The 56,565-nt window shown below is 65.5% G+C and carries 54 protein-coding genes (1 of these 54 only partly in view); 28 read left to right on the top strand and 26 right to left on the bottom strand.

Going from position 1 to position 56,565, the window contains the following annotated elements:
• Positions 1–430 precede the first annotated feature (430 nt).
• The 6 genes from N7I30_RS04935 to N7I30_RS04960 all read left to right on the top strand — a co-directional run bounded on the left by N7I30_RS04935 (position 431) and on the right by N7I30_RS04960 (position 5,119).
• Positions 431–610, top strand: a complete 180-nt coding sequence (locus tag N7I30_RS04935; protein WP_498637161.1) for a hypothetical protein — start codon at positions 431–433, stop codon at positions 608–610.
• Between the two features lie 941 nt (positions 611–1,551).
• The gene (locus N7I30_RS04940; RefSeq protein ID WP_498637163.1) at positions 1,552–2,838 is read left to right on the top strand and encodes an Hsp70 family protein; all 1,287 of its coding nucleotides are present in this window, start codon (positions 1,552–1,554) and stop codon (positions 2,836–2,838) included.
• A 136-nt stretch (positions 2,839–2,974) separates the two neighbouring features.
• On the top strand, positions 2,975–3,307 hold the full coding sequence (locus tag N7I30_RS04945) for a hypothetical protein (protein ID WP_188074807.1): 333 nt from the start codon (positions 2,975–2,977) through the stop codon (positions 3,305–3,307).
• Positions 3,308–3,361: 54 nt separating this feature from the next.
• Positions 3,362–3,787 (top strand): GlcG/HbpS family heme-binding protein, encoded by a 426-nt coding sequence (locus N7I30_RS04950; RefSeq protein WP_024348960.1) that lies wholly within the window; start codon positions 3,362–3,364, stop codon positions 3,785–3,787.
• A gap of 192 nt (positions 3,788–3,979) precedes the next feature.
• Positions 3,980–4,606, top strand: a complete 627-nt coding sequence (gene msrA, locus N7I30_RS04955) for a peptide-methionine (S)-S-oxide reductase MsrA (protein WP_051141483.1) — start codon at positions 3,980–3,982, stop codon at positions 4,604–4,606.
• 48 nt (positions 4,607–4,654) lie between these two features.
• Entirely contained in the window at positions 4,655–5,119 is a 465-nt protein-coding gene (locus tag N7I30_RS04960) for a DUF302 domain-containing protein (RefSeq protein ID WP_498637166.1), read from the top strand.
• 22 nt (positions 5,120–5,141) lie between these two features.
• On the opposite strand, the gene N7I30_RS04965 is transcribed toward N7I30_RS04960, so the two are convergent.
• Positions 5,142–5,816 carry an SDR family oxidoreductase gene (locus tag N7I30_RS04965; RefSeq protein WP_498637168.1) on the bottom strand — a complete coding sequence of 225 codons (675 nt, stop codon included), beginning with the start codon at positions 5,814–5,816 and terminating at the stop codon, positions 5,142–5,144.
• Positions 5,817–6,065: 249 nt separating this feature from the next.
• Here N7I30_RS04965 and dps point away from each other — a divergent pair, with 249 nt between their 5' ends.
• Positions 6,066–6,566, top strand: coding sequence for a DNA starvation/stationary phase protection protein Dps (gene dps / locus N7I30_RS04970; RefSeq protein ID WP_035694428.1), 501 nt, complete (start codon positions 6,066–6,068; stop codon positions 6,564–6,566).
• Between the two features lie 86 nt (positions 6,567–6,652).
• Here the strand turns inward: dps and fsa are convergent, their stop codons facing one another.
• Positions 6,653–7,306 carry a fructose-6-phosphate aldolase gene (fsa, locus tag N7I30_RS04975; protein WP_024348965.1) on the bottom strand — a complete coding sequence of 218 codons (654 nt, stop codon included), beginning with the start codon at positions 7,304–7,306 and terminating at the stop codon, positions 6,653–6,655.
• A 292-nt stretch (positions 7,307–7,598) separates the two neighbouring features.
• On the opposite strand from fsa, the gene N7I30_RS04980 reads away from it, so the two are divergent.
• The 9 genes from N7I30_RS04980 to N7I30_RS05020 all read left to right on the top strand — a co-directional run bounded on the left by N7I30_RS04980 (position 7,599) and on the right by N7I30_RS05020 (position 17,257).
• The gene (locus N7I30_RS04980) at positions 7,599–9,791 is read left to right on the top strand and encodes a primosomal protein N' (protein ID WP_498637171.1); all 2,193 of its coding nucleotides are present in this window, start codon (positions 7,599–7,601) and stop codon (positions 9,789–9,791) included.
• Positions 9,792–9,862: 71 nt separating this feature from the next.
• Positions 9,863–10,414 (top strand): hypothetical protein, encoded by a 552-nt coding sequence (locus N7I30_RS04985; protein WP_498637173.1) that lies wholly within the window; start codon positions 9,863–9,865, stop codon positions 10,412–10,414.
• Between the two features lie 125 nt (positions 10,415–10,539).
• Positions 10,540–11,520, top strand: a complete 981-nt coding sequence (locus tag N7I30_RS04990; protein ID WP_498637175.1) for a DUF808 domain-containing protein — start codon at positions 10,540–10,542, stop codon at positions 11,518–11,520.
• Positions 11,521–11,636: 116 nt separating this feature from the next.
• Complete coding sequence (locus tag N7I30_RS04995) at positions 11,637–12,032, top strand: AGROH133_08824 family phage infection protein (protein ID WP_498637177.1); 396 nt, start codon at positions 11,637–11,639, stop codon at positions 12,030–12,032.
• A 213-nt stretch (positions 12,033–12,245) separates the two neighbouring features.
• Entirely contained in the window at positions 12,246–12,806 is a 561-nt protein-coding gene (locus N7I30_RS05000) for a F0F1 ATP synthase subunit delta (RefSeq protein ID WP_009208616.1), read from the top strand.
• Positions 12,806–14,335 carry a F0F1 ATP synthase subunit alpha gene (gene atpA / locus N7I30_RS05005; RefSeq protein ID WP_024348970.1) on the top strand — a complete coding sequence of 510 codons (1,530 nt, stop codon included), beginning with the start codon at positions 12,806–12,808 and terminating at the stop codon, positions 14,333–14,335. Before N7I30_RS05000 ends, atpA begins: the two co-directional genes overlap by 1 nt.
• Before the next feature lie 67 nt (positions 14,336–14,402).
• A complete protein-coding gene (locus N7I30_RS05010) occupies positions 14,403–15,272 on the top strand; it encodes a F0F1 ATP synthase subunit gamma (RefSeq protein ID WP_024348971.1) in 870 nt (289 codons plus the stop codon).
• A 21-nt stretch (positions 15,273–15,293) separates the two neighbouring features.
• Entirely contained in the window at positions 15,294–16,748 is a 1,455-nt protein-coding gene (gene atpD, locus N7I30_RS05015; protein WP_024348972.1) for a F0F1 ATP synthase subunit beta, read from the top strand.
• A gap of 104 nt (positions 16,749–16,852) precedes the next feature.
• Positions 16,853–17,257 carry a F0F1 ATP synthase subunit epsilon gene (locus N7I30_RS05020; RefSeq protein ID WP_277023118.1) on the top strand — a complete coding sequence of 135 codons (405 nt, stop codon included), beginning with the start codon at positions 16,853–16,855 and terminating at the stop codon, positions 17,255–17,257.
• Positions 17,258–17,356: 99 nt separating this feature from the next.
• Here N7I30_RS05020 and N7I30_RS05025 read toward each other — a convergent pair whose 3' ends face one another.
• The 6 genes from N7I30_RS05025 to rsfS all read right to left on the bottom strand — a co-directional run bounded on the left by N7I30_RS05025 (position 17,357) and on the right by rsfS (position 23,609).
• Complete coding sequence (locus N7I30_RS05025) at positions 17,357–17,869, bottom strand: RNA pyrophosphohydrolase (protein ID WP_475362268.1); 513 nt, start codon at positions 17,867–17,869, stop codon at positions 17,357–17,359.
• Positions 17,870–18,002: 133 nt separating this feature from the next.
• Positions 18,003–19,148, bottom strand: coding sequence for a divergent polysaccharide deacetylase family protein (locus N7I30_RS05030; protein WP_475362269.1), 1,146 nt, complete (start codon positions 19,146–19,148; stop codon positions 18,003–18,005).
• A gap of 147 nt (positions 19,149–19,295) precedes the next feature.
• Entirely contained in the window at positions 19,296–20,636 is a 1,341-nt protein-coding gene (locus tag N7I30_RS05035; protein WP_498637182.1) for a S41 family peptidase, read from the bottom strand.
• Positions 20,626–22,386: a murein hydrolase activator EnvC family protein gene (locus N7I30_RS05040; RefSeq protein ID WP_498637184.1), complete on the bottom strand. Its 1,761-nt coding sequence runs from the start codon at positions 22,384–22,386 to the stop codon at positions 20,626–20,628. The genes N7I30_RS05035 and N7I30_RS05040 overlap by 11 nt, the downstream gene beginning before the upstream one ends.
• A 202-nt stretch (positions 22,387–22,588) precedes the next feature.
• Positions 22,589–23,071, bottom strand: a complete 483-nt coding sequence (gene rlmH, locus N7I30_RS05045; RefSeq protein ID WP_228237980.1) for a 23S rRNA (pseudouridine(1915)-N(3))-methyltransferase RlmH — start codon at positions 23,069–23,071, stop codon at positions 22,589–22,591.
• A 112-nt stretch (positions 23,072–23,183) separates the two neighbouring features.
• Positions 23,184–23,609 carry a ribosome silencing factor gene (gene rsfS, locus N7I30_RS05050; RefSeq protein WP_498637186.1) on the bottom strand — a complete coding sequence of 142 codons (426 nt, stop codon included), beginning with the start codon at positions 23,607–23,609 and terminating at the stop codon, positions 23,184–23,186.
• Positions 23,610–24,176: 567 nt separating this feature from the next.
• Between rsfS and N7I30_RS05055 the strand changes: the two genes are divergently transcribed.
• Positions 24,177–25,832, top strand: coding sequence for a peptide chain release factor 3 (locus N7I30_RS05055; protein ID WP_498637188.1), 1,656 nt, complete (start codon positions 24,177–24,179; stop codon positions 25,830–25,832).
• Positions 25,833–25,881: 49 nt separating this feature from the next.
• Here the strand turns inward: N7I30_RS05055 and N7I30_RS05060 are convergent, their stop codons facing one another.
• From N7I30_RS05060 to N7I30_RS05100, 9 genes are all read right to left on the bottom strand, one after another.
• On the bottom strand, positions 25,882–26,670 hold the full coding sequence (locus N7I30_RS05060) for an SDR family NAD(P)-dependent oxidoreductase (RefSeq protein ID WP_498637190.1): 789 nt from the start codon (positions 26,668–26,670) through the stop codon (positions 25,882–25,884).
• A gap of 67 nt (positions 26,671–26,737) precedes the next feature.
• Positions 26,738–27,106 (bottom strand): DUF423 domain-containing protein, encoded by a 369-nt coding sequence (locus N7I30_RS05065; protein ID WP_498637192.1) that lies wholly within the window; start codon positions 27,104–27,106, stop codon positions 26,738–26,740.
• 25 nt (positions 27,107–27,131) lie between these two features.
• Positions 27,132–27,533: a monovalent cation/H(+) antiporter subunit G gene (gene mnhG, locus N7I30_RS05070; RefSeq protein WP_498637194.1), complete on the bottom strand. Its 402-nt coding sequence runs from the start codon at positions 27,531–27,533 to the stop codon at positions 27,132–27,134.
• The gene (locus tag N7I30_RS05075; protein ID WP_024348983.1) at positions 27,530–27,904 is read right to left on the bottom strand and encodes a cation:proton antiporter; all 375 of its coding nucleotides are present in this window, start codon (positions 27,902–27,904) and stop codon (positions 27,530–27,532) included. The genes mnhG and N7I30_RS05075 overlap by 4 nt, the downstream gene beginning before the upstream one ends.
• The gene (locus tag N7I30_RS05080) at positions 27,901–28,374 is read right to left on the bottom strand and encodes a Na+/H+ antiporter subunit E (RefSeq protein WP_187390294.1); all 474 of its coding nucleotides are present in this window, start codon (positions 28,372–28,374) and stop codon (positions 27,901–27,903) included. Before N7I30_RS05080 ends, N7I30_RS05075 begins: the two co-directional genes overlap by 4 nt.
• On the bottom strand, positions 28,371–30,071 hold the full coding sequence (locus N7I30_RS05085) for a proton-conducting transporter transmembrane domain-containing protein (RefSeq protein ID WP_498637195.1): 1,701 nt from the start codon (positions 30,069–30,071) through the stop codon (positions 28,371–28,373). Before N7I30_RS05085 ends, N7I30_RS05080 begins: the two co-directional genes overlap by 4 nt.
• Before the next feature lies 1 nt (position 30,072).
• A complete protein-coding gene (locus N7I30_RS05090; RefSeq protein WP_498637197.1) occupies positions 30,073–30,450 on the bottom strand; it encodes a Na+/H+ antiporter subunit C in 378 nt (125 codons plus the stop codon).
• The gene (locus N7I30_RS05095) at positions 30,450–30,869 is read right to left on the bottom strand and encodes a Na(+)/H(+) antiporter subunit B (protein ID WP_005363582.1); all 420 of its coding nucleotides are present in this window, start codon (positions 30,867–30,869) and stop codon (positions 30,450–30,452) included. The genes N7I30_RS05090 and N7I30_RS05095 overlap by 1 nt, the downstream gene beginning before the upstream one ends.
• On the bottom strand, positions 30,866–33,223 hold the full coding sequence (locus N7I30_RS05100; protein WP_498637199.1) for a putative monovalent cation/H+ antiporter subunit A: 2,358 nt from the start codon (positions 33,221–33,223) through the stop codon (positions 30,866–30,868). Before N7I30_RS05100 ends, N7I30_RS05095 begins: the two co-directional genes overlap by 4 nt.
• Positions 33,224–33,600: 377 nt before the next feature.
• Between N7I30_RS05100 and N7I30_RS05105 the strand changes: the two genes are divergently transcribed.
• Positions 33,601–35,724, top strand: coding sequence for a S9 family peptidase (locus tag N7I30_RS05105; protein ID WP_498637201.1), 2,124 nt, complete (start codon positions 33,601–33,603; stop codon positions 35,722–35,724).
• A gap of 90 nt (positions 35,725–35,814) precedes the next feature.
• Here the strand turns inward: N7I30_RS05105 and N7I30_RS05110 are convergent, their stop codons facing one another.
• The 4 genes from N7I30_RS05110 to N7I30_RS05125 all read right to left on the bottom strand — a co-directional run bounded on the left by N7I30_RS05110 (position 35,815) and on the right by N7I30_RS05125 (position 39,119).
• Positions 35,815–36,771: a c-type cytochrome gene (locus N7I30_RS05110; RefSeq protein WP_498637203.1), complete on the bottom strand. Its 957-nt coding sequence runs from the start codon at positions 36,769–36,771 to the stop codon at positions 35,815–35,817.
• Positions 36,772–36,857: 86 nt separating this feature from the next.
• On the bottom strand, positions 36,858–37,319 hold the full coding sequence (locus N7I30_RS05115; RefSeq protein WP_483212470.1) for a c-type cytochrome: 462 nt from the start codon (positions 37,317–37,319) through the stop codon (positions 36,858–36,860).
• A gap of 197 nt (positions 37,320–37,516) precedes the next feature.
• On the bottom strand, positions 37,517–38,119 hold the full coding sequence (locus N7I30_RS05120; RefSeq protein ID WP_024348991.1) for a superoxide dismutase: 603 nt from the start codon (positions 38,117–38,119) through the stop codon (positions 37,517–37,519).
• Positions 38,120–38,255: 136 nt separating this feature from the next.
• A complete protein-coding gene (locus N7I30_RS05125) occupies positions 38,256–39,119 on the bottom strand; it encodes a branched-chain amino acid aminotransferase (RefSeq protein ID WP_498637205.1) in 864 nt (287 codons plus the stop codon).
• Positions 39,120–39,314: 195 nt separating this feature from the next.
• On the opposite strand from N7I30_RS05125, the gene N7I30_RS05130 reads away from it, so the two are divergent.
• The 3 genes from N7I30_RS05130 (at position 39,315) to N7I30_RS05140 (ending at position 42,551) form a co-directional block, all read left to right on the top strand.
• On the top strand, positions 39,315–39,977 hold the full coding sequence (locus N7I30_RS05130; RefSeq protein ID WP_187390302.1) for a haloacid dehalogenase type II: 663 nt from the start codon (positions 39,315–39,317) through the stop codon (positions 39,975–39,977).
• A gap of 134 nt (positions 39,978–40,111) precedes the next feature.
• Entirely contained in the window at positions 40,112–40,816 is a 705-nt protein-coding gene (locus N7I30_RS05135; protein WP_024348994.1) for a L,D-transpeptidase, read from the top strand.
• 163 nt (positions 40,817–40,979) lie between these two features.
• On the top strand, positions 40,980–42,551 hold the full coding sequence (locus N7I30_RS05140) for an FAD-dependent oxidoreductase (RefSeq protein ID WP_498637208.1): 1,572 nt from the start codon (positions 40,980–40,982) through the stop codon (positions 42,549–42,551).
• 42 nt (positions 42,552–42,593) lie between these two features.
• Here the strand turns inward: N7I30_RS05140 and N7I30_RS05145 are convergent, their stop codons facing one another.
• Both N7I30_RS05145 and N7I30_RS05150 read right to left on the bottom strand, forming a co-directional pair.
• A complete protein-coding gene (locus N7I30_RS05145) occupies positions 42,594–42,833 on the bottom strand; it encodes an NINE protein (protein ID WP_155898361.1) in 240 nt (79 codons plus the stop codon).
• A 112-nt stretch (positions 42,834–42,945) separates the two neighbouring features.
• Positions 42,946–44,616: a helicase HerA-like C-terminal domain-containing protein gene (locus tag N7I30_RS05150; RefSeq protein ID WP_188074834.1), complete on the bottom strand. Its 1,671-nt coding sequence runs from the start codon at positions 44,614–44,616 to the stop codon at positions 42,946–42,948.
• A gap of 199 nt (positions 44,617–44,815) precedes the next feature.
• Here N7I30_RS05150 and N7I30_RS05155 point away from each other — a divergent pair, with 199 nt between their 5' ends.
• The 7 genes from N7I30_RS05155 to N7I30_RS05185 all read left to right on the top strand — a co-directional run bounded on the left by N7I30_RS05155 (position 44,816) and on the right by N7I30_RS05185 (position 55,077).
• The gene (locus tag N7I30_RS05155; protein ID WP_024348997.1) at positions 44,816–45,190 is read left to right on the top strand and encodes a hypothetical protein; all 375 of its coding nucleotides are present in this window, start codon (positions 44,816–44,818) and stop codon (positions 45,188–45,190) included.
• Between the two features lie 179 nt (positions 45,191–45,369).
• A complete protein-coding gene (locus N7I30_RS05160; RefSeq protein WP_188074835.1) occupies positions 45,370–47,097 on the top strand; it encodes an HWE histidine kinase domain-containing protein in 1,728 nt (575 codons plus the stop codon).
• A gap of 178 nt (positions 47,098–47,275) precedes the next feature.
• A complete protein-coding gene (locus tag N7I30_RS05165) occupies positions 47,276–48,712 on the top strand; it encodes a methylmalonyl-CoA mutase subunit beta (protein WP_498637210.1) in 1,437 nt (478 codons plus the stop codon).
• The gene (scpA, locus tag N7I30_RS05170) at positions 48,709–50,871 is read left to right on the top strand and encodes a methylmalonyl-CoA mutase (protein WP_491390410.1); all 2,163 of its coding nucleotides are present in this window, start codon (positions 48,709–48,711) and stop codon (positions 50,869–50,871) included. The genes N7I30_RS05165 and scpA overlap by 4 nt, the downstream gene beginning before the upstream one ends.
• 94 nt (positions 50,872–50,965) lie before the next feature.
• The gene (locus tag N7I30_RS05175; RefSeq protein WP_498637213.1) at positions 50,966–52,012 is read left to right on the top strand and encodes a magnesium transporter CorA family protein; all 1,047 of its coding nucleotides are present in this window, start codon (positions 50,966–50,968) and stop codon (positions 52,010–52,012) included.
• A 153-nt stretch (positions 52,013–52,165) separates the two neighbouring features.
• Positions 52,166–54,103, top strand: a complete 1,938-nt coding sequence (locus N7I30_RS05180; protein ID WP_498637215.1) for a putative bifunctional diguanylate cyclase/phosphodiesterase — start codon at positions 52,166–52,168, stop codon at positions 54,101–54,103.
• Between the two features lie 251 nt (positions 54,104–54,354).
• Positions 54,355–55,077 (top strand): N-acyl amino acid synthase FeeM domain-containing protein, encoded by a 723-nt coding sequence (locus N7I30_RS05185; protein WP_188074840.1) that lies wholly within the window; start codon positions 54,355–54,357, stop codon positions 55,075–55,077.
• A gap of 53 nt (positions 55,078–55,130) precedes the next feature.
• Here the strand turns inward: N7I30_RS05185 and pqqE are convergent, their stop codons facing one another.
• The 3 genes in view from pqqE to pqqC are tightly spaced (each overlapping or abutting the next) and all read right to left on the bottom strand, a layout consistent with a single transcriptional unit that may run on beyond the window.
• Positions 55,131–56,273 carry a pyrroloquinoline quinone biosynthesis protein PqqE gene (gene pqqE, locus N7I30_RS05190; protein WP_228238018.1) on the bottom strand — a complete coding sequence of 381 codons (1,143 nt, stop codon included), beginning with the start codon at positions 56,271–56,273 and terminating at the stop codon, positions 55,131–55,133.
• A complete protein-coding gene (gene pqqD, locus N7I30_RS05195; protein ID WP_024349005.1) occupies positions 56,270–56,548 on the bottom strand; it encodes a pyrroloquinoline quinone biosynthesis peptide chaperone PqqD in 279 nt (92 codons plus the stop codon). Before pqqD ends, pqqE begins: the two co-directional genes overlap by 4 nt.
• Positions 56,545–56,565: the end of a pyrroloquinoline-quinone synthase PqqC gene (gene pqqC, locus N7I30_RS05200; RefSeq protein WP_277023031.1), read on the bottom strand. 753 nt of this gene lie beyond the right edge of the window; 21 of the gene's 774 nt are visible here — the last part of the coding sequence; its start codon lies beyond the right edge, outside the window; the stop codon is at positions 56,545–56,547. The genes pqqD and pqqC overlap by 4 nt, the downstream gene beginning before the upstream one ends.

Raw genomic sequence — 56,565 nt, forward strand, 5'->3', positions numbered from 1 at the left:
TCGAGGTAGAAGTTGAATCAGACGTCGGGCACACCGTCACTTCACATCCGATTCATCGATCAGAGGATGCGCTCTAGGGCAGTCAAGGGTTCGACAGTTGGCCTTGATAGCCATCAAATAGGCAATTCCAACTGTCAGCGCTGCCTTTCCATGAGAAAGCTTTGATCTGCCTTTATTAAGGTCCAAAGCCGCCACTCTCCACCGAAACGAAAGTGTTGCTGCTGTTTCAGAGGGAGCTAGACGAACGCGCTCGGCTGGCTCCCACTCACTTGTACTACGCGACTAGCTCGACACCGATCCTTACCCGTATTTGGTCAACGGCTTTGACGATGCGTTCTTGCCGAACAAGAGGTTCGATTTCCCAGAGGAATCGACGAAGTAGGACCGAAACACTGATCTTTTTCACATGCTTTTGACTCTGGCGTGCCGCTTGATCATTAAACCCGCGCAGCGCTCGATGGCTTGGAGCTCGGCTGATCGCATGCTGCGCCTGCCGTCGCGCAATCTCTGGCTCTACCTCATCGATGACCCTCACGGCGATCCGATCGCCTTTGCTGCCTTTCAATGTGGACTGAAGCATATGCTGACTGAAGGAATGGTAGAACCTTAGCGATCTGCTTACCTCAGCGGCCTCCGAAAGATGGCGAGCGATTCAGGAGCCGCAAAGCCGAAGACAAGCCGAAGACCTCGCCCACGGTCGCTACCGTGAGTTCGGTCAGCGACCGTCTGTTTTGCGGAGACGGTTCAACCTGCGAAGAGTCCAGACGGCTAGTAGTTGCGCTACAACGCAACACCCTGACACCGTTGAATGTGGAGTACGGTGTCGGCAAAAGCAGGCGCCCCCTCATGGTGAGCCTGTCGAACCACGAAGGGAACCCACCACCGCAGCCCCCCAAAAAACTTCTCCCCGCCCTGCCCCACCTCCCGCATCATCTTTCCACCGCCGGCCCGCGAAACGGGCGCGAATGATCACCGGGATCGTTCGGGGGCCAAGGGAGCAATCCTGGCGGGCGGTGCCGGTTCGTGTCGCCTCCGGAGCGGCGGAACCGGGCCGGTGACGGCCGAGCCGGCCTTCCGTTCTGCGGGGAAGGCGGCACGTTGCCGGGCGGGAGGTCGTGCTCCTGCCGGCAGCTTCCCGGAACCCTTCGCCCCGGCATCAGCCGGCGGCGGCGGGGGAATGGTTCGGCGGCGGACGGGTGACGAGACCCCGCCCGCGTTTCCGACACCCACCGCGCGGCACGCCGGAGGCGGACCGTAAGACCAAATATCGGAGGGTTTGCCTCCGGCGCGCCGTCGCCCGCCCCGCCCCATCGCGGGACGCTGGCGGCCAGACATACCCGCCATGACGGCCCCCGGTCGCCTGCGCGGGAGACGGGCCTGTCAGGCTCCGGCCCGGATCGGGCGCGGAAATGCGTCCGCGCGCCTTCATCTCGGCCGCTGCATCGGCTAGACACCGCGGCTTCCGATTCGCCGTCCCGCCCTGCCCGACTGCTTTGCCTGCGCCCCGTCCCGTTCCGGGCGCGCGGCCGATTCCTTCCGCGAGTTTCACCAATGCCCCGCTTTCCCGGCCTCGATTTCGGCACCACCAATTCCACCCTGGCCCTGGCGGCGCCCGGCAGCGCGCCGGCGCTGGTGCCGGTCGAGGCGGACAGCCCGACCATCCCGTCGGCGCTGTTCTTCAGCCTCGAGGATGGCGGCACATATTTCGGCCGCGCCGCCATCTTCGAATATGTCGACGGCGCCGAGGGCCGCTTCATGCGGGCACTGAAGTCGATCCTCGGCACCTCGCTGATGGCCGAGACCACCCCGATCGGCCGCCAGCGCATGAGCTTCGAGGCGCTCATCGGCCGCTTTCTGAAACATCTGCGCGGAAAGCTGGAGGCCGAGGCCGCCCGCAGCGAGGGCGGGCCAAACGCCGTCGCCACCGACCGCGTCGTGCTCGGCCGGCCGGTGCATTTCATCGACGACGATGCGGGCGCCGACCAGACCGCCGAGGACCAGCTCGCCGCCGCCGCCCGCGCCGAGGGGTTCCGCCACATCGAGTTCCAGTTCGAGCCCGTCGCCGCCGCGCTTTACTACGAGAGCCGGATCGAGGCCGAGCATCTCGCCCTGGTGGTCGATATCGGCGGCGGCACCTCGGACTTCTCGGTGGTGCGCCTGTCGCCCGAGCGCGCGAAATCCGCCGCCGGCGACCGGCTGGACGACATCCTCGCCTCGACCGGCGTCCACGTCGGCGGCACCGATTTCGACCGGGTGCTGTCGCTCGCCCGGGTCATGCCGGGTCTCGGAATGGGCAGCCACACCGCCGACGGCAAGCGCCGCCTGCCGGTCTGGTACTTCAACGACATGGCCACCTGGCACCGGGTCAACACGCTCTACACCGCCAAGATCCTGCGCGACATTCGCGGTCTCGCCCGCGAGGCCGCCGAGCCGGAGAAGCTCGCCCGCTTCGAGCATCTGCTGGTCCACCGCTCGGGCCATCGCCTCGCCGGCGCCGTCGAGACCGCCAAGATCGCGCTCAGCGAGACCGACGCGACCACCATCCGGCTGCAGGAGCTCGGCCTGCTTCTGGAGGCCCCCGCCACCCGCGCCGAGTTCGAGGCCGCCTCCGCCGAGTTGGTCGGCCGCATACGCGGCGCCATCGACGACGCGCTGACGACGGCCGGTGTCGGTCCGCAGGCGATCGAGACGGTGATCCTGACCGGCGGCGGTGCCCAGGTGCCGGCCGTCCGGGCCGCCGCCACCGCCCGTTTTCCCGCCGCCCGCATCGCCCAGTCCGACGCCTTCGGCTCGGTCGGCCTCGGCCTTGCCATCGACGCCGCCCGCCGTTTCGCCTGAACCGGGGCGGGCACCGGCGAAAGGCCGGCCGGCTGCGACCACAGGACGCGGTTTTCCGCCGGATTCAATCGGCCGGGTTGTGCCCGGTTAACGAATCTCGGCGATACTCTTGCAAGGAACAGACGCGGTGAGAGCAATGGGCAGTTTGCTGGCCAGATGGGGCAAGGCGACCGGCTTTCAGGGTCGCGACAAGCGCAGCGCGCGCCGGGTGCGCACGCGGCTGCGGCCCCAGCGCGTCCTCTCCATGCGCAACGCCATCATCGCCGATTGCGCCATGGTCGACCGCTCCGACAGCGGCGCCAAGCTGCAATTCATCGTCGATGTCGATTTGCCGCGCATCTTCCTCCTGCAGGATCTCGCCGAGGGGACCACCCACGAGGTCGAACTGATCTGGAGCCGTCCGGGCCAGGCCGGCGTGCGCTTCACTCACCACCCGGCCCCGTGCGGCGTGTCCTCCGCCAATAGGTGACTCCCTCCCCGCCTGTGCTATCTGCCGGGCGCAATCCATTTGGAGGGAAACACCATGCTGACACTCGACAAGGCCCGCATCATCATCGCCGAGGCCATGAAGATGGGCGCCGCCAAGGGCTTCAAGCCGCTGACCGTCGCCGTCCTCGACGCCGGCGGCGCGCTGATCGCGCTGGAGCGCGCCGACGGCTCGGCCCGCATGCGCCCCGACATCGCCACCGGCAAGGCCAACGGCGCCATCGCCATGGGCATGGGCTCGCGGGCGATCTGGCAGCGGGCCGAGCAGCAGCCCTATTTCATCCAGTCGATGAACGCGCTGGCCAAGGGCGTGCTGGTGCCGGTGCCGGGCGGCGTCCTGATCCGCGGCGAAGGCAATGTCATCCTCGGCGCCGTCGGCATCACCGGCGACACCTCCGACAATGACGAGGCCGCCGCCACCGCCGGCATCGAGGCCGCCGGCTTCACCGCCGACGGCGGCTGAGCCTTCCGTCCAGCGCCCCCGATGCGGCGGGGACATCTCCGCCGCATCGACGCTGCCCGCCGATCTTTTTGTCGTTCCGCCTGAAACAATTCGTCCCGCCTCACCGAAGCTTGTGTTGAGCCCGCAGCCTCCGATCGCGCACCAATGGTGCCGACACGGGCGGCGGCCCCAGACCAGCAAGGGAACGAGACCATGGCAGGACGAACCGGATTCGCATTGGCGGGCCTCGCCGCCGCAGCCCTCGCGGCAGGCGCCAGCCTGATGCCGAGCGGCGTCGCCGCTCAGAGCACCGAGACCGCGATCTTCGCCGGCGGCTGCTTCTGGTGCGTGGAGAGCGACTTCGACCACGTCGCCGGCGTCCTCGACACCACCTCCGGCTATATCGGCGGGCAGAACCAGAACCCCACCTACCAGAACCATCCCGGCCACGTGGAAGCGGTGAAGATCACCTATGATCCGAAGCGCGTCAGCTACGATCAGCTGCTCAACGTGTTCTGGCATTCGGTCGATCCGACCGACGCCGGCGGCCAGTTCTGCGACCGCGGCCACGCCTATACGACGGCGATCTTCGCGACCGATCAGAGCCAGGTGCAGAAGGCCAAGGCCTCCAAGGCCGCCATCGCCAAGGATCTGCCGAAAGTGGTGACCCCCATCAACTCGGCCCCGACCTTCTGGCCGGCCGAGGGCTACCACCAGGATTACTACAAGAAGAATGCGCTGAAATATAAGTACTACCGCTTCAGCTGCGGTCGCAACGCCCGGGTCCGAGACGTCTGGGGCGACAAGGCCTACCAGGGCATCAAGGACGCCATGGGCTGATCCTCAGCCCAGCACCGAGCCCCGTCACCCGTCGGAAGGACAAGCCCCATGCGATCTCCCATCGGCGCAATCGCCACCGTCACCGCCGCGCTGCTCGTGATGAGCATGCCGGCCAGGGCGGCGGATGACTGGGTGACGAAGCAGAGTGCGAAGTCGGTGGCGGACACCGTGGCCGCCCTGACCGCGGCGGTGGACAAGGCCGGTGCAAAGGTCATGGCAACCGTCGATCACCGGGCCAACGCCGCGACCATCGACACGGAGATCCCGGCAACGACCCTGGTCATCTTCGGCAATCCGAAGCTCGGCACGCCGCTGATCGCCGAGAACCGCCGCGTCGCCATCGACCTGCCCCAGAAGGTGCTGGTCTGGGAGGAGGACGGCGTCACCATGCTCGGCTATGTCGATCCGGTCGAGCTTGCCGAACGCTACGGCTTCGCACCCGACCATCCGTCGATCAAGGCGATGCAGGGCGCGCTGGACAAGCTGACGACCGCGGCATCGGCGGACCAGTAGCGGTCCGCCGCGCCGGCGCTGCTCAGCGCTTCATCGGCTCGATCCAGATCTCGCCCGTCAGCACGTTCTCCGGCTGCGAGATCGCGTAGAGGACCGCACCGGCGACGTCGTCGGCCTGCATCGCGTCGGGTTTGCGCTGGTCGAAGAAGGGCGTGTCGACCATGCCGGGCTCGATCAGCGTCACCTTCACCCCGTCGTCGCGCAGTTCCTCGCGCAGGTTCTGGCCGTAGCCGGTGATCGCCCATTTGGTCGCGCCGTAGATCGACCCGGCGAGCACCTTCCGGCCGGCGATAGACCCGGTGAGGACGTAATGCCCCTTGGCCGCGACGACGGCATCATGGGTCGCCTTCACCGTGTACATGACGCCGAGCACATTGGTGGTCACCATCCGGTGCCAGTCCTCGACATCCCCCTTGGCCGTGCCGGACGAATTCGAACCAACCCCGGCATTCGCAAACACCACGTCGATGCTGCCGAAGCGCTCGAGCACCGCCGCGGTCATCGCCTGCTGCGCGGCGTAATCGCTGACGTCGCAGGCAACCGCCATTGCCTTGTCCTCGCCGAGTTCGGTGACGAGACCGTCGAGCTTGTCCTTCGAGCGGGCCGCGAGGGCAACCTGGTAGCCGGCCGCGACAGCACGTCGCGCCGTCGCGGCACCGATCCCGGTCGAGGCGCCAGTGATGAGCATGGTCTTCATTTCGATACTCCGTTGAATCCGCTCGGGTCGTTGCCGTCAGGACAAGACCCGCATCGTCGCGGCAGTTGGGCATCGAACGGATTTTGGGAAGGGCGAGCGCCCGCCGAACGCTTGGATGAACAGACGAAATCGCCCTGGCGGTTGGTCGCAGATGGAACCGTTATCGGCAGGAGCGATTATCGAAGCGAACAACTCATTTCGTCCCCCATTGCAGCGAGCGGCGGCGGGACCCGAGCGCAAGGAGCCACCATGGCCAAGACCACCAAGACGAAGATGCACAAGACCATGAACCCGATCTCGGAGAACATCCGCGGATCGATGGTCGAACTCCTGCAGACGCACCTCGCGACCGCCGTCGACATCACCTACCAGACCAAGCAGGCCCATTGGAACGTGAAGGGCATGAACTTCATCGCCGTCCACGAGCTGTTCGACGACCTGCACGAAGAGACCGAGGAATATGTCGACACCATCGCCGAGCGACTGACGGCGATTGGCGGCCAGGCCCATGGCACCGTGCAGGCGGCCTCCGAGAACTCGCTTCTCGATCCCTATCCGCTTGATCTCGTAAAGTCCGAGGATCACCTCAAGCGGCTGACCGAGAGCTACGCCAAGTGGAGCGCGGCCGTCGCGGAGGGCATCGAGGAAGCCTCGGAAGCCGGCGATCCGCTGACCGAGGATCTGCTCACGGCGATCGGCCGCGGCCTCGACAAGGGCATCTACTTCATGGAGAGCCATTTCCAGGCGTAAGAATCGTCGGAAGTGAGCATGAAACAAGAAGGGGCGGTGTCTTGCGACACCGCCCCTTTCTCATATCGAAGGTCTGTGTGTTCGGATCAGGCGATTGTCTGGCCGGTCTTCTTCCAGTCGGCCAGGAAGGCATCGAGACCCTTGTCGGTCAGCGGATGCTTCACGAGGCCCTTCAGGGTCGCCGGCGGGACGGTCGCCACGTCGGCGCCCAGCAGTGCGGCTTCACGAACATGGTTCGACGTCCGGATCGAGGCTGCGAGGATCTCGGTCTCGAAACCGTAATTGTCGTAGATCCGCCGGATGTCGGCGATCAGCCCCATGCCGTCGATATTGATGTCGTCGAGCCGGCCGATGAACGGCGAGATGTAGGTGGCACCGGCCTTGGCGGCGAGCAGCGCCTGCACCGCCGAGAAGCACAGCGTGACATTGGTCTGGAAACCCTCGTCCGTCAGCTCCTTGCACGCCTTGAGCCCGGCGAGCGTCAGCGGCAGCTTGATGCAGACATTCTCCGCGATGCCGGCAAGGAGCTTGCCCTCGCGGATCATTTCGTCGGTCTCGACCGCGGTGACCTCGGCGGATACCGGACCGTCGACGATCTCGCAGATCTCGGCGATGATATCTTTCATCGGCCGGTCGGCCTTCATGATCAGCGACGGATTGGTGGTCACTCCGTCGATCAGACCCGTCTCGGACAGGTCCTTGATCTCGGAAAGATCGGCAGTATCGACAAAGAATTTCATGGCGCCCTCATTCGGCTCGGTGATCATTCGCGGGATGCATAACAGCCCGGCCCCGGTTCGCGCTACATGCGACCGGCTTCTTCTCTTCATATAGGGGGGCGGCGGTCGGCCGAGAACATGCCGGGCGGACTTGCGGATTACCGTATCCGCCGCCAGTTGAGACACGGCGCCGCCCTGCGAGCGCGGCTTTCCTTTCGAGGGGCCTCCCACCTGCATAGACTGGCCCGCGGCCGCGGCGATTCGAAACCTCGCAGCCCCGCCCACCCAAGTTCCTACGACCGGACGCAGTCATTTGAATCAGACCGGCCAGCTCTTTGCGACGACCACCGTGCCGGTTCTTGTCCCGCTGCCCGGCAATCGGCCATACTCCTATGCGGTGCCGGACGGCATGTCGGTCCAGCCCGGGTCGATCGTCCAGGTTCCTCTCGGGCCGAGGCAGGTGGCGGGCGTTGTCTGGGACGGGGCGACCGACGATGTCGATCCGCGCAAGCTGCGGTCCATCACCAAGGTGTTCGACTGCCCTCCCCTCGACCACACGATGCGCCGGTTCATCGACTGGGTCGCGGATTATACCCTCTCGCCGCCCGGCCTCGTGGCCCGCATGGCCCTGCGCGCACCTGCGGCGTTCGATCCCGAGCCATGGATCGACGGGATTGCCCTGACAGACACACCGCCGAGCCGCCTGACCGAGGCGCGCGAGCGAGTACTGGCGACGGCCGCTGAAGCCCCGACCTGGGCACGGCTGGGACTGGCTCATGCCTCGGGGGTCACCACATCGGTGGTGGACGGGCTGATCAAGCAAGGCGTGTTCGAGCGCGTCCGCCTGCCTCCGCCCCCTGCCGTCGCCGAACCGGACACGACCTATGGCCGTGCCAACCTGAACGAGGACCAGCAAACGGCCGCCGATGCGCTGGCGGCAACGGTCGCCGTCGATGGCTTCACCGCGACGCTGCTGGAGGGCGTTACCGGCTCGGGCAAGACCGAGGTCTATTTCGAGGCTGTCGCCGCGGCCTTGGAAAAGGGCCGCCAGGTGCTGATCCTGCTTCCGGAGATCGCCCTGACCCAGAGCTTCATCGACCGGTTCCATGCCCGCTTCGGAGCTCCGCCGGCGGAGTGGCATTCCGATGTCCCGCCGCGCCAGCGTGAGAAGGTCTGGCGCCAGATCGCCGAGGGCCGGGTCCGCATCGTTGCCGGCGCACGCTCGGCATTGTTCCTGCCGTTCAACGATCTCGGCCTCATCATCGTCGATGAGGAGCATGATCCGGCCTACAAGCAGGAAGACCGGACCTTCTACCACGCCCGCGACATGGCGGTGGTTCGCGCTTCGATCGGCGCATTTCCGATCATTCTCGCCTCCGCGACACCGTCGGTGGAGACGCGCGTCAACGCGGCGTCTGGCCGCTACGGTCATGTTCGGCTCACCGGCCGCTTCGCCGAGGCCGCGATGCCGGACCTCTCGCTGATCGACATGCGCAGCGCCCCACCGGCCCGGGGCCGCTTCGTGTCGCCGGTGCTCGCTACCGCAATCGCGGAAACCGTCGCCAAGGGCGAGCAGGCGCTGCTGTTCCTCAATCGACGCGGTTATGCGCCGCTGACGCTGTGCCGGGTCTGCGGCCATCGGTTCCAGTGTCCCGACTGCTCGACCTGGCTCGTCGACCATCGCCTGCGCGGTCAGCTGCAGTGCCACCATTGCGGCTTCGCGGTGCCCCGACCCGAGGCCTGTCCGGAATGCGGGACGCTCGACCATCTGGTTGCCTGCGGCCCGGGAGTGGAGCGCATCGCCGAGGAGATGCTCACCGATTTCCCGGACGCCCGGACGATCCTTCTGTCCTCGGACCTGCCCGGCGGCGCAAGGCGCCTTCGCCGCGAACTCGACGCCATCGCCGATGGGGAGGCCGACATTGTCATCGGCACCCAACTCGTCGCCAAGGGTCACCATTTCCCGATGATGACGCTCGTGGGCGCGATCGACGCCGACCTGGGCCTCGCCAATGGCGACCCGCGCGCCGCCGAGCGTACCTTCCAGCTCCTCCATCAGGTAACGGGCCGAGCCGGACGCAGCGGCGGGCGCGCTAGCCGCGGCATGATCCAGACCTGGCAGCCCGAGCATCCGGTGATGCAGGCGATCGCTTCGGGCGACGCAAAGCGGTTCTACGAGCGCGAGGTCAACGAGCGTGAACGCACAAGCCTCCCCCCCTTCGGACGGCTGGCCAGCATCATCGTGTCGGCGAACAGCCGCAGGGAAGCGGAAGAATACGGCCGGGAACTGCGCCGCGCCGCGCCTCAGGATGCCGCGATCGAGGTTCTGGGACCGGCGGAAGCGCCCTTGGCCGTGCTGCGCGGCCGTCACCGGTTCCGGCTCCTCGTCCACGCGCCGCGCAAGGCGCATATCCAGGGGTTCCTGCGGGCGCTGATCGCTGCCGCTCCCCGGCCGCGGGGATCGGTACAGATGCAGGTCGACGTGGACCCGCAAAGCTTTCTATAGGACAAGTGGAAGGACGAGCGGGCATGAGGGAGAGAGCGATGCGCATGCGGGATGGTGGCACGAAGAGGATCATGGCGGCAGCGATGGCATGCGCGATCGGTCTGTCGGCTTGCGTGCCCGCACTGGCGCAGGACGCATCTTCCGAAAACGCCGTTCGCCTCGAGACATCGCCCTTTGCTCCGCCGAAGCCCGGACAGACGCCGTCGCTGAATGCCACCGAGACGCCACGCGTCCTGGCCCTCGGCCTGATGCACTGGTTTCCGCTGACCAGCCGCTGCACCTTCACCGACCCGAACCGCCATGGGGAAGACACGCTTGAGGGTGCGCCGGCGCCTTTCGTCTTCCTCACCATGGTCGATGGCAGCCAGGCCGGTCTCGAACGCGGCTATGTCATGGCCAATGGTCTCGTGCGTGAACTCGAGAAGGGCCGGACCGCCGCGACCAAGGATGGAGCCGTGGTCACCGTCTGGCGCTCGGCTGGCGAACCGCGGATCAACGTCAATCTCGTCATCAGCGTCGTCCGCGACCGGGCCAACGAGACTCCGGAATTCGAGGGAAGCATGACCGTGTACTGGGGTGACAAGAAGGAACAGGTCGAGATCGTCGGCGAGTGCCGGAGCTGACGGGACCGCGCAGACCTGAACTCCGCCACTGGAACTTTCCATCGAGCGCGCCAGCTTTGCGGCTTCGCGCCACGGCCGATCGGCTTCACGCGCTTGGAAATTGATTCGGCTATGAGGCGGATGACGTGAGTATTGGACTGATTGCGCTGCTCGATGACCTTGCGGGTCTGGCCAAGGTGGCTGCAGCCTCGCTGGATGACGTAGCGGGTCAGGCGGCCAAGGCCGGCACCAAGGCCGCCGGCGTCGTCATCGACGACGCGGCGGTCACGCCGCGCTACGTCACCGGTTTCGCCGCAGAGCGCGAACTGCCGATCGTTGGCAAGATCGCCGTCGGTTCGCTGAAGAACAAGCTGATCTTCCTGCTGCCGATCGCCCTGGCGCTCAGCTACTTCGCCCCCTGGGCGATCACCCCGCTGCTCATGCTCGGCGGCCTCTATCTGTCCTATGAGGGGGCGGAGAAGGTCTATGAGGCCCTGTTTCCGCACAAGGCCCACGCTCACGAGGAAGAGATCGGCAAGGCCGTGAACGCGAAGACGCTGGAGGACCGCAAGGTCACCAGTGCCATCAAGACCGACTTCATTCTCTCCGCCGAAATCATGGCCATAACCCTCTCCGGACTCGAAGCAGGCGGCTTCTGGACACAGGTCGCCGTTCTCGCACTCGTCGGCATCGGGATCACCGCAGTCGTCTATGGCAGCGTCGCGATCATCGTGAAGGCCGACGACGTCGGCGTCGCGCTGGCGGGCAACCAGTCGGAATCGATCTTCGGCAGCCTGCTGCGCGGCATTGGCCGTGGCCTCGTGGTCGGCATGCCGTTTTTCCTCAAGGCCCTGACGGTCGTCGGGACCGCTGCGATGATCTGGGTCGGCGGTGGCATCATCGTGCATGGACTCGAAGGCTATGGCGCGCCGTGGATCGGCCACACGATCGAACATCTGGCGGAAGTCGCTGCCCACGCGGTTCCGGTCCTCACCGGTGCCGTGCACTGGATTGTCTCGGCCACCGGCGCCGGCATCGTCGGCCTGGTGACCGGCGGAGCGTTGATCCCCGTGATCGGCTATGTCGTCGCACCGACGTGGAAACGGCTGAACGGCCTCTTCGCCTGAGAGCGCTCAACCGACATCGTCCGGGGTCGTCAGCACCGGCTCCTGGCTGCCCTTTCACCTTGGCGGGTGCGTCTCTATAAGCCCGCGGGCCAGCCAATCCCGCCAATGGAGCCCCGATGGACTTCGCCCTGCCGCAGACCAACGCCGACATGCTGCCCTTCGGGGCCGCCTGCATCACCATCCTCATGGGCCTGGTCGCACTCTTTGCGCCACGAATCACGCTGCGACTTCTGCGGCTGGAGACCCGTCAGACCCATCCGGAAGCGCTGGCAGAATCACGCGCGACGATTGCCGGCTTCTGGTTGGGCGTCGGGATCGTCACGGTGGCCTTCTACAATCAGCCTTTCGTCCAGATAGCGCTGGGCGCCGGCTGGCTGTTCACCGGCTTCGGCCGCTTTGTATCGATCCTGTCCGACCGCGGCACCACCCTGTTCAACTGGGTGTTCCTGCTCGTCGCGCTGGCACTGGCCGGGGCAGCGCTGGCCCCGGTTTTCGGCTTCATCCCCAACTGACGTCGGAATGCGCGAATTTGCGGCCCAAACCGCACCGAAGCCAAGTTGTCGCCGGGAAAACCCTATGCTAGAGGGTCCCCTGTCTTCGGAAGGACGGCGTGACTTGCTCGCGCGCCTCCCGGTATTCAATTAACGGTTTCAAGATTTTGGGGCGATCTCGCTTCGGGGCGCAACGAACAGCTTGAACGGAACGCGAAAGAGAAACGGTCGTCCGTGGCACAATCATCCTCTCCCGTTTCGGGGGTCGCAGACCGCTACGCCCAGTCCCTCTTCGAACTCGCACGTGACAACGGCGCGGTCGAAACCGTCGAGTCCGAGCTCGTCGCTTTTCAGGGACTGATCGACGAAAGCGCCGACTTCCGGCGGCTGGTTGAGAGCCCGGCCTTCACGTCGGGCGAGCAGCTCAGGGCGATCGATGCCGTCATGGCGTCGGTCCAGCCGAGCGAGCTCACCGGCAATTTCCTGCGCGTCGTGGCGGCCAACCGTCGCCTGTTCGCTTTTCCGGGCATGGTCCGCGGCTTCCGCAAGATGGCGGCCGATCACCGCGGCGAGATCGCCGCGGAGGTGACCAGTGCCCACCCCCTCACCGACGAGCAGCGCAGTCAGCTCGCCGAGGCCGTCGGCTCCTACGCCGGCAAGACCGTGACCATGCGCGAAAGCGTCGACCCGGCAATCCTCGGCGGACTCATCGTCCGGATCGGGTCGCGCCAGGTCGACACCTCGCTTCGCACCAAACTCAATTCGCTTAAGCTTGCACTGAAAGAGGTCGGCTGATGGACATCCGCGCCGCGGAAATTTCCGCAATCCTCAAGGACCAGATCAAGAACTTCGGTTCCGAGGCGGAAGTCTCGGAAGTCGGACAGGTTCTGTCGGTCGGTGATGGTATCGCCCGCGTCTACGGGCTCGACAACTGCCAGGCTGGCGAGATGGTCGAGTTCCCGGGTGGCATTCAGGGCATGGCCCTGAACCTCGAAGCCGACAATGTCGGCGTCGTCATCTTCGGCTCGGACCGGGCCATCAAGGAAGGCGACACCGTCAAGCGCACCGGCAACATCGTGGAAGTGCCGGTCGGCAAGGGCCTTCTGGGCCGCGTGGTCGATGGTCTCGGCAACCCGATCGACGGCAAGGGTCCGATCGAGTCCACCGAGCGCCGCCGCGTCGACGTCAAGGCGCCGGGCATCATCCCGCGCAAATCCGTGCATGAGCCGATGTCGACGGGCCTCAAGTCCATCGACGCTCTGATCCCGATCGGCCGCGGCCAGCGCGAGCTCGTCATCGGCGACCGTCAGACCGGCAAGACCGCCATCATTCTGGACACCTTCCTGAACCAGAAGCCGGCGCATGACGAAGACCGCGAAGCCGACAAACTCTACTGCATCTACGTCGCCGTCGGCCAGAAACGCTCGACCGTCGCGCAGTTCGTCCGCACGCTCGAAGAGCGCGGTGCGATGGAGTATTCGGTGGTCATCGCCGCCACCGCATCCGACCCGGCACCGATGCAGTACATCGCGCCGTTCACCGGCTGTGCCATCGGCGAGTTCTTCCGCGACAACGCGATGCACGCCGTGATCGCCTATGACGATCTGTCCAAGCAGGCCGTCTCCTATCGCCAGATGTCGCTGCTGCTGCGCCGCCCGCCGGGCCGCGAAGCCTATCCGGGCGACGTCTTCTACCTGCATTCGCGCCTGTTGGAGCGTGCCGCCAAGCTCAATGACGAGCTGGGCGCCGGTTCCCTCACTGCGCTGCCGGTCATCGAGACCCAGGCTGGCGACGTGTCGGCCTATATTCCGACCAACGTGATCTCGATCACGGACGGCCAGATCTTCCTCGAGACCACGCTGTTCTTCCAGGGCGTTCGCCCGGCAGTGAACGTCGGCCTTTCGGTGTCGCGCGTTGGTTCGTCGGCGCAGATCAAGGCGATGAAGCAGGTTGCCGGTTCGATCAAGGGCGAGCTCGCACAGTACCGCGAGATGGCGGCCTTTGCGCAGTTCGGCTCCGATCTCGATGCCGCAACCCAGCGTCTTCTGAACCGTGGTGCCCGCCTGACGGAACTGCTCAAGCAGCCGCAGTTCTCGCCGCTGAAGACCGAAGAGCAGGTCGCGGTGATCTTCGCCGGCACCCAGGGCTATCTCGACAAGCTCCGGGTCGACCAGGTCGGCGAGTTCGAAGAGGGTCTGCTGAATTCGCTGCGCAGCGAGCACAAGGCCGTTCTCGACCAGATCGCCACCGAAAAGGCGCTCTCGGACGACCTCCGCGCCAAGCTGAAGTCGGCGATCGACAGCTTCGCCAAGAACTTCGCCTGAGCCAGAAAACCTGCCTGAGCTTCGCCCATTGGGGCGAAGCCAAGCCAGCGGGAGATAGCGCCAAGCCATGGCATCCCTGAAGGATCTGCGGAACCGCATCGCGTCGGTGAAGTCCACGCAGAAGATCACCAAGGCCATGCAGATGGTCGCGGCGGCCAAGCTGCGCCGGGCGGAAGAGGCAGCGCAGGCCGCGCGGCCCTATGCCGACCGCATGGCAGCGGTCCTCGCCAACATTTCCGGCGCCATGGAGGGCGATGGCCCTCCGTTGATGGTCGGTAACGGCAAGGACGATGTCCATCTGCTCGTCGTCTGCACGGCCGATCGCGGCCTGTGCGGTGGTTTCAACTCGTCCATCGTCAAGCTGGCCCGCTCGCATCAGCGCGAGTTGGAGGCGGCCGGCAAGACCGTGAAGTTCATGGTCGTCGGCAAGAAGGGCTGGGACCAGATGCGCCGCGATCTGGCCTCCAAGGTCATTGAGCGCACCGACCTTCGCGAAGCCAAGCGTGTGGGCTTCGAGCACGCCGAGGAGATCGGCCAGACGATCATCGATCTCTACGAGAAGGGCGAGTTCGACGTCTGCTCGGTGTTCTACTCCGCGTTCCAGAACGTCGTGACGCAGATCCCGACGCGCCAGCGTCTGATTCCCGCATCGGTCGATACAGGCGCCGAAGAGAACGTCTCCACGATCTACGAATACGAGCCTGAGCCGGGCGAGATCCTCGAGGACCTAATCCCGCGCAACATCAAGATTCAGGTCCTGCATGCATTGCTGGAGAACGCGGCATCCGAACAGGGTGCGCGGATGTCGGCAATGGACAACGCCACGCGCAACGCCGGGGACATGATTGACCGTCTGTCGGTCTCCTACAACCGGCAGCGTCAGGCGCAGATCACGACGGAACTGGTCGAAATCATTTCGGGCGCCGAGGCGCTCTAGGTATCTGAGAGGAGGCCACCGATGGCTGACAACACAAACACAACCGGCTCGACGGGCCGCGTCGCCCAGGTCATCGGCGCCGTCGTCGACGTGGAGTTCGACGAAGGCCTGCCGGCGATTCTGAACGCTCTCGAGTGCGACAACCATGGCAACCGCCTGGTACTCGAGGTCGCGCAGCATCTCGGCGAGAACACCGTTCGCACGATCGCCATGGATCTGACCGAGGGTCTGGTTCGCGGCCAGCCGGTCACCGATACCGGTGGCCCGATCGAGGTGCCCGTTGGTGACGGTACGCTCGGCCGCATCATGAACGTCATCGGCGAACCGATCGACGAAGTCGGCCCGATCAAGTACGAATCCAAGCGCGGCATCCACCAGGAAGCCCCGGCCTATATCGAACAGTCGCCGGAGAGCCAGATCCTGGTCACCGGCATCAAGGTCATCGATCTGCTCGCGCCCTATGCCCGCGGCGGCAAGATCGGCCTGTTCGGCGGCGCCGGCGTCGGCAAGACCGTTCTGATCCAGGAACTGATCAACAACGTCGCCAAGGCGCACGGCGGTTATTCCGTCTTCGCCGGCGTCGGCGAGCGCACCCGCGAAGGTAACGATCTCTACCACGAGATGATCGAATCCGGCGTGAACAAGGACCCGCACGAGAACAACGGTTCGGCCGAGGGTTCGAAGGCTGCGCTGGTCTACGGTCAGATGAACGAGCCTCCCGGTGCCCGCGCCCGCGTCGCGCTGACCGGCCTCACCATCGCCGAGCATTTCCGCGACCAGGGTCAGGACGTTCTGTTCTTCGTCGACAACATCTTCCGCTTCACCCAGGCGGGTTCCGAGGTGTCGGCGCTGCTCGGTCGTATCCCGTCGGCCGTGGGCTATCAGCCGACGCTGGCGACCGACATGGGCCAGATGCAGGAGCGCATCACGACCACCAACAAGGGTTCGATCACCTCGGTGCAGGCCATTTACGTGCCGGCCGACGATCTGACCGATCCGGCTCCGGCAACGTCCTTCGCCCATCTGGATGCGACGACGGTTCTCAACCGCGCCATCTCGGAAAAGGGCATCTACCCGGCCGTGGATCCGCTGGACTCCAACTCGCGCATGCTGTCGCCGATGATCATCGGTGAGGAGCATTACGACGTGGCACGCCGCGTCCAGGAGATCCTGCAGAAGTACAAGTCGCTGCAGGACATCATCGCCATTCTCGGCATGGACGAGCTGTCCGAAGAGGACAAGCTGACGGTGGCCCGCGCCCGCAAGATCGAGCGCTTCCTGTCGCAGCCCTTCTTCGTCGCGGAAGTCTTCACTGGCGCGCCGGGCCAGCTGGTTCCGCTGGAAGACACGATCAAGTCGTTCAAGGGCCTCGTGGCCGGCGAATACGATCATCTGCCGGAAGCCGCCTTCTACATGGTCGGCTCCATCGAGATGGCCGTCGAGAAGGCTCAGCGCCTGGCTGCGGAAGCCGCGTAAGCCTGAACGATCGACCTGAAGGAAAGCGGGCAGCGTCCGCTTTCCCCATTCCATGAAGTGCTCTGTCGCCATTGTCGGTGCGGAGCCAGACAGGCAAGCGACAGATGGCTGACAGCTTCCAGTTCGAACTCGTCTCTCCCGAGCAGCTGCTCCTGTCGGAAGCAGTGACGGCGGTCAACGTGCCCGGCGCCGAAGGCTATTTCACGGTTATGGCGCATCATGCGCCGGTCATGACGACGTTGAAGCCGGGTGTCGTCGTTGCGACTCTCGAAGGCGGCGCGGAACAGCGGATCTTCGTTCTCGGCGGCTTCGCCGACGTCAACGAGAATGGCTTCACCCTCCTGGCCGAGCGTGCGACCCCGGTCGACCAGCTCGACAGCGCCGAACTCGACAGCCAGATCCGCGACGCGGAAGAGGATGTCGCGGACGCGGCGACCCCGGAGGCGAAAGCCAAGGCGCAGCATTCCCTCGCGCAGCTTCGCGAAGCCCGGACAGCCGCCGGCGTCTGACAGCGACGACCGATAGATCGAAAAAGGCCGGCTCTCAGCCGGCCTTTTTTATGGCGTGTCGGCCCCGCGCTTTCCACCGGCGCCAGTCACACCTGCGGTTCAGGCGGTGAAATTGCGGAACGCCTCGAAGACGCGGCCGTAAGCCTCGCGCTTGAAGGGAACGATGAGGTCGAGGACCTCGCTCGCCGGCTTCCAGGCCCAGTCGTCGAACTCGGCGGCATGGCCATCCGGCGGCGGATTGATGGAGATCTCGCTCTCCTCGCCTTCGAAGCGGAATGCGAACCAGCGCTGGGTCTGGCCGCGATAGCGCCCCTTGAACGCGACGCCGACGAGCTCGGGCGGCAGATCGTAGTCGATCCAGTCCGAGGCCTCATGGAGCAGCGAGACCGATCGCATGCCGGTTTCCTCGAAGAGTTCGCGTTTGGCCGCTGGCAGGGGCTCCTCGTCCTTGTCGATGCCTCCCTGGGGCATCTGCCACAGTTGCGATGCGCCGGACATCTCGCCCTGGTCCTCGATCAACCGCCGACCAACCCAGACGAGCCCGTCCTTGTTCAGCACCATGATCCCGACACAGGGTCGGTAGGGCAGGTTCTCGAATTCGATAGGCTTCATCGTTCACCAGTGTTCGTTTGGCGGGAGCCATCGCTCCCCTCCCCTGCGATTATCGGGCAGGGTGCCATGCGAACAAGGGGCGTGCCGCCGATCCGCGCGACCGCCCGTTTCCCTTAGCCAGTCGATTAGCGCGTCAGCGACGCTCGGGATCGTTGGCAAGGGCCGACAGGGGCACGATCTCGATGCCGCGTCCGCGCGCCTCGCCGATCCACTTCGCAATGGTGGCGACACTGACATCGAACGCCGACGCGACGCCGATCGCGGTCCCTTCGGCGCGGGCGATCCGCTCCAGCGTGTCGAGCTGACTGCGGATATCCGCCGGATCCTGCGATCGGTCGATCGACAGGTCCGACACCGCCGCGGGCACGCTCTGCAGTTGCGCGGTATCGGCGGCCACCGAACGCAGGGATGAGGCGTCGTCGAAGAACATCAGGCCACGCCGGCCGAGTTCGGCGATCAACGGCTCCATGGCGGCGGGCTCGGCGACGAAGCGCCCCCCCATGTAGTTCATGATGCCGACATAGTTGGTGATGGTCGCGAGAGAGGCGTGGAGCGCGCTCAGGTTGCCGGCAGCGGCATCGTCGACGGTGAGCGTGTCCTCGCCCGGATCTACCTGCGGATAGCCGACAGGCTCCAGTGGCACCTGCAGAACCAGCTCATGGCCGCTGCGACGCGCCTCCTGCATCCACCGATCGAGACTGTTGCCGGATGGCGAGAAGCCGAATGTCACTCCGGGCGGCAGCGATGCGATGGCGTTCATCGTCCCCGTCTGGCTGATGCCAAGGCCACCCACGACGATGGCAATGCGCGTTCCGGGCTTCCCGCTCCAGCCCCCGGCGTAGACATCGTAGGGGCGCCGCCCGTCCGGCGCACGCGCGGGCAGCGGGCCATAGGCGCTGTCTTCGATGAGCGTATCATCGGGCATGTGAGCGGTACTGGGGTTCTGACGCAGCGACTGCGGATCCTCAACGCGAAAGCCGACCCCGCCACGCGGTGGCGGTGCGCTATCGGATCCGGAAATCACCACAGGGAGCTGTTCGCGCATGACCGGCGCCGGGCGCGCAGCAACAACGGTCGGGGCAGGTTCAGAGGACGCCGCGACGGCAAACCGGTCCACCATCCGCGGTTGGGGTTGGCCGAACAGGGCGATGGCGGTGGAGCCGGCAATGATTGCCGTCGCCGTGCAGGCGAACCCGATGCTTGCGCCCGACAGCCTGCGCCGCCGGGCCACGCCGTCGTCGAGGTCGAGACCGAGAGGGTGATAAAGGGGACCGCGCATGGATCTCGTTTAGCGAGCCAAGCTGGAACGGGGCTCGCCGGACGTAGCAGGGACTGCAGACCATCAGGCGATAGATAGCCGAAGGCCCGGCCGTCCAGGGGACGACCGGGCCTGCGTTTCGTCGGATCGCTGGAGGCAGCGACCGGATCAGTTAGCCGCGTTGGCTTCCTGGTTGGGCGGGAACATCGCGTTCGACTTCACACCGTTGAGAAGATCGAGGGCATACTGCAGCTGCAAATCGTCCTCTTCCTCGGGCGGCACGTAGTCAAGCGAACCGGAGCCCTCGTCGGTCTCCTCGTTGCCGGTGATGTGGCCACGCAGGGAGGATTCGCCCCGTGTCAGGTCGTCCTCGGCATCGAGACCCATCTGCTCGCGGATTTCCGGTGGCAGCGGCTGCTCGACGGTGATGTCCGGATCGATGCCGCGCCCCTGGATCGAGCGGCCGGACGGCGTGTAGTAGAGCGCCGTCGTCAGCCGCAGCGCACCGTTGGCGCCGAGCGGGATGATGGTCTGCACGGAGCCCTTGCCGAAGGAACGCGAGCCGACGATCGTTGCGCGGCGCTGGTCCTGCAGGGCACCCGCGACAATCTCCGAGGCCGACGCCGAACCGCCATTGACCAGGACGACGAGCGGCTTGCCGTCGATCTCGTCACCCGAGCGCGCGTTGTAGCGGCGGGTTTCATCGGCGTTACGACCGCGGGTCGACACGATCTCGCCCTTGCCGAGGAACGCGTCGGACACGGAGACGGCTTCGTCCAGAAGGCCACCCGGATTGCGCCGCATGTCGAGGATGTAGCCCTTCACCTTGTCGGCGCCGATCTTCTCCTCGATGTCCGCAATGGATTCTTCGAGACCGACCGTCGTCTGCTCGTTGAACTTCATCAGCTTGATGTAGCCGATGTCACCCTTCACCGAGTGGCGCACCGACGGCACCTTGATCTCGTCGCGCGTCACGGTCAGGCGTACCGGCTTGTTGGCGCCTTCCCGGATGATAACCAGATCGACGCTGGTGCCGATGTCGCCCTTCATCCGGTCGACCGCTTCGCCGAGCGTCAGTCCGCGAACCTGCTCGCCGTCGATCTCGGCGATGAGGTCGCCGGCCAGGATGCCGGCCTTGTCGGCAGGCGTACCGTCGAAGGGAGAAACGACCTTCACCAGCTCGTCTTCCATGGTGACTTCGATACCAAGGCCACCGAACTGGCCACGGGTCTCGGTCCGCATGTCGGCGGCCTGCTCGGCGTTCATGTAGCTCGAATGCGGATCGAGCGACGTCAGCATGCCGTTGATCGCCGTCTCGACCAGCTTCTGGTCGTCCGGTTCATCGACATACTGGGCGCGAACCCGTTCGAACACGTCGCCGAAGATCGCGAGCTGCCGATAGGTGTCGGAACCTGCAGCATTCGCAGCACCGGCGTTCTGACCGACCACGGTCATTGCCGTTGCCCCCATCAGCGCCCCGGCAAAGAGTATCGAGAGCTTACGAATCATTCCTCGTCCTTCCAGAGGGTTGGTCGATCCACCAAGGTGACGGATCCACCGGCTTTCCGTCCTTTCGGAACTCGACGTAGAGCGCGGGCTCCGAGACGCCGAATTCGGCAACTGCAATACTCGCCAGGCGCTTGGCCCCCATCGTCGCGACAGGCTCCCCGGCCGACACGAACGAGCCCGGTTCCACATCGATCCGGGCCATTCCGGCCAAGACCACATGATAGCCGTCGCCCGCATCAAGGATCAATAGTTGCCCGTAGGAACGGAAGGGTCCGGCGTAGAGCACATTCGCGTCTGCGGGGGCGGTGACGACGTCCTGCGCGCGGGCAGCGAATGATGCTCCGGTGGTTTCGCGGCCGATGTCGTCCTTCTCCCCGAATCCGATGAGCTGCTTGCCAGCTACCGGCCTCGACAATCGTTTTTTCATTGTCGAAAATGCGGCGGATGGCGCAAGTCGCGGTGCCTGACGGCGAAGTGACGCAATATCATAGCGTCCCGCGGACGACGGCCGGGCGACCTTGTCCGCGGACGTATCGAGCGCGGCAACCTCGACCGCCTCTTCAGCATCCGGGTTCGAAGCGTTTTCGGCGGCTGTCTCTGTGGCAGCATCGGACGACGTCTCGCCCGATGCGAGGGCAGGACCGTCCTGCGGCGCTTCGTCGCCAGGAAACGGCACATCCGCCTCTGCTGTGGCCAATGCCTCGGCATCGCCATCCGCGCCGATGCGTGCCGTTCGCCGCGTCTCGATGACGTCCTGCTCGCGTTGCAACCGTTCGGCCTCCAGCCGGGACGCCTGGCTACGGGCCTCGGCCTCGGCTGCGACACGTGCCAGTTCGCGCGCTTTTTCCTCCGCAGCGCGACGTTCCGCTTCCGCCGCTTCGCTCGCCCTCGCCTGTTCGACATCGGCCTGCAGCGAGGCGATCAGGTCCTTGAGATCGGTTGCCTTCGCCGCCAGATCAGCGGCACGCGCTGCTTCGGCTGCGCGACGATCGCGATTGGCCGCTTCCAGCCGTTGCTTCTCGGCAATCAGCCGTTCCAGCCGCTGCTCTTCCTTCCGATGCCGCGTAAGCTGTTCGGCGAAGCGCTGCTTCTCCGCGGAGATCTCGGCCCGGACGGATGCCAGCCGCTCAAGATCTGCCACGAGGATCGTGGTCTGCTCGTGGATGGCCGGGACGACAGCGCCCAGCAGAATGGCGCTGCGGACCGAGCCGAGTGCGTCGTTCGGTTTCACGAGCAACGCGGGGGGCGGCTTGCGTCCCATTCTCTCAAGCGCCGCCAGAACCTGTGCCAGAAGACCGCGGCGCTCGCGCAGCGACGCCTTGATCGTCCCCTCTTCGGTCGCCAGCCTGTCGACGCGCTCTTCCGTCGCCGCGATCTCCCGGCTGATACCCTTCTGGGCCTCCGCGGCCGAGATCATGGCGGCGCGAACACGACCCTGATCCTCGGACAGCGCGGCGATCTCCGCATCCAGCGACCTGATGGTCTCTTCCGACAGTTCGATGCTTTGCGACAGGGCGACTAGATCCGCGGCGGTCTGGCGTCGCTGGCGTTCCAGAACGTCGGAACTCGCCGGTTCGACCGAGCCGACCGCCATCGGATCGAGGCCCGAACGATCCGACGAGACTGCGCCATCTTCCGACAGCGCCAAGGATGGCAGCGGATGCAGCGCAGTCATGGCGCACAGCAGGGCAGCGGTGATGCGCCACCGCCGGTGTCTGCGTCCGTCGCCGCCTGTCTGCCCGTTGATCAAGACCGCCCTTCCCCGTGCAAATCGCAGGGATGTCATAGCTGATTTGGAGGATAGAATCAGGCCGTTAACAAGCAATCAACCATCGCCCGACGAGCAGGCTGCAAACGCCAGCGTGCGGTATATCCACGATCTTGGCTCGCACATCCCGGCAGCTCCCGTTGCCGCCTCCCGGACCGCATCGCGCGACCTCTTGCCCCGAAGATCAGCTCCGGTGGTAGGGATGGCCCGCCAGGATGGTCGCTGCACGGTAAAGCTGCTCGGCGATGAGAATGCGCGCGATCTGATGGGGATAGGTCAGGCGGCCGAGCGACAGCGTCAGATCGGCCGATGATCGGAGCGTTTCGTCATGGCCGTCGGGACCGCCGATGAGGACCGCAGCGTCGCGCCGTCCCGCATCGCGAAAATCGGCCAATGCCGCTGCGAACTCTTCCGACGAGAGCGTCCGCCCCCTTTCGTCGAGAACGATCCGCACACTCCTCTCCGCCAGGGGCGCGGTCAGCCGCGCCGCCTCGTCGCGCTTGCGTTCGGCCGTCGTGGACAGGCGCGATTCGGGGAATTCGGAAAGGCCGGCATAGTCGAGCCCCAGCGCTCCGCCCGTCTTCTTGAGCCGATCGAGATAGCGATCCGCAAGCTCACGCTCGGGACCGGCCTTCATCCGACCGATGGCCGCAATGGTCAGCCGCATCGCCCGAGCTCCTTCTCGGCCGAAGCCTGCTCATCGTTATGTTCTGGCCTCGGGCAGCCTTTCCGCCGCGGTCCAGAAACTGCGGCGTCCCCTTCGGGGGACGCGCAGGGCTCTAGTGTACCGTCGAATCTCCGGCGTCGCCGACCGTCCACATCTTCTCGATGTTGTAGAAGCTGCGGACTTCGGGACGGAAGATATGGACGATGATGTCGCCCGTATCGATCAGTACCCAGTCGCCGTTCTGCAGGCCTTCCACCTTCATCTCAGCCCCGAAGCCTTGCTGCTTGAGGTCGCGAAGGAGGTTGCCGGCGACGGCGCTGACATGACGGTTCGACCGACCGGAGACGATCACCATGTGATCGGCCAGTGCGGACTTGCCCTGCATGTCGATGGAGACGATGTCTTCGCCCTTCGAATCTTCCAGACTCGAGGTGACGAGTTCGATTGCGGACCGGCCAACCGTAGCATCGGTGGCGGGCGCGTCAGAAGGAGAGGTCTCGAAGACGTCCTTCGTTTCAGCCGCAGGTCTCAGTGTCAATTTCCCTTTCCACGGGCGCGGACCAGAGTCCCGATTGGCCCTGATCAGGTCTCATGTAGGCAGCCATCCGTGTCCGTTTCAAGACATCTGCCGCAATCAGCACAACTCCCGTTGCGGCAACAGCACAACGCGACATGGGTGTCAGCTCATTCCCTGTCTCGGGTAGCAACGCCCCCGATCATTCCGTCGTGTTTGTGCGGAGCGACTGAGCGCCCCCTAGCACACCACTCGCACCACCATCGCCGGCACACCTCAGAACGAGCGACAGTGGAGCTGGGATACGCCTTCGCCCCGGTTGGCAGTGCCCGGACCATCGCCGACCTCACAATCCTTCCATGACGACCGTCCTGCCCTGCGACGATGGCATCCGGCCCGACGCCGATTGAGATTTCGCCAGAGACACCTGCACGCCAATGCAGCGGGCGTGCAATTTACACCGAAAGCGACTATCTGGCGGCATGCAGTTGCAGGAGCGCATTAACAGCGACGTTCCGCGGGCAGAACCGAACGGCGATCCAGGCGTCCCGTCGCGACTGACCGCCAACCGGCGTCCGGCCCCGCCGCCGCATGGTGCGGCAACACCATTTCGATCTGGAGAAGTTTCTCGTGAGCGCGACCGCCGATACCCTGCCGACCCGTACCAATGCTTCGGCCACGCGATCCGATCATACGACCCGGCGCACCTTCGCCATCATCTCGCATCCGGACGCCGGCAAGACGACGCTGACCGAGAAGCTGCTTCTGGCCGGCGGCGCCATCGAGATGGCCGGAGCCGTCCGGTCGAAGGGCAACGGCCGGCGCGCCAAGTCCGACTGGATGGACATCGAGAAGAACCGCGGCATCTCGGTCACCTCGTCGGTCATGACCTTCGAGAAGCATGGCATCACCTTCAACCTGCTCGACACCCCCGGCCACAGTGACTTTTCCGAGGACACCTACCGGACGCTGACCGCCGTCGACAGCGCAATCATGGTGATCGACGCGGCCAAGGGCATCGAGGCGCAGACGCGCAAGCTGTTCGAGATCTGCCGCCTGCGCGACATCCCGATCGTCACCTTCATCAACAAGATCGACCGCGAAGGCCTCGACCCCTTCGAACTGCTCGACGAGATCGAGGAGCAGCTCGCCCTCACCGTCGCGCCGGTGGTCTGGCCGGTCGGCCAGGGCGGCTTGTTCAAGGGCTGCTACGATCTTGCCGCCAACGACTTCCTCGTCGCCGGCAGCGACAAGACGGTGCATTTCGAGGGCGGGCTGGACGATCCCGGCCTCGCCAAGGTGATGCACCCCGACACCTATGCCGGCTTCCGCGATGCGGCCGAACTCGCGGCCGAGGGCTATGCCGATTTCGACCCGGTCGCCTATCGCCAGGGTCATCTGACCCCGGTGGTTTTCGGCAGCGCGCTGCAGAACTTCGCCGTCGACCGCCTGATGGACCTGATCGCCGCGCATGCTCCGGCACCGCGGCCGCAGCCTTCCGACAAGGGGCCCATTGCCCCGGAGGGCGACAAGGTCTCCGGCTTCGTCTTCAAGGTGCAGGCGAACATGGACCCCAAGCACCGCGACCGCGTCGCCTTCGTGCGGTTCTGCTCGGGCCATTTCAAGCGCGGCATGAAGCTCGACCATGTCCGCTCGGCCAAGCAGCTGGCCGTCTCCAACCCGATCTACTTCTTCGCCCAGGAACGCGCCCTGACGGAAGAAGCTTTCGCCGGTGACGTCATCGGGATTCCGAACCATGGAACGCTGCGGGTGGGCGACACGCTGACCGAAGGCGAGAATTTCCGGTTTACGGGGCTTCCCGCCTTCGCGCCGGAAGTGCTCCGCCGCGTCCGGCTCGAAGATTCGATGAAGCTGAAACAGCTTCGCCGGGGCCTTGAGGACCTGGCCGAAGAAGGTCTCGTGCAGGTCTTCCGCTCGTCGATCGGCTCCGACTGGATCGTCGGCGTCGTCGGCCCCCTGCAACTGGACGTGCTCGCCTCCCGCATCGCCGGGGAATACAAGGCGGATGTCAGCTTCGAGCCGGTGCCGTTCAACGTGGCGCGCTGGATCCGCTGCGAGAACGAGGCGACCCTGCAGGCCTTCGTCAAGGACAACGTCACCCATGTTGCGCGCGATCGCGACGAGCGGCCGGTCTATCTGTGCCGCGACGAATGGGACCTGCGTTACATCCAGGACCGCAACAAGGACATCGTCTTCGATTCCACCCGCGAGATCGTCGGACAATAGTCGGCAAAGACCTCTCCACTGTCGCGAGAGGTGCCCGCCTCCGCGGGCCTCAGCCCATGAACTGGCCGCCATTCACCTCGATCACCTGTCCGGTTACATATCCGGACAGGACGGGACTGGCGAGAAACAGATAGGCCGGCGCGCAGTCCTCGGCAGTGCCGAGCCGCTTCAGCGGGATCGATGCCGCCGTTGCGTCGAGCTTTTCCAGGGTCGAGTAACGGCGGTGGAAGTCGGTCATGATGGTGCCCGGCGACACGGCGTTGACGCGGATGTGGTCGGGCGCGAGTTCGCGGGCGAGCGCACGCGTCCAGGTCGAGATAAACGCCTTCGACGCCGAATAGAGCGAGGAACCGGCGCTTCCGCCGATCGTCGCCGAGATCGATGACGTGTTGACGATGGACGCCCCTTTGGCCGCCTTCAGCGCGGGCAGCAGCGCGGTCGTGAGCGTGACGACCGAGCGGACGTTCAGATCGACGACCTGATCGTACTGGGCCTGCGTGACCTCACCGGCAGCAACCCGGCCGCCCATCGTGCCCGCATTGTTGGCGAGAACGTCGATGCGGTCACCGATCTCCGCGAGGATGGCGCGTGCCAGCGTCTCGCCACCGTCCGGCTGCGCCAAGTCCCCCGTGAGCACCGTCAGCCGCGCGCGATGCGCGTCGGGCAGGTCCGCGAGAAGGTCATTCTCCGCATGCTCCACGGTGCGGCCGACATGGGCGACAACTGCCGCACCCGTCGCAAGAAACGCCCGGGCGACAGCCGCGCCGATCCCCCGCCCGGCCCCCGTGACGACGACCGTCTGGCCGGCGAAGAGCGCTTGGTCGAACCCGTTTGTCATGATCCTCTCCCATGAAATGGACTGCGGCAGATGAAACGGCGCTGCGACCTGCGCCCCGGCGCGTCGGCTACGATGTGAGGCGGCGCATGGCGAGCCCGACTCCGGCTGCGGCGACGAAAAGCCAACCGGCGATCAGCAAGGTTCCGCCGAGGGGCGCAGCATTGGCGAACAGTCGCTCGCCCCAGCCGATCCGAGCCGCCAGATCACCCGAAAACAGAAGCGTTCCGACAATAATCAGCAGGCCGGACAGCGGAGCGAGCCGCGGCATTCTGGAAACGAACGCGGCAAGACCGAGCAGCGAAGGCGCGTGGACGAGAGCAATCGCCGCGGCAGTCGCCGCCAGTTGGGCGTTGCCACCGCCATGCGCTGCCACCGCAGCCCCGGCAACGCCTGCTGCTCCGAAGAGGCCGGCGAAGCAGACAAAGAATGCGATCATGGGGACGCCTCTATAAACCGACGCGTCAGGCCTGCCCGCCGCTCCGGTTAGCAGGGACGGTCGGATGCGGTGTCTCGGACGCTTCCGTCGTCGGTTGAACCGGCGGCATTTCGTCGAGCACCGACTGCGGCCAGAGCTGATAACCGACCGCATAGGACGCCTTGGCGAGAAGGTGGGCGGACAGCGGTGCTGTGAGCAGGAAGAACGCGACCGCAGCGAGCGCCCGAAGCGCCACCGGCGTCGAATCCGCCGTCAGGGCGAGTGCGATCAGCAGCATGCCCGATCCGACCGATCCGGCCTTCGAGGCCGAATGCATGCGGGTGTAGAGGTCCGGCAGCCGCAGGATGCCCAGCGCCGCAATGGCGGCAAAGGCGGCTCCCGCCAGCATCAGGAGCGCGGAGACGATGAGGACGAGGTCGGCGATCATTTCGTCTTCCCTTCCTCGAGCGGCTCGACGTGACGCGCTTGCGGATCGCGGAGCGGCAATGCCTCGAAGCGTTCTTCCTCGGTCTTTCCGCGTGCCTGGATGAACCGGGCGAAGGCTACCGTTGCCAGGAAGCCGACGAGGCCGAGCGCGATCGCGATATCCACATAGAGCGTGAAGCCCGTGTCGATGCCGATGACGGCGATGAAGCCGATGGCGACACTGGTCAGCATGTCGAGGCCGAGCACCCGGTCCGGCAGCGTCGGCCCGACCATGATGCGGATGACGGTGAAGAGGAAAGCGAGGCCCAAAAGCACCAGCGCGACATCCACGGAGATCGCGAAGAGGCCCACAGCGAAATCATGAAGGCTCATCGGAACGCCTCCAGGATCTTGGCCTCGAACCCGGTGGCGATATCCGCGCGCGCCGCTTCGGGATCAGAACAGTCGATGGCGTGGACATACAGGGTCGAACGATCCTCGGACACGTCGACCGACAGCGTGCCCGGCGTCAGGGTGATGAGGTTGGCCAGCAGGGTGATCTCGAAATCGCTCTCCACCTTCAGCGGATAGGCGAAGATCCCGGGTTTCAGATCCATGTGCGGCTTCAGCACCAGGACCGCCACCCGCCAGGCCGACTTGATGAGCTCGACGAGGAACAGCAGGAACAACGCGAAGATCCGCCGCGCGCGGCCGATATAACCGACCGTGCCGACCTGTTCGCGGATGAGGTAGAGCGCGGCCGCACCGAGCGCGAAGCCGAACAGGAGGTTGATCAGCGTGAACGACCCGGAGACGATGACCCAGATCAGCGCCAGAACAAGGTTGAAGAGCGAGAGCCTCACGACGCGCCTCCGAACACCGATTGCAGATAGGCTGCCGGATCAAGGACGCCCGCCGCCGCCGCGGTGGTCAGGTGCGCCAGCCATTCGGGCCACACACCGGCGGCAACCACAAACGCGGCCAGCGCCAGCAGCGGAATGAGCGACAGCGGCTTGTCGGGTCCCGGCGCCTGAAATTGCTCCCTCTCGATCTGACCGGCTTCGGCATCGCTGCCTGCCGCGCTCATTGCCGGCAGCGGCCGCCAGAAAGCCAGGGCGAAGACACGGGCACTGGCGATGGTCAGAAGGAAGCCCGACACCAGAATGGTTGCTGCAAGCCACGGCAGATCGGCGAGGATCGTCGCGCGAACCAACGCAACCTTGGGCCAGAAACCCGAGAAGGGTGGCAGGCCCGACACGCCGAACAGGAATACCAGCATGAGAGCGGCCAGCAACGGATAGCGGCGCCACAGTCCGCCCATCTCGGCCAGTGACGAGGAGCCGTTCAGACGCGCCGCGACGCCCGCCGCCAGATACAGCGCCGTCATCACGACGATGGAATGCAGCGCGTAGTAGATCGCTCCGGCAAGACCCGTCTGGGCCGCGGGCGCTACGGCGGCGGTTGCGGCCATGGCAGCGCCAGCGTCGGCTTGCGCGACCATCACGGACGCGACCTGCGGCACGGCGAGACCGGCAAGAATCGTGCCGATACCCGCGATCACCATGTAGTTCAGAAGCCGGCGGAGATCGGTCTGTGCCAGCGCGCCGAGCGCACCCAGAAGCATCGTCAGACCGGCGATCCAGGCGATCAGCGGCACCAATACCTGATGCTGGGGCGGAAACAGCATCATCAGGACGCGCATGATGCCGTAGACGCCGACCTTGGTCAGCAAGCCCGCGAACAGCGCCGACACGACGAAGCGCGGCGTATGGTACGAGGCCGGCAACCACGCGTTCAGCGGGAAGGCCGCCGCCTTCAGCGCGAAAGCGACGAGATACATGACGGCAATGATGGTGACGGCGCTGTCCCCCTCCATCGTCGCGGCTTTCGCCGCGATGTCGGCCATGTTGAGCGTGCCGAACACGCCGTAGAGATACGCGGTGGTGATCAGGAACAGCGTCGTGCCGACGAGGTTCAGGAAGCAGTACTTGGTCGCACCGTCGAGCTGCTCGTGTTCGGAACCGAGGATCAGAAGCCCGAACGACCCGATCAGCAGCACCTCGAGCCAGACATAGAGGTTGAAGATGTCGCCGGTCAGGAAGGCGCCGGAGACGCCGCCGATCATCAGGAACAGGAACGGGTAGAAACCGTAGCGCCGCTCGGTCGGGGAGATGGAGGCAACGGCATAGATCCCGCAGGCCAGCGCGACGAAACCGGTCACCGCGACGAACAACGCCCCCATCAGATCGACCGTGAAGGCGATGCCGAAGGGCGGCTTCCAGCCGCCCATCATCATGGTCTGCGTTCCCTCGGTCGCGACCTTGGCCAGAAGCGCCAGATCCACCGCGAAGAGCAATATGAGGCCGGGGATCGCAACCCAGGGCTGGCGCCCCGTGCGCTTGCGCATCATCAGGAGCCCTGCCCCGAAGATGAAGCAGATCACCACCGGCAGCACGATGAGATAGTCCGACGCGGCAACGGGGCCGGTCATCATCGCCTCGGCCTTCAGTGCCGCCAGTTCGCTATATCCGCCCGTATCCGCGGTGCCTGTCGTCGCCATGTCAGTATCCCAGGGGCGGAAGCCCCTGGTCCTCGGGTTCTGCGATGCGCATCTGGTCGGTGTCGTCGGTGCCAAGGTCCTGATAGGCGCGATAGGTCAGCACCAGCAGGAAGGCGAAGAAGGAGAACGAGATCACGATCGCGGTCAGGATAAGCGCTTGCGGCAACGGATTGGCGATCGGCCCGTCCGGCGTAACCAGATCGGTGGGGATGATCGGCGGCGCGATCGGCCCGAGACGGCCGGCGGTAAAGATCAGGAGATTGACCGCATTGCCGAGCAGCACGACCCCCAGCAGCATGCGGATGATGTGCTTGGACAAAAGCAGGTAGAAGGCGACGGCAAAGAGACAGCCGACGACGACGGCGAGTGCAGTCTCCATCAGTCCGTCTCCCTTTCCTCGAGAGCGAGCCCGATCGTACTGATCGCACCGACCACGACGAGATAGACGCCGATGTCGAAGAACAGCGGTGTCGAGATTCCAACGTCACCGCCGAGAAATGCCGGAAAGCTCCAGACGCCGGTCAGGAACTCGACGCTCACGACCATCGACACGACGCCGGACAGGACGGCGAGCATCAGCCCGCTGCCGGCGATCGCCATGGGATGGAAATAGAGAGCTCGCCGCACCGGCGCGACGCCGCAGGCGATGCCGTAGATCGCAAAGGCCGATGCAGCGATCAGGCCGCCGATGAAGCCGCCGCCGGGCTCGTTATGGCCGCGCAACAGCACGAAGATCGAGAAAAGGACCATCAGGCTGGTCAGATACGGCGCGGTAAAACGGAAGATGACCGTTCTCATGGCGTCACCTCCATCGGATCGGCAGGTCGCGGATTGCGGCGCTTCACGCGGACACGGATCAGCGCGAGGACGCCCAGACCGGTGGTCATCACCACGGCGATCTCGCCCATCGTATCGATGCCGCGGAAGTCGACGAGGATGACGTTCACGATGTTGCGGCCATGGGCGATGGCGTAGCTGTAGCGTTCGAAGAAATCCGACAGAACGGAATCGAACGGCCGTTGGACGACGGCCAGCAGGAACAGGCCGAAGCCGGCACCAGCCGCCGCTGCCAGCGCCGCATCCGGCAGCTTTTCGCGGGTCGGGCGATGATCGGTCGGCGACAGCTTCAGCCGGGTGATCGCAAGAGCGAGGATCACCACCGACAGGGTCTCGACCATGAACTGGGTGAAGGAGAGATCCGGCGCGCCCATCAGCATGAAGATGAGGGCGACGGCGAAGCCCTGGATACCCAGCGAGACGATCGCCGTCAGCCGGTTCTTGGCGACGACCACGGCGAAGAGACCGCACAGGAGCAGCGCCAGGACGATCCACTCGTAATAGGTGACCTGCGGGAATTCCGGCATCGCCGGCCAACCGCCGGTATAGGCCATCGCTCCGAACAGCGCCGCGGTCATCACCGCGACGGTCGCGGTCATGTAATAGTCGAGTCGGCCGGACTGCAGGAGGTTCGTGATCGCAAAGGCACCGCGGATCAGCCCGCGCATCGCCTGATCAAAGCCGTGATCGGGACCCCAACCGATCGCAGCGAGCAATGCGGTCAGCCCGGCGCGCAGCCGTTCCGACAGAAGATAGATCACCACGCCCAGCGCGATGGTCGCCATCGACAGGGCGAAGGCGAGGTTCAGATGCGGCATCCAGCCGATCTCGATCGCCACCGGCTCACCGACGGCCGCCGACGCCATCGGCGACGAGAAGAACGCGTGAGAGGCGCCGTAGAACAGCCCGCCGACGAGGCCGCACACACCGAGGACGAGAGGCCCGAGCCAGATGGTCGGCGCACCCTCATGCGGATGATGGATGGTCTCCGGCATGCGGCCGATAAAGGGCTTCAGAGCCACAATGAAGGCCGCCGCGAACATCAGCGCATTGCCGGCGATCGCCGCGCAGATCAGGGCGATATGATACGGATCGCCATACTCCAGCGCATGATAGATTTCCTCCTTGGCGAGGAAACCGACGAAGGGCGTGATGCCGCCCATGGACAGCGCGCAGAGCAGCGCGGCCGCAAAGGTGATCGGCATCGCCCTGCCGAGGCCGCCCAAATGATCGATCTCGCGGGTGTGAGCGCCGTGGTCCACCGATCCGGCGACCATGAACAGGCCGCCCTTGAACAGCGAATGAGCGATCAGATAGAGCACCGCGCCGATGATCGCCGTTTCGGTTCCCACACCAATCAGCATCACCAGAAGGCCAAGCGAGGCAACCGTCGTATAGGCCAGCGTGATCTTGATGTCGGTCGCTCGCACGGCGAGAAGCGCGCCCACCACCAGCGTCACCGCGCCGAACAGCGGCAGGATCGTCGTCCAGAGCGCGGTGTCGCCGAGCGCCGGATGCAGGCGCAGCAGGAGGTAGACGCCGGCCTTCACCATCGTTGCCGAATGCAGATAGGCCGAGACCGGCGTCGGCGCCTCCATCGCGTTCGGCAACCAGACATGGAACGGCATCTGCGCCGACTTGGTGAAGGCACCTGCCAGGACGAGAATCAGGATCGGAACGTAGAAGCTGCTTTCGCGCAGCGCGTCACCGGCCGCGAGAACGTCGCTGAGCGAGGTCAGCCCCGTCAACTCCCGGATTGCGATCAGCCCCGCCATCAGCGCCAGACCGCCGCCGCCGGTGATCACCAGCGCCTGGATCGCGCCGCGCCGCGCCGCGCCCCGCTCGTGGTCGAAGCCGATGAGCAGGAAGGAGGTGATCGAGGTAAGTTCCCAATAGACGATCAACGTCATCAGGTCGTCGGACATGACGAGCCCGAGCATGGCGCCCATGAACATCAGCATGAAGGACAGGAAGCGTCCCTGATCCCGATGCCCGGCAAGGTAGCCGCCGGAATACAGGATGATCAGCGTGCCGATACCGGTGATCAGCAAAGCGAAGGTCGAGGACAGGCCATCCAGCCGGAACGAGAACCGGACGTCGAAGGACGGGATCCAGTCGAGGCCGAAGAGAAACACGTTCCCGCCCGCCACTTCCGGCAGCGCGCCGAGGAAGATGAGGAACGCAAAGGCCGGTGCCAATGCCAGCACCCAGCACGAATGCTGCTTCAGGAAGCGGGTGAGGATGGGTGCCAGGGCCGCAGCGAGAAATGGCAGGGCGAGCGCGAGAAATCCGCTGTTGGCCTCGATCCCCGTCATGCGCTGCCTCGCTCCCCGTTTCCATCGATAGCGAAGCACACGCGTCGCATCATTGCCCCCTCATACGAAGCCAAGTTCGCTGCGGCAAGGCAACGTGTCTGACCAAGTTTTGATGGAATGGGCGTCCATCGATCATTGCGGGCCGCGGGTTGCGGCATCCCACCCCGGTGCATAGTTGGATGCGTAACCGCGGCCATCGGCATGAGGCGCCGCGAACGCGGACGAAATGCTGGGGATAGCCCGGCGCAGGACGAGGTGTACCTGCCAGTGAATGGGGCTCTTTCCCAATTGTCCTCCCCACGACGTTCCGCACCCCTATCGGTGCAGCATCCGCGATATTGTCCGCCCTTCCCAGAGACGTCAGCAAGACAGGCTCGATGACCGACACCAAGACACCGCCGCACATCCCCGCACCGCCCCAGGCCGAACGCCGTCCGGTGACCGACATCCGCCACGGGCGTGAACGTTCGGACGAATACGCATGGCTGCGCGCGCCAAACTGGCAGGACGTGTTCAAGGACACAGCGGTGCTCGACCCGCAGATCCGCGATCATCTTGTTGCGGAGAACGCCTACCAGGAAGCCGTCATGGCCGGCACCACGGAACTGCGCGAGGCGCTGGTCAAGGAGATGCGCGGCCGGATCAAGGAGGATGATTCCTCCGTTCCGGCACCTGACGGACCTTGGGCCTACGGCATCTCCTATGTGACCGGTGCGGAATATCCCCGCTTCGTTCGCCGGCCGCGGGACGGCAATGACGACGAGGAGACCGTGCTTCTGGACGGACAGGTCGAGGCTGCCGACCGCGCCTATTTCTCGCTCGGCGGCATTGCCCATTCCACCGACCATCGCTGGCTCGCCTGGACGCATGACGACAAGGGCTCGGAGTTCTACACCCTTTCGATCCGCGACCTCGAGAACGGCAAGGATCTCGACTACACGATCGAGGACACCAGCGGCGGCGCCGCCTGGTCGGCGCGTTCCGACGGCTTCTTCTACACGCGTCTCGACAGCAATCACCGCCCGAGCCGGGTCTTCTACCACCGCCTCGGCAGCGATCCGCATGATGACCGCCTGATCTACGAGGAGACCGACACCGGCTTCTTCATGGATGTCGACAAGACCCAGTCCGGCGATTTCATGCTGATCGACATTCACGACCACGAGACCTCCGAATGCTGGCTTCTGCCGGCAAACAACCCTGCCGCCGAGCCGCGGCTCGTGGCCGAACGCGAGACCGGCGTCGAGTACGACGTCGACGAGGGTGGCGGCTGCCTCTACATCCGCACCAATGCCGATGGCGCGCCGGACTTCAAGATCGTCACCGCGCCGACCGACGCGGCCAAGCGCTCCGACTGGACGGACTATGTCCCGCATGAGAGCGGCCGGCTGATTCTCAACCACATGATCCTGAAGCGCCACCTCGTCTGGCTGGAGCGCCGGGACGGTCTGCCGCGGATCGTCGTCAAGCGCCTCTCCGATGGCGAGGAGCACGCCATCGCCTTTGAGGAGGAAGCCTATTCGCTGGGCCTCGCCGGCTCCTACGAATTCGACACGGACATGATCCGCTTCAGCTATTCCTCGCCGACGACGCCGAGCCAGACCTTCGACTACGATCTCGCCACACGCGAGCGCACGCTCCTGAAGACGCAGGAAGTCCCCTCCGGCCATGAGCCGGCGGACTACGTGACCCGGCGCATCATGGCGCCGGCGAAGGACGGCGAACTGGTGCCAATCTCGCTGCTCTACCGCAAGGATACGCCGCTCGACGGCTCGGCGCCGTGCCTTCTCTACGGGTACGGCTCCTACGGCATCGCGATCCCCGCCTCGTTCAACGCCAACGCGCTGTCGCTGGTCGATCGCGGTTTCGTCTATGCCATCGCCCATATCCGCGGCGGCAAGGACAAGGGCTTTGCCTGGTACGATGCCGGCCGTCGGCGCAACAAGGCCAACACCTTCACCGACTTCATCGCCTGTGCCGACCATCTCGTGGCGCAGAACTACACGCGCTACGAATGCATCGTTGCCCATGGCGGTTCGGCCGGCGGCATGCTCATGGGCGCCGTCGCCAACATGGCACCGGAAAAGTTCGGCGGCATCATCGCCGTCGTGCCCTTCGTCGACGTGCTTAACACCATGCTCGACGACACCCTGCCCCTGACCCCACCGGAATGGCCCGAATGGGGCAACCCCATCCTGTCCGGCGAGGACTACGAAGTGATCGCGTCCTACAGCCCCTATGACAACGTGAAGAAGCAGGCCTATCCGCCGATGCTGGTCCTCGCCGGGCTCACCGACCCGCGCGTGACCTACTGGGAGCCGGCGAAATGGGTCGCGCGCCTGCGCGACATGAAGACCGACGACAACCCCGTCATACTGCGGACCAACATGGATTCCGGCCATGGCGGCGCTTCCGGCCGCTTCTCCAAGCTGGAGGAAGTCGCCTTCGTCGATGCCTTCGCGCTGCGGCTGATGGGCAAGGATACGCTGACCACCGGCTGATCCGAACGAGCGCATGGCGGGCGGGACCCGCCCGCCATGCCTGTATCAGCGAATGCGGCCGGTACCGGCCGGCACGTCAGCAGACTGGGCCTAATCCGACGGCGATGCCTCGGCGGCCTCTACATCCCTCTCGACTGCGGGGATCGCCTTCAGATAGGCCGCGATCGCTTCACGGTCTTCGGCCGGCAGTCGGGCCATGTTCTCCTGTACGTCGACCATCGCGCCGCCGACGGAATCGAAGTCGGGCGTGAAGCCGCTTTCCAGATAATAGGCGATGTCGCTGGCCGACCAGCCGCCGATCCCCGACGGCGACGGCGTGATGTTGGGCACACGTCCCTCGCCTTCCGGGTTGGGCGCGCCGGCCAGCCATTGTGATAGTTCAAGCCCCCCGGCTCCGCCGAAGCTGCGCGGCGTATGGCACTGGCCGCAATGGCCCGGCCCCTCCACGAGATACTGCCCGTCATGCGCCGCCTCCGGAACATCCGCCGGCAAGTCTACCGCGGGCTCGCCATTGCCGAGGAAGGCGAGTTTCCACAGCCCGACCCCGCGGCGCAGATTGAACGGGAAGGTCAGCGCGTTCGACGGCGCCTTGCCCTCGACCTCCGGCAGACTCTGCAGAAAAGCCCAGAGATCGGCGACGTCGGCCAACTGCATGTTGACGTAGGACGTATAGGGGAAGGCTGGATAGAGATGCCGGCCGGCAGGATCGACGCCCCGCTGCATTGCATTGGCGAAATCCGCGAAGTTCCAGCCCCCGATTCCGTCGACCGGATGGGGCGAGATGTTGGGCGCATGGAACGTGCCGAAATCGGTCTCGAGCGGCGCCCCGCCGCCGAGTTTCAGAAGATTGTCGTCCCTCGCCTTGGCCCGCGCGTGACACGACGCGCAGCCACCGGCCCAGAAGAGCCGTTCGCCCTTCGTGGCATCGCCGGCCGGGACCTCCGCCAGGGTCGCGGCATTAAGGCGCTGCGGCATGGTCAGGAGATAGAAGCCGCCTGCTCCAAGGACGACGAGGAGAAAGAGGCCCGTCAGGATCCGGTCGAGCATCGCACCGATCCCGGCTCACCCCGTCGGCAACGCCAACGGCCAACCTCGCCTGATCGCAGCCCCGTCGGCGTCATGCCGCGATCCGCCTATTTGTCCTTGTCGATGCGGAATTCCTCGTGGCAGCCCTTGCAGTTCTGGGTGACCATGCCGAATGCCTGCTTGAAGGACTCCATGTCCTGCGGCGCGGCATCGATGGCAGCCTGGGTGTCCTCCTGGAACTTGACGAGTGCTGCCTCGAACTCATCCGGCTTTTCCCAGATCGCCGGCGCCGCTTCGGTGTCGTTGCCGGTCTTGCTGTCCTCGGGAAAGTAGTCGCCGAACTTCATCGCCACGTCGTGCATCTCGGTGAAGATCGCCGCGACCTTCGCAGCATCGAAGGGAGCCTCACCCTTGAGCATTGCGCCGCCGGCCTTGGCGGAGTCGCCATTGTCTTCCATCAGCGCCTGGCGGGCCTCGATGGGTTCGACATTCTGCGCGAAGGCGGGGACCATGGTTGCGGCGGACAGGACGACACCCGCAGTGATGACGATGAGTTTGCTCTGCAGCATGTAAACTCTCCCGGTATTCCGGCCAGAACAGCCGGTGCGGTGAAAGTTGAAACCAGATCCGGCAACCGTGCAATCTTGAAAACCCGTCGTCGCGCTCACGATCACGTGGGGTGCCAACATGAAAAAGGCCCCGCGACGGATGCCGCGGGGCCTTCATGGGCAAACCGGTCAGGGTCGACCGGTAACGATTACCGCGATCAGGCGGTCGCCTTCTCGTAGCATTCGAGCACGTGATCCCAGTTGATCAGATTGTCGACGAAGGCCGACAGGTACTTCGGGCGCGCGTTGCGGTAGTCGATGTAATAGGAATGCTCCCACACATCGACGCCGAGGATCGGGACGGCGCCGTGAACCAGCGGGTTCTCGCCATTCGGCGTCTTCATGATCTCAAGCTTGCCGTTCTTGACGGCAACCCAGGCCCAGCCCGAACCGAACTGGCCGGCACCGGCGGCCTCGAAATCGGCCTTGAACTTGTCGTAGCCGCCGAGATCGCTGTCGAACGCGGTCTGCAGCTTGCCCGGCAGGCTCTTGCCGCCGCCATTCGGCGTCATCCACTGCCAGAAATGGATGTGGTTGTAGTGCTGGCCGGCATTGTTGAAGAGCGCCTGATCGGTGCCGTAGGACTTCTTGACGACCTCCTCCAGCGACAGATCGGCCATGCCGGCCTTCTCGGCCAGCTCGTTGCCCTTGGTCACATAGGCCTGGTGATGCTTGTCGTGATGAAACTCGAGCGTTTCGGCAGACATGTAGGGTCCCAGCGCGTCATAGGCGTAGGGAAGCTCCGGAAGCGTGAAAGCCATGGTCCGTCTCCTTCTGTTGGTGTCGTTAGGGGCGCAACGGCTCAACACGGGGAGTGTTTCCGCCACGCGCAAAAATCGGCGAGAACGAAGCTAGTGCCAACGGTCGCATTTGCCACCGTTTTTCGGCCAGTCCTTCCTACGCTGCCCTGCGGGCGAATGACCAGTAGAGTTCGCGAGCTTCGGCATAGACGGCGCCGGCCTGCATCTGCCGATCCTCGATGCCCACGACCGGCACGACCTTGGAATGATTGCCCGTCGAGAAGATCTCGTCCGCGTCGCGAAACTGGGCGACGGTCAGGGTCGTCTCGACCACCTCGCGGCCGGCCTCGCGCAGCAGCGCAATGATGCGCTGGCGCGTGATCCCGTTCAGGAAGCAGCCATTCGGGACCGGAGTGAAGACGACGCCGTCCTTGACCATGAACAGGTTGGACGTACCGGTTTCGGCGACATTGCCGAGCATGTCGAGGACCAGCGCATTGTCGAAGCCGCGCGACTTGGCCTCCATGATCGCCCGACCGTTGTTCGGATAGAGGCAGCCGGCCTTCGCCAGCGTAGGCATGGTCTCCGGTGTCGGGCGGCGGAACGGCGACACGCCGAGTGTGAAGCCGGAGGACGCGATCATCGGCGATTCGTAGAGGCACAGGCAGAAGCGCGTGGTCGCGGCATCGGCCGGAACGCCCATGTAGCCGCCGTCTTCGGCCCAGTACATCGGCCGGATATAGACCGCCGTCTTGCCGTCGAAATCCTGCAGCCCCTCGTGGGTGAGGCGGACGATCTCGTCGGCCGCCATCGTCGCCTTCAGCCCCAGCGCCTCGGCCGACCGGTTGACGCGCTCGCAATGAAGATCGAGATCCGGCGCGACGCCTTCGAACCAGCGCGCCCCGTCGAACACCGAGCTCCCGAGCCACATGGCGTGGCTGCGCGGACCGATCAGACCGGGATTGCCGTCGTGCCAATGGCCATCGACGAAGGTGCGGGTACGGGAAAATTCCTGCGGCATGGCCGGCTCCGGATTGGCTCTGCATGAAGCGTGGGGCACGGCGCGGCCCCTGGCCGTCCATAGCGCAGCAGCAACGTCTCGTCACGCGCCGGGCCGAGGCGGCCGCGAATACAAGCGCGATGCCTCCTCGGCCTTTCAATCGCGAGACCCTGCCCATATGACCCAACGGGGCCCGGCAACCCGAGGGAGACGTCCTTGCATTCAGTCTATGTGTTCGACGCCTATGGCACGCTGTTCGACACCGGCGCCGCCGTCGCTCGCCTGGCGGGCGAGATTGGCGAGGACGGACGTCTGCTGGCGGACATCTGGCGCCGCAAGCAGCTGGAATATTCCTGGGTGCGCAGCCTGATGGGCGGCGCCCATCGCAATTTCTGGGATCTGACGGAAGACGCCCTCGACTACGCATTCCAGAAGGTGCCGACAGCCGATCCGTCCCTGCGCGGTCGTCTCCTGGAAGCCTACCGGGACCTCGATACCTTCGAGGAAGTGCCCTCGACGCTGCGTGCCCTGCGCGACCGCGGCGCACGTCTGGCGATCCTGTCCAACGGCTCCCGCGACATGCTGGCGCGCGCCGTTCGCTCCGCCGGTCTCGACGACGTCTTCGACATCGTCTTCTCCGCCGAGGATTGCGGGACCTACAAGGCGGCGCCCGCCATGTACGATCTGGTGACGACGCATTTCCGGCTTTACCCGGATGCGGTCTCGTTCCAGTCCTCCAACCGTTGGGACATCGCCGGCGCGACCGCCTTCGGCTTCCACACGGTCTGGATCAACCGCGGCGGCGAACCGGACGAGTATCTGGACCTGCAGCCGAGCGGGGTCCTGCCCGATCTGCGGGATTTGCCGAAACTCGTTTGAGCGGCGTTTTCCTTCCTGGTCAAACAGCTGTGATGGCTGCGGAACTTCTCCGAAGTCTGCAGGTTTTGCCTGCGAATGCCAAAAGCGGGGCGCGTCTACCGATCCCGCCAAGAAAAATTGAAGGCTGGACCACAATGGAAAATTCCGCACATTTCTCGCGGCGCAGGCTGCTCTTGGGCTTCGGCATTGGCGCGACTGCACTTGCTGCCGGCTGCACCAGCGGCTCGCGCGCGCGCATCGCCTCCGTCGCCCCCTACCCCGCACCGCAGGGCGGCGCTCCGGCACGGTATCGCGCGATGTACGACGCCGTGGTGGATGAAGGCTACCGGATCCCGGCCATCGATCTGAGCCGCGTCGACCCAATCTACTACCGGCAGGAAGTCGCCGATCCCACCGGTGAGAAGCCTGGCACGGTCGTTGTCGATACCGCCAACAAGTTCGCCTATGTCGTCGAGCCCGGCGGCCGCGCTATGCGTTACGGCGTCGGCGTTGGTCGCGAAGGCTTCGGCTGGTCGGGCCGGGCGAAGATCCAGTGGAAGAAGAAGTGGCCCACCTGGACGCCGCCGAAGGAGATGATCGCCCGCAAGCCGGAACTGGCTCAATATGCCGACGGCATGGAGCCGGGCATCGACAACCCGCTGGGGGCCCGCGCGCTTTATCTGTTCCAGAACGGCAAGGACACGCTGTATCGCCTGCACGGGTCGCCGGAATACTGGACCATTGGCACGTCGGGTTCGTCGGGCTGCATCCGCTTCATGAACCAGGACATCATCGACCTGTATGACCGCGTTCCGTCGGGTTCGCCGGTTCTGGTCCGCCAGGGCGGTCTCGTCGCCTGATCGCAGAGCGAATTTCCTACTGACATGAGGGGGTGAGCGGCCGGACCGCTCGCCCCTTTTGCTTGCCGGATCACTGCCGCGGCCCGAGGTCGCGGACGGAACGTCCCGACTTGCGCCCCGTTGGCTGGAAGACTTCCAGATCCGGCCAAGGGACCGCATTTTCATGAAACATGACGTCTGCGCACTCGCCGACCTGCCCGAAACCGGCATGACCGAAGTCGAGCTCGACGGCCTGAAGGTGCTGCTCATCCGCGACGGCAACACGGTCCACGCCACGGGTGCGATCTGCACGCACAAGGGCGCGCCGCTGAAGAACGGCACCCGCATTGGCAACCGGGTCATCTGCCCGTGGCATCATGCCATCTTCGACCTGACCAGCGGCGACCACATCGAGCCGCCAGGACAGGGCTGCCTCAACCATTTCACCACCGAGATCGCCTCAGGCCGGGTCCATGTCGATATCCCCGACGGCGCCGGCGTCCATCGGCCCGAGGTGGATCCCGCGGCGCGCAAGGCGGGCGGTGACCGTCTCTTTGCCATCGTGGGTGCCGGGGCTGCCGGCGTTGCCTGCGCCCAGGAACTGGTGCGCCGTGGTTTCGACGGCCGTATCGTCTTGTTCGGCGACGAAGGCGAACCGCCCTACGATCGCACCGATCTGTCCAAGGCCTACATGCAGGGCAAGAAATCCGACGCGGGCCTGCCGCTCCTTGGCGATGGCGGTCTCGACGCGATCGTGGTGGAGCGGATGACCGAGCCGGTCGCGCGGATCGACCGCGCCACGCGGACCATCCAGTTCCGCGGCAAGGACGGCGTCAATGCGGGTCTCGTCTACGACAAGTGCTTCGCTGCGCCGGGCAGCCGTGCCGGCACGCTCCCGCTCGACAATGCCGGCCTGCCGAACGTCTTCACTTTGCGCAGCCATGACGACGCCAAGGCGATCAAGGGCGCCGTCGATGCCGCCAACCGGGTCGTCATCATCGGCTCCGGCTTCATCGGCATGGAGATCGCTGCCGGTCTCGTCCAGAACGGCAAGACCGTCACCGTGATCTCCCGCGAGACCCTGCCCTTCGCCTCGAAATTCGGGGACGCGGTGGCCGGCCAGATCGCAGCCCAGCACCGGGCCAAAGGCGTCGATCTGCGCACCAATTCGGTCGTCTCCGAACTGGAGGCGAAGCACGGCAAGGTCGACACGGTTCATCTGGCCGACGGCATCCGAATCCCGGCCGAGGTCGTCCTCATCGCGGTCGGCGCCAGGCCTCGCTTGGAGCTCTTCGGCGACGCAGTTGAAGGCGGGATCGATGTCGCCGCCGATCTGTCGGTGGATGCAAGTCTGTTTGCCGGCGGCGACGTGGCAAATTTTCCGCTGGCGGGGCGGGACTACAGCACGCGCATCGAGCATTGGCGGGTCGCCGAGCAGCATGGTCGCCACGCCGCCGCAGCGATGCTCGGGAAAGCCGGTGCCTTCGACGGCGTGCCGTTCTTCTGGTCGGCCCAGTACGGGCCGATCCACTATGTCGGAAACGCCCGAAGCTACGACGACATCCACATCGAGGGCGACCTCGACACGGGCAGCTACACCGCCTTCTACATCGTCGCCGGCCGCGTCGTGGCGGCACTGGGTCGGGGCAAGGCCGATACGACGGCCGATCTGCACGCGGTCATGCTGGACGACCGCACGCCAGCCGTTGCGGATCTGGCCGCGGCAGGCTGGCAACCCGCAAGGCTGCTGAACTGACCCCGGACAGGACGGCGGCGCATCTGCGCCGCCCTCAACACCTTACGACAGACGGCCCCGCTCGCGCTCCATCATGTCGATGCGGCTTTCGAGATTTTCCTCGCGGACCATGCCCGGGATCAGGAAGAGGTCGATGATCTGCCCGATGCCGAGCAGACCGAGGGTCAGGAGCCACAGCAATCCGGTCCAGGGCCGGCCGAGATAGAACCGGTGCAGCCCGCAAATCCCGGCAAAACAGAGAAGCCAGAGGATGTAGGATGCGAGTGTCGACTTCCGGTTCATGCCCATTCCTTCCATTCCGCGTCACCTGACAAATGGGGACGGGCGCGCCGGTTTGAAAGCCGCCGCCCGGCCCCGACGCCGCCGCGGCCGCGGCGCATTCCCTCTTGTGGCGTCACTTCCCGCGTTTCAGGCTGCCGAGAACGCCGCGCAGGATCGCCCGGGTCACCGTCGAGGCGACCGTGCGGCCGACCTGCTTCATGATGGTCTCGGTCACGGTCTGACGCTGATAGCCCGACGAACGCCGACGGGGCGCCGAGCGGCGGCGCGGGGCGGGCTCTGCCTCCTCCACCTCCTGGGTGTCGTCGCGGCCATCGCCGCCAAGGCCGAAATCGGGAAGCTGAAAACCGGTCCGCGTCCGGCGAGGCGGCGGCGCGTCCCGCTCTTCCTCTTCGCGGCGGCGCGCGGCGTCGGCGCGCCGTGCCGCTTCTTCCTTCCGCTCTGTCTCCAGCCGGCGCTGCTCTTCTTCCTGCGCGAGCTGATCCTCGGCCCGGCCGATCAGCATCTCATAGGCCGATTCCCGATCGACGGCATGGTCGTACTGGCCCGCAACCGGGCTCTTCGCCATCGTTTGCGCCCGCTCCGCCTCGGTCACCGGACCGAGCCGGCCGGCCGGCGGACGGATCAGCGTACGCTCGACCATGGAGGGCACGCCCTTCTTGTCGAGCGTCGAGACCAAGGCCTCGCCAACACCGAGCTTGGTGATGGCCTCGAAACAGTCGAATTCCGGGTTCGGGCGGAAGGTCTCGGCCGCTGTGCGCACGGCCTTCTGCTCGCGCGGCGTATACGCCCGCAGCGCGTGCTGAACCCGGTTGCCGAGCTGGGCCAGAACGCCCTCGGGCATGTCGAGCGGGTTCTGCGTCACGAAATACACGCCGACGCCCTTGGAGCGGATCAGCTTCACCACCTGCTCGACCCGGTCGACGAGGATCTTCGGCGCGTCGTCGAACAGCAGATGCGCCTCGTCGAAGAAGAAGACGAGCTTTGGCTTGTCCGGGTCGCCGACCTCAGGCAGTTCCTCGAACAGTTCCGACAGCAGCCAGAGCAGGAAGGTCGCGTAGAGCCGCGGGTTCATCATCAGCTGGTCGGCGGCCAGCATGTTGACGATGCCGCGCCCGTCCCGGTCCGTGCGCATGAGGTCGGCAATCGCCAGCGCCGGCTCGCCGAAGAAATTCTCCGCCCCCTGCTGTTCCAGAACCAGCAGCGACCGCTGGATCGCGCCGACCGAAGCCTTGGCGACATTGCCGTAGAGCTTCGAGACATCGTCGGCATTCTCGGCCACATGGGCCAGCATCGCCTGCAGATCCTTGAGATCGAGGAGCAGCATCCCCTCCTCGTCGGCGATCTTGAAGACGATGTTGAGGACGCCTTCCTGCGCGTCGGAGAGGTTCATCAGCCGCGACAGGAGGAGCGGCCCCATCTCGGAGATGGTGGCGCGGATCGGGTGACCTTTCTTGCCGAAGACGTCCCAGAACACGACGGGATAGAGGTCGTGGTAATAGGGATCGAGACCGATGGCCTCGGCCCGGGCGACGAGGAAATCCTTGCCCTCGCCGCGCTGCGACACGCCGGACAGATCGCCCTTGATGTCGGAGCAGAACACCGGCACGCCGGCTTCCGAAAACCCTTCCGCCAATATCTGCAGGGTCACCGTCTTGCCGGTACCGGTCGCGCCCGTCACCAGGCCGTGGCGATTGGCGCGTGTCAGGTCGAGATACTCGCCCTTCTTGATCGCGTCCTTCGGGTCGCGGCTGGATCCCAGATATATCCGACCGTCTTCGAGCATGCGGCGTCCCCCTCTTGCGGAGGCCGGAGCTTACATGCCGGTCTTCCGGCGACACAAGCGCACATCAGGGCGCCGTCGCCGATTGCAATTGCGTGCCCCCGCCGGCTTTGCCAAAGTCCCGCTGATTCGCGCCGACCCCCCAAGGGCCGGTTTTCCGCGGCATGTCCGGGGCAGAGCCTCCGATCCAAGAGGACCATCCATGCACGAGTTGTTTGCCAAGATTGCCGCCGAGACCGGTATCGACGAGGCCGCCGCCAAGAAGGCTGTCGGGCACATCCTCGCCTTCGTGAAGGCCGAAGGGGACGATCCGGCCGTCGGCAAGATGATCGCCGAGACGCCCGGCGCCGAAGACGCGATGGCGACCGCCGGCGAAGGCGGCAGCGGCGGCCTGATGGGCGGCATGCTCGGCGGCGGCATCATGGGCCTCGGCTCCAAGCTCATGGGCCTCGGCCTCGGCATGGGCGAGATCCAGACCGTGGCGCGCGAGCTGGTGGCTTTCGCCAAGACCCAGACCGACCCGGAGACCGTCGACAAGGCCCTCTCCTCCGTGCCCGGCCTGTCGCAGTATATCTGAGCGGCAGCGCCCCGGACGCCATGACATGGCCGGCCTCGTTGCCGGGCCGGCCACCTTTCCGCGCAGACCGCCAGCCGCGCGCTGGATAAAGCCGTTGCCTTCGCCTATGGTCTTGGCGAACAACGGAAATGTGGCCGTGTTGAAGGAACACGACGTCATCGGGGGAGCGAGGTCCTTGAATGACATCTGATCCCATCAGCGCCGAACCGGGCGCCACCCCTCAGCATGTGTCCCGGCTGCGTTCTTCGCTGACGCGTTCGTGGGCTGCCGGGTCGTTCAACCTTTCCCGCCTGTTCCGGCGACCGCCGCTCCTCGCGCATCTGGTACTGTTCGCGGTCATCGTCCTGATCCCGGCTTTGCTGTTCAGCGCATTCCTGATCCTGCAATTCTCCGCCCAGCAGCGCGAGATCGCCGCTGCCCAGGTCAACGACACCGCCGAGATCATCTCCAACGCGGTCGATCGTGAGATCTACGGCATGATCACCACTGGCCGGGTGCTGGCCTCCTCGCCGTCCCTGGCCGAGGGTGAACTGGCCGGGTTCCACGCCCGCACGGTCGCGGCGCTGAAAACCACCAACACCGATGCCGCGCTCGTGGAGCCGAACGGTCGGATCGTCGCCTCGACGCTGGATCCCTATCCGGCTCCGGTTCGCGCCATGAGCTACACCGAAACGGTCGACCGGGTGCGCAAGACCCGTCAGCCGACCGTGTCCGGCGTGTTCTTCGGCGATCGCTCCGAACGCTTCGTGTTCCATGTCGCGGTGCCGGTGTTTCGCGGCAACGACGTCTCCTACGTCCTGATCATCAGCAAGGCCGCGGATACGCTCAGCGCGGTGATTGCCGATCGCAACCTGCCGCGCGAATGGTCCGCCATCATCAAGGATTCGAACGGCAAGCGGGTCTTCGCCGCGGTCACCAGCGAAGGCCGGATGGAGGCCCAGCAGGGCATTTCCTACGACAATCCCTCGATCATCGAGACGCTCGGCGCCCGCATGAGCCGCGACCTGATCGAAGCCTCCACCGTATCCAGCCTGACCGGATGGACGACGACGCTCGCCGTGCCCAACTCGGTCATCGTGCAGCCGGTCCTGCGATCCTGGCTGTTGCTGATCAGCGCCGGCACGGTGCTTTTGATGTTCTCGATCGTGCTGGGAATCCTGCTCGGTCGCCGCATTGCCGCACCCATCCTGCAACTGTCCAAGCAGGCTGCCGCCATCGGCGCCGGCGAGCCCGCGGCGACGATCGGCACCGACATCGCCGAGGTTGCCGAGGTGTCGAAGGTCTTGGCCCAGGCGTCCCGCGCGCGCCGCGACGCCGAGGAACAGAACCGCTTCCTGATGCGCGAGATGACCCATCGCGCCAAGAACCAGTACGCTCTCATCGCGGCCATCGCGCGCCGGGCGGCCAAGGAAAGCGCCGACACCACGCAGTTCCTGGCGACCCTCTCCGAGGCGCTGAGTTCGCTGGCCCGCTCGGCCGATCTCCTGTCGAGCCGCGCCTGGGAAAGCGCCATGGTCAAGGATCTCGTGCACGCCCAGCTCCATGCCTTCGGCGCCGGGGGCGAGCAGATCGAGGTCCGCGGTCCGTCGGTCCGGCTGAACCCGACCGCGGCCCAGACCCTCGGCCTCGCCCTGCACGAACTGGCCACGAATGCCGTCAAATACGGCGCCCTGTCGACGTCGGAGGGCAAGGTCGTGATCTCCTGGTCGATGGATGCCGAGTTCACCATCACCTGGAGCGAGAGCGGCGGACCGCCCGTGATCGAGCCCAAGCATTCGGGATTCGGCACGCTGGTTACCCAGAAGATGACCTCGCGCGGCCTGAACGGCTCGGTCGAGATGGACTACGCGGTCTCGGGCGTGGTGTGGCAATTGCGAGCGCCCTCTGACGCCGTGATCCCGCATTAGCTCGCACGGGCAAGCGCGGGTCTGGCCAGACGCCATGGCAACGCCAGTTTCGTTTCCCGGCCGGACAGCCTATGGAAGCAGCCGGACGAGTGAGAAGGACAGGCGGGGGAGCCAGGCCGCCTGACCTTCGCGACCGCCTTTCGGGGATGGCCGCGACCAGGCAGCACGAGGAGGGCCCATGACGGCGCTGACGATCGAAGCCATCGAGTTTCCGGAAGTCGACGAAGCCGGTTGGCGAGCGCGCGTCGAAAAGGGCCTGAAGGGTCGATCGTTCGAATCCCTCGTGACGACAGCCGAGGACGGGTTCGGCTACGGTCCCCTCTACGGGCGCCGCACCGCTGCGCCGCTCGCACGTGCGACCTCCGGTCCCTGGCAAATCGTCCAGCGGGTCGACGACCCCGATCCGGCCCGTGCCAACCAGCAGGCGCTGGCCGATCTCGAAGGCGGCGCCAACGCACTGTCCCTGGTCTTTGCAGGCTCGGCCTCGGCTCATGGTTTCGGCCTGCCGATGGAGGCGGAGGCGATCGCCCACGCCCTCGACGGCGTTGATCTCTCCATGATCTCCCTGCGGATCGAACCGCATATGGATGCCCGGATTGCCGTGGATGCCCTGCGTTCGCTGGCGAAAACGCGGGACCAGGCATTCGAGACGCTGGCGATCGATCTCTGCCTCGATGCGGTCGGCCCCTTTGCCTTCACCGGTAGCTTTCCCGGCGCCGAGAGCGCCTTCCGGGCCCATGCCGGACGCGCCACCAAGGGGCTGCGCGCCAGTGGCTTCACCGGCCGCGTCGCCGAGGCCGACGGTCGCCTCTATCACGACGCCGGCGCCACCGCCGCGCAGGAACTGGGCGCCGTTCTCGCGACCGCGCTGTATTACCTGCGCGCGATGACCGAGGCCGGCCTGAGCGTCGCCGACGTCGCCTCCGCGATCGGCTTCACCCTCTCCGTCGACCAGCGCCAGTTCGAGCAGACGGCCAAGCTGCGGGCGCTGCGCCTGCTCTGGGCGAAGCTGCTGGAATCCTGCGGCGGGGATGCGCCGTCCGCGACCCGTATCCATGCCGAGACGTCGTGGCGGATGATGGCTGCCATGGACCCGCATACCAACATCCTGCGCGCCACCATTGCGGCCGTCGCCGCGGGCACCGGCGGGGCCGACAGCCTGGCCGTCCTGCCCTATACCGCGCCGCTCGGCCTTGCCGATCGCGCGGCGCGACGCCTTGCCCGCAATCTGCAGATCATCCTGCAGGAAGAGAGCTTCCTCGCCTTGGTCGCGGATCCCGCCGCCGGCTCCGGCAGCATCGAGGCGCTGACCGACCTGACCGCCGAAGCCGCCTGGAACGAATTCCGCGAGATCGAGGCCGAAGGAGGCATCGTCGCCAGCCTGAAGACCGGCGCCCTCCAGAGCCGGGTCATGGACGCGCGCCTTGAACGCCAGCGGCGGCTGGAGGAGGGCAAGACCGTCGTGATCGGCGCCAGCCTCTATCCTCTTGAGAGCGAGCGCGATCACACGATCCTTGCCGCCCATCGAAGCGATCTCGCGGCGTCCGACGGCGACATGCGCTGCGAGCCCCTGCGTCCGCACCGTCTCAGCGAAACTTCGGAGGCCAGCCGATGAGCGCGATTCCGGATTTCAGGCAGATCGGCTGGAGCCGCCCGAACGCAGCCGCGCCGCAAGCGTCGACGACCGACGGGTTCGAAACGCCCGAAGGCATCACCCTCGGCGGCGCCTACGGCTCCCAGGAACTGGAAGGCTACCCGTTCCTCGATACCCAGCCGGGCATCGCGCCTTATCTGCGCGGCCCCTACCCGACCATGTATGTCGAGAAGCCCTGGACCATTCGGCAATATGCCGGCTTCTCCACCGCCGCGGCGTCGAACGCCTTCTACCGCCGCAACCTCGCCGCGGGCCAGAAAGGGCTGTCGGTCGCCTTCGACCTCGCCACCCATCGCGGCTACGATTCCGATCACCCGCGCGTCGCGGGGGACGTTGGGATGGCGGGCGTCGCCATCGATTCCATCATCGACATGCGCCAGCTCTTCGACGGCATCCCGCTCGGCGAGATGAGCGTGTCGATGACCATGAACGGCGCGGTGCTGCCCGTCCTCGCCCTCTACGTGGCTGCGGCCGAGGAACAGGGTGTCGCGCAGGCGGATCTTTCCGGGACCATTCAGAACGACATTCTGAAGGAGTTCATGGTCCGCAACACCTATATCTATCCGCCGGCGCCCTCGATGCGGATCATCTCGGACATCTTCGAGTTCACCTCGAAGAACATGCCGAAATACAATTCGATCTCGATTTCCGGCTACCACATGCAGGAAGCCGGGGCGACGGCCGACCTGGAGCTCGCCTACACCATCGCCGACGGCATCGAATATGCTCGCGCCGGCGTCGCGGCCGGGCTCGACATCGACCGTTTCGCGCCGCGCCTGTCCTTCTTCTGGGCCGTCGGCATGAACGCCTTCATGGAGATCGCCAAGCTGCGGGCCGCACGGCTGATCTGGGCGGCGCTGATGAAGGAGAACTTCGCGCCGCAGGATCCGCGCTCGCTCTCGCTGCGCACCCATTGCCAGACCTCCGGCTGGTCGCTGACGGCACAGGACGTGATGAACAACGTGGTGCGAACCTGCGTCGAGGCGATGGCAGCGACGCAGGGCCATACCCAGTCACTGCACACCAATGCCTTCGACGAGGCGCTGGCCCTGCCAACCGACTTTTCCGCCCGCATCGCTCGGAACACCCAGCTCGTGCTCGCCCATGAAACCGGCACGACGGGCCTGATCGATCCTTGGGGCGGGTCGGCCCATGTCGAGCGGCTGACCCATCTTCTCGCGCAAAAGGCGCTCGCGCATATCGCCGAGGTCGAGGCGATGGGCGGCATGGCGAAGGCCATCGAAAAGGGCCTGCCGAAGCTGCGGATCGAGGAAGCCGCGGCCAAGACCCAGGCGCGGATCGACTCGGGCACCCAGACCGTCGTCGGCATCAACCGCTTCCGCAATGCCAGCGACGACGAGGTCGATGTCCTGCGGGTGGACAATGCCGATGTGCGGCGTCAGCAGATCGAGAAGCTGCAGCAATTGCGGGCCGAACGCGACGATGCCGCGACCAAGGCGGCCTTGTCGGCGCTGACAGCTGGAGCCGAGGGCAACGGCAACCTCCTCGAACTGTCCATTGCGGCGGCCCGGGCCAAGGCGACCGTCGGCGAGATGGCCGATGCGCTGGAGACGGTGTTCGGCCGCCATGTCGCCAAGGCGCAGGTCGTGGCAGGTGTCTACAAGCGGGAGGCGGGTCCCATGGCGGATCGTGTTGCGCAGGTTCAGGCGATGAGCGCGGCCTTTGCCGAAGCCGAGGGACGCCGTCCCCGCATCCTCGTTGCCAAGATGGGCCAGGATGGCCACGACCGGGGCCAGAAGGTCATCGCCTCGGCCTTTGCCGATCTCGGCTTCGACGTCGATATCGGCCCGCTCTTCCAGACGCCGGAGGAAGCGGCCCGCCAGGCCGTCGAGAACGACGTCCATATCGTCGGCGCCTCGTCGCTGGCCGCCGGTCACCTGACTCTGGTGCCGGAACTGAAGGCCGCCCTCGCCCGGGAAGGCGGCGAGAACATCATGATCGTCGTTGGCGGGGTCATCCCGCCCCAGGACGTCCCGGCGCTGAAGGAAGCCGGCGCGGCGGCGATCTTCATGCCGGGCACCGTCGTCGCGGAAGCGGCGGCAGATCTCCTGCAGTCCCTCGCCGCCCATCTCGGACACGGCAAGCTGGCGGCAGAGTAGAGCGCGTGACGACCCACGGCATCGGTGCGCTTGCGCCATCGAGCGGCAATCCCTGTGGGGATTGGCGATCCCTCTCCTTCGGCGGATGGCGTCCATGATCGAGGCCTACACGCCCTCGGGCCGGTTCATGCGCCCCCGTTCGGTGCAGGGCGACGCGATCCCGGCCGAGGCAGTTTGGCTCGACCTGCTCAACCCGACGGCGGACGACGTCTCCGCCGTCGAACGGCTGTGCGGCATCGACGTGCCCACCCGCGAGGAAATGGACGAGATCGAGGTCTCGAGCCGACTCTATTCCGAAGACGGCGCCGACTTCATGACCGCCTCGGTGGTGTTCGGCCTCGACAGCGGCAAGCCGTCCTTCGCGCCGGTCACCTTCATCCGGACCGGCGACCGGCTGATCACCCTGCGCTACAGCGAGCCGAAGAGCTTCGCGATCTATGCCGCAAAGCTCTGCCGCGAGACACCCAACGCCGCTCATATGTCGCCGGAGAGCCCGCAGCCGACGCAGACCGCCAAGACGGCGAGCCACCCCGGGACGCCGACGGCCGACAGCATCCTGATCGGCCTCCTTGAGACCGTCATCGACCGGGTCGCGGATCTCCTGGAATCCATCTCCGCCGATCTCGACCGGATCGGCGACGACATCTTCTCCTCGTCGGCGAGAAAGAAGCCGACGGGCACTGCGGACTTCAAGTCGCTGCTGCGGCGGATCGGGGCGGCCGGGGATCTCACGTCGCGGGTGCGCGAGAGCCTCGCGACCCTCGACCGGCTGCTGCCCTTCCTGCAGCTCGTCTTGGACGGTCGCAAACCGTCGAGCCGGGACACCAGGCCGCGCGTCAAGGCCATGTCCCGCGACGTCCACTCGCTCAACGACTTCGTCTCGTTCCTGTCGAACAAGACGACCTTCCTGCTCGACACGACCGTCGGCATGATCTCGATCGAGCAGAACGCCATCATCAAGATCTTCTCGGTGGCGGCGGTGGCGTTCCTGCCACCGACCCTCATCGCATCGATCTACGGCATGAACTTCACGCACATGCCCGAACTGGGCTGGACGTTCGGCTACCCTTTGGCGCTCGCGGCCATGGTCGTCTCCGCAATCGTCCCGATGATCCTGTTCCGCTACAAGAACTGGCTCTAGCCGGTCGCGGGGTCTACGCGCAGCGTTTTGCGGCTTTGCAGATTACCGATCTCGGCCCCGCGTGTATTGGCCGAGCATGATCGCGCAGAAGTAGCTAAATGATCTCTTAACGAAATTCGATCAAGTTTCGCTGATGAAAGCGAGGCCGACGGTATGCTGCTGACCCGAGAATTGCAGCTGGGCGGATGGGAAGCGAGCGAGCGCGTCGAGATCGTCCGCTCGCTGCACGGCGACATGCTGTCCTTCGCCTATGCCTCGGTGGCCGTCGCTGTCGGCGCCTCCATGACCGCGATCCAGACCGGGCAGAACGCCCTGTGGAGCGTCGTCGCCTTCACCTCCCTGATTGCCGCGATCCGCCTGGTGACCATGCTGATGGTCCGGCAGCGCTCCCACAATGCCGACTTCGACGTCGTCTTCTGGGAACGGCTCTATCTCGTCCTCGGCACCGTCCATGTCGCCAGCGTCGGCGCCTGGACCACCATCGTCTTCCTCGTCGGCGGCGGCGCCTTCGCGCAGGTCGTCTCCTTCGCGACGGCCATCGGCTATCTGATCGGCATCCAGGCGCGCAATTTCCCGAGCCCGCTGATCGCCCGCGTCCAGACCGCAGCCGCAGCCGTGCCGATGGTCGCTGGCCTGCTCATCCAGGGCACGGCCTGGTACGTCGGCTACGCCTTCATCCTGCTGGTGTTCTTCGCCGGTATTCTGAGGACCAACGGACGGATCTGCGAGACCTTCCTCGGGGCGCTGCGCGCGGCCCGCATGAACGAGGAACTGGCGCATTTCGACACGCTGACGCATCTGCCCAACCGGGCCTACACCAATCGCCGCCTCGACGAGCTGACCCGCGACACCTACGAGCCCTTCGCGGTTCATTTCGTCGACCTCGACCGGTTCAAGCGGATCAACGACACGCTCGGCCACAAGGCCGGCGACGCCGTCCTGATCGAGACGGCACGGCGGTTCCGCGACGTCGTCGGGACCAGCGGCTTCATCTCGCGTTTCGCCGGCGACGAGTTCCTGATTTTGCAATATGGCGCAGATGCCGAAGCGGCCGCCGGCCTTGCCGACCGGCTGGTCGAGGCGATGCGCGAACCCTTCATGATCCAAGGCGCGCCGGCCGCGACCGGCTGCAGCATCGGCACCGCCCTCTTCCCGCTGCATGGCGAGGACGCCGAGCTTCTTACCCGCCAGGCGGACACCGCCCTTTACCAGGCCAAGAGCGCCGGCCGCAGTACGGCCCGCATGTTCGCCGCCGACATGCTGGATCGCGAGACCAATCGCCTCCGGATCGAGACCGGTCTGCGTCTGGCGCTCGAGGACAACCAGCTTCGCCTGTTCTTCCAGCCGCTCGTCGAGCCGAACACCCTGCGGATTTCCACCTGCGAGGCGCTGATCCGCTGGATGGCGCCGGACGGGCGCATGATCTCGCCGGGCGAATTCCTGCCGGTGGCCGAAGAAACCGGCCTGATGGGGATGCTGACGGACTGGACGCTTTACGAGGCGATGCGGATCGCCAGCGACTGGCCGTCTTCCGTCGCCGTTGCGGTGAACCTCTCGCCGAGCCAGTTGCTGCGCGCCGACATGGTCGAGGTCATCTCCACCGCGTTGCGTGAAACGAATTTCGATCCGCGACGGCTGGAGATCGAGATCACCGAGAACCTGCTCCTCGGCGAGCACCAGCCCGTCCTTGCCAAGCTGGAAGCCTTGCGCGACATGGGTATCTCCATCGCGCTCGACGATTTCGGCACCGGCTTCTCGAACTTCAGCTACATCGCGCGTCTGCCGATCGGGAAGGTGAAGATCGACCGGTCCTTCCTCACCGGCATCATCGCCGACAAGCGACGCCAGTCGCTCCTGCGCGGCTTCGTGCACCTCGTCGCGTCGCTGGACCTTCGCATCGTGGTGGAGGGCGTCGAAACGATCGAGCTCCTGGAGTTCGTCTCTTCGGACCCGCAGGTCACGCAGATCCAGGGCTTCGTCTTCGGACGACCCTTGCCCGAAACGGCCATCGGCACGCTACTCAGGGCCAGCAGTTCGGCCGGCCGTGAGATGGCCGAGAGCCGTCCGCGGATCGCCATTGCCGGACAGTAAGTGGCGCTGGATTTCCCACCAGCCCCACAAGTCGCACTGCGATTCCGTGAACAGAATCAACGTCGCGGGCGATTCATTAACGGAAATTAACTAATTTTCCAATATCAGCTTTGCATATATTTAAAAATGCGTAATCCTGTCTACACAATTTGAACGATATCGTCGTCAAATGCAGCGGGGACTGACGAAGCATGGAACGAGGCACGAGCAAGTCTGGCAAACTCTCCGGTCGCTCTCAGATATCCAGCGTGATGAGAAGCGTCCGTTATTTCCAGGCCACCAGCGATACCGATCGCGAAAAGATCTATCGCCTGCGCTATGATGCGTATCTTGCCGAAGGGGCGATCGGCGAAGCACCGTCCCGCATGTTCTCAGATCGTCACGACGAGGATGTGAACGCATTCGTTCTGGGCATTGAGATCGATGACGCCCTCGTCGCCTCGATCCGCCTGCATATCACCACCCCGGAATGCCGCGTCGGCCCGGCCATGGATGTCTTCGGTGCCGAACTGACGCCGTTGCTCGACAAGGGCGAGAGCTTCGTCGACCCGACCCGCTTCGTCGTCGACCACAGCGTCCGGAAGATGACGACGCTCCTCCCCTTCGCGGGCCTCAGGCTCGGCTCCATGCTCGCCGACCATTTCGACGCCACATACATGCTGGCGACGGTCCGGCCCGAACACGTGCCCTTCTACGACCGGATCTGCCTTCTTCACCCGCGGACCCCGGCCCGGCATTATCCCGGACTGAAGAAGCCGATCGCGCTCTGCTACAACGACATGCAGACGCTGCGCCGCGAACTCCATCCGAAGTTTCCGGTGTTCCAGTCGACGGCCGGCGAACGGGCGGAATTGTACGGCCCGTCCACCAGCCTCGTCGACCGCGCGCGCTGGGCAGGCTCGGCCAACGACAATGCCGCGCGGCGCTTTTCCTGGCAGCAGGCGACGGGACAGACGGCGGGCATGACGGCCTGAGAAAACGCGGCGCGCAGCCGGCGCCCCGTCCCGGGGCCCGGTGACGCGGGCGGCTATCCGGCGCGAAAACCCCGATAGACGGCGGCGCCGGGGTCGACGACCGCCGAGGATTCCGTCGTGGCGATCTCGCCGAGGCGCTGATGCATGTCCGACTTGATGCAGGCCGGATCGGTATTGGCCGCATCGCCCGTCAGCGCCAGCGCCTGGCAACGACAGCCACCGAAATCGATATGCCGGCGCTCGCAGGAGCGGCAGGGCTCCTTCATCCACGACGTGCCGCGATAGGCCTCGAAAGCCGGCGACGACGACCAGATGTCGGCGATCGAATGGTCCTGCACGGACCAGAATTCCAGATGCTTGATCGTCTCGGCGGCGTGGCAGGGCAGCGCCCGCCCGGCCGGCGTCACGCTCAGCGTCCGCGCGCCCCAGCCGCCGTTACACAGCTTGGGATATTTGGCGTAATAGTCCGGGAACACCGCGTCGATGACCAGCGTGCCTTTCAGCCGCTCGCGCGCTTCCTCGACCTCGGTGATCGTCCGGTCGACGTCCTCGCGCGCCGGCATCAGCTGTGCCCGGTTCTTGAGGGCCCAGCCGTAATATTGCGTATGGGCGATCTCCAGGCGCTTGGCGCCGAAATCGACGGCCTTCTGGATCATCTGCGGCACCTGATGAATGTTCATCCGGTGGATGACCGCGTTCAGCGTCAGCGGGAAGCCCCGCTCCACCACCGAGCGGGCGAAGGCTTCCTTCTTCTCGAAGCCGCCGCGATAGCCGCCGACAAGCTCGGTGATCTGGGCATCCGCCCCCTGCAGCGAGAGCTGGATATGGTCGCAGCCGGCCTCCAGCAGCGCATCCAGCTTGTCGTCGCTGACGCCGACGCCGGAGGTGATCAGGTTGGTGTAGAGACCGACCTCGCTGGCGTGGCGGGTCAGCTCGACGATGTCCTTGCGCGCCGTCGGCTCGCCGCCGGACAGATGGATATGGATGACGCCGAGTTCGGCGGCCTCGCTGAACACCCGCTTCCAGGTCTCGGTATCGAGCTCGCTGGATCGGCCGTCGAGCTGCAGCGGGTTCGAGCAATAGGTGCAGCGCAGCGGGCAGCGATGGGTGAGTTCGGCCAGAAGGCCCAGCGGTGGCGCCGGCGTCGGCTGCGCGACCGGCTCGCCGGCCGGCTGGGGAAAGACGGCTTCGTTCATAACGTCACCATTTGCTTGTCGCTGAGATCGACAAGGAAGCTCGCGACATCGGGGCGGATGGTGGCTTCGTCAGCGGCGAAGACCTCGGCCAGCGAGCGGACGATCGTGCCGAAATCGGACTTGCCGTCGACCCGCTTCAGGATCTCGGTCGCAACGCCGTCGGCATTGAAGATCCGCTCCGGGCCGACCAGGATGAAATTGCCGCGGACCTTGTCTTCGCGAAACTTCACGCCGTGCGGCAGCTTCGGAATCGTGGTGTCGGCAATCTCGGTCATGATCTCGGATTCTCTTT

It is taken from the genome of Aurantimonas litoralis (assembly GCF_026153195.1).
GTDB classification, from domain to species: Bacteria; Pseudomonadota; Alphaproteobacteria; order Rhizobiales; family Rhizobiaceae; genus Aurantimonas; species Aurantimonas coralicida.

Excerpts from the sequence above, each read along its gene's own strand:
- N7I30_RS04940 (WP_498637163.1), top strand. The coding sequence starts at position 1,552 with ATGCCCCGCTTTCCCGGCCTCGATTTCGGCACCACCAATTCCACCCTG.
- N7I30_RS04945 (WP_188074807.1), top strand. The coding sequence starts at position 2,975 with ATGGGCAGTTTGCTGGCCAGATGGGGCAAGGCGACCGGCTTTCAGGGT.
- N7I30_RS04950 (WP_024348960.1), top strand. The coding sequence starts at position 3,362 with ATGCTGACACTCGACAAGGCCCGCATCATCATCGCCGAGGCCATGAAG.
- msrA (WP_051141483.1), top strand. The coding sequence starts at position 3,980 with ATGGCAGGACGAACCGGATTCGCATTGGCGGGCCTCGCCGCCGCAGCC.
- N7I30_RS04960 (WP_498637166.1), top strand. The coding sequence starts at position 4,655 with ATGCGATCTCCCATCGGCGCAATCGCCACCGTCACCGCCGCGCTGCTC.
- N7I30_RS04965 (WP_498637168.1), bottom strand. The coding sequence starts at position 5,816 with ATGAAGACCATGCTCATCACTGGCGCCTCGACCGGGATCGGTGCCGCG.
- dps (WP_035694428.1), top strand. The coding sequence starts at position 6,066 with ATGGCCAAGACCACCAAGACGAAGATGCACAAGACCATGAACCCGATC.
- fsa (WP_024348965.1), bottom strand. The coding sequence starts at position 7,306 with ATGAAATTCTTTGTCGATACTGCCGATCTTTCCGAGATCAAGGACCTG.
- N7I30_RS04985 (WP_498637173.1), top strand. The coding sequence starts at position 9,863 with ATGGCGGCAGCGATGGCATGCGCGATCGGTCTGTCGGCTTGCGTGCCC.
- N7I30_RS04995 (WP_498637177.1), top strand. The coding sequence starts at position 11,637 with ATGGACTTCGCCCTGCCGCAGACCAACGCCGACATGCTGCCCTTCGGG.
- atpA (WP_024348970.1), top strand. The coding sequence starts at position 12,806 with ATGGACATCCGCGCCGCGGAAATTTCCGCAATCCTCAAGGACCAGATC.
- N7I30_RS05010 (WP_024348971.1), top strand. The coding sequence starts at position 14,403 with ATGGCATCCCTGAAGGATCTGCGGAACCGCATCGCGTCGGTGAAGTCC.
- atpD (WP_024348972.1), top strand. The coding sequence starts at position 15,294 with ATGGCTGACAACACAAACACAACCGGCTCGACGGGCCGCGTCGCCCAG.
- N7I30_RS05020 (WP_277023118.1), top strand. The coding sequence starts at position 16,853 with ATGGCTGACAGCTTCCAGTTCGAACTCGTCTCTCCCGAGCAGCTGCTC.
- N7I30_RS05025 (WP_475362268.1), bottom strand. The coding sequence starts at position 17,869 with ATGAAGCCTATCGAATTCGAGAACCTGCCCTACCGACCCTGTGTCGGG.
- N7I30_RS05030 (WP_475362269.1), bottom strand. The coding sequence starts at position 19,148 with ATGCGCGGTCCCCTTTATCACCCTCTCGGTCTCGACCTCGACGACGGC.
- N7I30_RS05035 (WP_498637182.1), bottom strand. The coding sequence starts at position 20,636 with ATGATTCGTAAGCTCTCGATACTCTTTGCCGGGGCGCTGATGGGGGCA.
- rlmH (WP_228237980.1), bottom strand. The coding sequence starts at position 23,071 with ATGCGGCTGACCATTGCGGCCATCGGTCGGATGAAGGCCGGTCCCGAG.
- N7I30_RS05055 (WP_498637188.1), top strand. The coding sequence starts at position 24,177 with ATGGTGCGGCAACACCATTTCGATCTGGAGAAGTTTCTCGTGAGCGCG.
- N7I30_RS05060 (WP_498637190.1), bottom strand. The coding sequence starts at position 26,670 with ATGACAAACGGGTTCGACCAAGCGCTCTTCGCCGGCCAGACGGTCGTC.
- N7I30_RS05065 (WP_498637192.1), bottom strand. The coding sequence starts at position 27,106 with ATGATCGCATTCTTTGTCTGCTTCGCCGGCCTCTTCGGAGCAGCAGGC.
- mnhG (WP_498637194.1), bottom strand. The coding sequence starts at position 27,533 with ATGATCGCCGACCTCGTCCTCATCGTCTCCGCGCTCCTGATGCTGGCG.
- N7I30_RS05075 (WP_024348983.1), bottom strand. The coding sequence starts at position 27,904 with ATGAGCCTTCATGATTTCGCTGTGGGCCTCTTCGCGATCTCCGTGGAT.
- N7I30_RS05085 (WP_498637195.1), bottom strand. The coding sequence starts at position 30,071 with ATGGCGACGACAGGCACCGCGGATACGGGCGGATATAGCGAACTGGCG.
- N7I30_RS05090 (WP_498637197.1), bottom strand. The coding sequence starts at position 30,450 with ATGGAGACTGCACTCGCCGTCGTCGTCGGCTGTCTCTTTGCCGTCGCC.
- N7I30_RS05095 (WP_005363582.1), bottom strand. The coding sequence starts at position 30,869 with ATGAGAACGGTCATCTTCCGTTTTACCGCGCCGTATCTGACCAGCCTG.
- N7I30_RS05100 (WP_498637199.1), bottom strand. The coding sequence starts at position 33,223 with ATGACGGGGATCGAGGCCAACAGCGGATTTCTCGCGCTCGCCCTGCCA.
- N7I30_RS05105 (WP_498637201.1), top strand. The coding sequence starts at position 33,601 with ATGACCGACACCAAGACACCGCCGCACATCCCCGCACCGCCCCAGGCC.
- N7I30_RS05110 (WP_498637203.1), bottom strand. The coding sequence starts at position 36,771 with ATGCTCGACCGGATCCTGACGGGCCTCTTTCTCCTCGTCGTCCTTGGA.
- N7I30_RS05115 (WP_483212470.1), bottom strand. The coding sequence starts at position 37,319 with ATGCTGCAGAGCAAACTCATCGTCATCACTGCGGGTGTCGTCCTGTCC.
- N7I30_RS05120 (WP_024348991.1), bottom strand. The coding sequence starts at position 38,119 with ATGGCTTTCACGCTTCCGGAGCTTCCCTACGCCTATGACGCGCTGGGA.
- N7I30_RS05125 (WP_498637205.1), bottom strand. The coding sequence starts at position 39,119 with ATGCCGCAGGAATTTTCCCGTACCCGCACCTTCGTCGATGGCCATTGG.
- N7I30_RS05135 (WP_024348994.1), top strand. The coding sequence starts at position 40,112 with ATGGAAAATTCCGCACATTTCTCGCGGCGCAGGCTGCTCTTGGGCTTC.
- N7I30_RS05140 (WP_498637208.1), top strand. The coding sequence starts at position 40,980 with ATGAAACATGACGTCTGCGCACTCGCCGACCTGCCCGAAACCGGCATG.
- N7I30_RS05145 (WP_155898361.1), bottom strand. The coding sequence starts at position 42,833 with ATGAACCGGAAGTCGACACTCGCATCCTACATCCTCTGGCTTCTCTGT.
- N7I30_RS05150 (WP_188074834.1), bottom strand. The coding sequence starts at position 44,616 with ATGCTCGAAGACGGTCGGATATATCTGGGATCCAGCCGCGACCCGAAG.
- N7I30_RS05155 (WP_024348997.1), top strand. The coding sequence starts at position 44,816 with ATGCACGAGTTGTTTGCCAAGATTGCCGCCGAGACCGGTATCGACGAG.
- N7I30_RS05160 (WP_188074835.1), top strand. The coding sequence starts at position 45,370 with ATGACATCTGATCCCATCAGCGCCGAACCGGGCGCCACCCCTCAGCAT.
- N7I30_RS05165 (WP_498637210.1), top strand. The coding sequence starts at position 47,276 with ATGACGGCGCTGACGATCGAAGCCATCGAGTTTCCGGAAGTCGACGAA.
- scpA (WP_491390410.1), top strand. The coding sequence starts at position 48,709 with ATGAGCGCGATTCCGGATTTCAGGCAGATCGGCTGGAGCCGCCCGAAC.
- N7I30_RS05175 (WP_498637213.1), top strand. The coding sequence starts at position 50,966 with ATGATCGAGGCCTACACGCCCTCGGGCCGGTTCATGCGCCCCCGTTCG.
- N7I30_RS05180 (WP_498637215.1), top strand. The coding sequence starts at position 52,166 with ATGCTGCTGACCCGAGAATTGCAGCTGGGCGGATGGGAAGCGAGCGAG.
- N7I30_RS05185 (WP_188074840.1), top strand. The coding sequence starts at position 54,355 with ATGAGAAGCGTCCGTTATTTCCAGGCCACCAGCGATACCGATCGCGAA.
- pqqE (WP_228238018.1), bottom strand. The coding sequence starts at position 56,273 with ATGAACGAAGCCGTCTTTCCCCAGCCGGCCGGCGAGCCGGTCGCGCAG.
- pqqD (WP_024349005.1), bottom strand. The coding sequence starts at position 56,548 with ATGACCGAGATTGCCGACACCACGATTCCGAAGCTGCCGCACGGCGTG.